The sequence below is a fragment of the Paenibacillus sp. FSL H7-0331 genome, from assembly GCF_001956045.1.
In genome coordinates this window covers 57,672-115,342 of sequence record NZ_MRTH01000023.1, presented here as the reverse complement: position 1 = coordinate 115,342, position 57,671 = coordinate 57,672, and the positions used below count along the sequence as shown (strand labels likewise).

General features: G+C 46.0%; 45 protein-coding genes and 2 riboswitches (2 of these 47 cut by a window edge). Of the genes, 12 read left to right on the top strand and 33 right to left on the bottom strand.

Annotated elements, in window-relative coordinates; all coding sequences use genetic code 11:
• The 8 genes from BK127_RS27680 to gcvT form a co-directional block, all read right to left on the bottom strand.
• Positions 1-349 carry the start of a response regulator transcription factor gene (locus BK127_RS27680; RefSeq protein ID WP_076235162.1) on the bottom strand. Its footprint begins 1,274 nt before the window's first position, so 349 of the gene's 1,623 nt are visible here — the first part of the coding sequence; the start codon lies at positions 347-349; its stop codon lies beyond the left edge, outside the window.
• The gene (locus BK127_RS27675; RefSeq protein ID WP_076235159.1) at positions 324-2,141 is read right to left on the bottom strand and encodes a cache domain-containing sensor histidine kinase; all 1,818 of its coding nucleotides are present in this window, start codon (positions 2,139-2,141) and stop codon (positions 324-326) included. Before BK127_RS27675 ends, BK127_RS27680 begins: the two co-directional genes overlap by 26 nt.
• 123 nt (positions 2,142-2,264) lie before the next feature.
• Entirely contained in the window at positions 2,265-3,605 is a 1,341-nt protein-coding gene (locus BK127_RS27670) for an ABC transporter substrate-binding protein (protein WP_076235157.1), read from the bottom strand.
• Positions 3,606-3,741: 136 nt separating this feature from the next.
• Positions 3,742-4,581 carry a carbohydrate ABC transporter permease gene (locus BK127_RS27665; protein ID WP_372237380.1) on the bottom strand — a complete coding sequence of 280 codons (840 nt, stop codon included), beginning with the start codon at positions 4,579-4,581 and terminating at the stop codon, positions 3,742-3,744.
• Between the two features lie 11 nt (positions 4,582-4,592).
• Positions 4,593-5,537 carry a carbohydrate ABC transporter permease gene (locus tag BK127_RS27660; protein WP_076235153.1) on the bottom strand — a complete coding sequence of 315 codons (945 nt, stop codon included), beginning with the start codon at positions 5,535-5,537 and terminating at the stop codon, positions 4,593-4,595.
• 357 nt (positions 5,538-5,894) lie between these two features.
• Positions 5,895-7,370 carry an aminomethyl-transferring glycine dehydrogenase subunit GcvPB gene (gcvPB, locus tag BK127_RS27655; protein ID WP_305954330.1) on the bottom strand — a complete coding sequence of 492 codons (1,476 nt, stop codon included), beginning with the start codon at positions 7,368-7,370 and terminating at the stop codon, positions 5,895-5,897.
• Positions 7,367-8,728 carry an aminomethyl-transferring glycine dehydrogenase subunit GcvPA gene (gcvPA, locus tag BK127_RS27650; protein WP_076235150.1) on the bottom strand — a complete coding sequence of 454 codons (1,362 nt, stop codon included), beginning with the start codon at positions 8,726-8,728 and terminating at the stop codon, positions 7,367-7,369. Before gcvPA ends, gcvPB begins: the two co-directional genes overlap by 4 nt.
• A 12-nt stretch (positions 8,729-8,740) precedes the next feature.
• The gene (gene gcvT, locus BK127_RS27645) at positions 8,741-9,844 is read right to left on the bottom strand and encodes a glycine cleavage system aminomethyltransferase GcvT (protein WP_076235148.1); all 1,104 of its coding nucleotides are present in this window, start codon (positions 9,842-9,844) and stop codon (positions 8,741-8,743) included.
• A 110-nt stretch (positions 9,845-9,954) separates the two neighbouring features.
• A riboswitch (glycine riboswitch) is annotated at positions 9,955-10,065 on the bottom strand.
• A gap of 3 nt (positions 10,066-10,068) precedes the next feature.
• Positions 10,069-10,164: riboswitch (glycine riboswitch) on the bottom strand.
• Between the two features lie 181 nt (positions 10,165-10,345).
• On the opposite strand from gcvT, the gene gcvH reads away from it, so the two are divergent.
• From gcvH to BK127_RS27625, 4 genes are all read left to right on the top strand, one after another.
• Positions 10,346-10,738 (top strand): glycine cleavage system protein GcvH, encoded by a 393-nt coding sequence (gcvH, locus tag BK127_RS27640; protein ID WP_076235146.1) that lies wholly within the window; start codon positions 10,346-10,348, stop codon positions 10,736-10,738.
• A 150-nt stretch (positions 10,739-10,888) separates the two neighbouring features.
• Positions 10,889-11,944 (top strand): SIS domain-containing protein, encoded by a 1,056-nt coding sequence (locus BK127_RS27635; RefSeq protein ID WP_076235143.1) that lies wholly within the window; start codon positions 10,889-10,891, stop codon positions 11,942-11,944.
• Positions 11,945-12,024: 80 nt separating this feature from the next.
• Entirely contained in the window at positions 12,025-12,891 is an 867-nt protein-coding gene (fba, locus tag BK127_RS27630) for a class II fructose-1,6-bisphosphate aldolase (RefSeq protein WP_076235141.1), read from the top strand.
• Positions 12,892-12,901: 10 nt separating this feature from the next.
• On the top strand, positions 12,902-13,849 hold the full coding sequence (locus BK127_RS27625) for a 1-phosphofructokinase family hexose kinase (protein WP_076235138.1): 948 nt from the start codon (positions 12,902-12,904) through the stop codon (positions 13,847-13,849).
• 32 nt (positions 13,850-13,881) lie between these two features.
• Here BK127_RS27625 and BK127_RS27620 read toward each other — a convergent pair whose 3' ends face one another.
• From BK127_RS27620 to BK127_RS27565, 12 genes are all read right to left on the bottom strand, one after another.
• Positions 13,882-14,889: a LacI family DNA-binding transcriptional regulator gene (locus BK127_RS27620; protein WP_076235136.1), complete on the bottom strand. Its 1,008-nt coding sequence runs from the start codon at positions 14,887-14,889 to the stop codon at positions 13,882-13,884.
• A 276-nt stretch (positions 14,890-15,165) separates the two neighbouring features.
• Entirely contained in the window at positions 15,166-15,687 is a 522-nt protein-coding gene (locus BK127_RS27615; RefSeq protein ID WP_076235133.1) for a hypothetical protein, read from the bottom strand.
• Positions 15,688-15,830: 143 nt separating this feature from the next.
• The gene (locus BK127_RS27610) at positions 15,831-16,349 is read right to left on the bottom strand and encodes a hypothetical protein (RefSeq protein ID WP_076235131.1); all 519 of its coding nucleotides are present in this window, start codon (positions 16,347-16,349) and stop codon (positions 15,831-15,833) included.
• Between the two features lie 23 nt (positions 16,350-16,372).
• Complete coding sequence (locus BK127_RS27605) at positions 16,373-18,520, bottom strand: ABC transporter transmembrane domain-containing protein (protein WP_076235128.1); 2,148 nt, start codon at positions 18,518-18,520, stop codon at positions 16,373-16,375.
• 86 nt (positions 18,521-18,606) lie between these two features.
• Entirely contained in the window at positions 18,607-19,839 is a 1,233-nt protein-coding gene (locus BK127_RS27600; RefSeq protein WP_076235125.1) for a Bcr/CflA family multidrug efflux MFS transporter, read from the bottom strand.
• A gap of 99 nt (positions 19,840-19,938) precedes the next feature.
• A complete protein-coding gene (locus BK127_RS27595; RefSeq protein ID WP_076235123.1) occupies positions 19,939-20,328 on the bottom strand; it encodes a hypothetical protein in 390 nt (129 codons plus the stop codon).
• Between the two features lie 147 nt (positions 20,329-20,475).
• Complete coding sequence (locus BK127_RS27590; RefSeq protein ID WP_076235121.1) at positions 20,476-21,654, bottom strand: iron-containing alcohol dehydrogenase; 1,179 nt, start codon at positions 21,652-21,654, stop codon at positions 20,476-20,478.
• 54 nt (positions 21,655-21,708) lie between these two features.
• On the bottom strand, positions 21,709-23,769 hold the full coding sequence (locus BK127_RS27585; protein WP_076235118.1) for a glycoside hydrolase family 65: 2,061 nt from the start codon (positions 23,767-23,769) through the stop codon (positions 21,709-21,711).
• A 114-nt stretch (positions 23,770-23,883) separates the two neighbouring features.
• Entirely contained in the window at positions 23,884-25,239 is a 1,356-nt protein-coding gene (gene gudD, locus BK127_RS27580) for a glucarate dehydratase (RefSeq protein ID WP_076235116.1), read from the bottom strand.
• A 49-nt stretch (positions 25,240-25,288) separates the two neighbouring features.
• Positions 25,289-26,755, bottom strand: a complete 1,467-nt coding sequence (gucD, locus tag BK127_RS27575) for an alpha-ketoglutaric semialdehyde dehydrogenase GucD (protein WP_076235114.1) — start codon at positions 26,753-26,755, stop codon at positions 25,289-25,291.
• A gap of 53 nt (positions 26,756-26,808) precedes the next feature.
• Positions 26,809-27,732 carry a 5-dehydro-4-deoxyglucarate dehydratase gene (gene kdgD / locus BK127_RS27570; RefSeq protein ID WP_076235190.1) on the bottom strand — a complete coding sequence of 308 codons (924 nt, stop codon included), beginning with the start codon at positions 27,730-27,732 and terminating at the stop codon, positions 26,809-26,811.
• Positions 27,733-27,804: 72 nt separating this feature from the next.
• Positions 27,805-28,503: a FadR/GntR family transcriptional regulator gene (locus BK127_RS27565; protein WP_076235112.1), complete on the bottom strand. Its 699-nt coding sequence runs from the start codon at positions 28,501-28,503 to the stop codon at positions 27,805-27,807.
• Between the two features lie 217 nt (positions 28,504-28,720).
• Between BK127_RS27565 and BK127_RS27560 the strand changes: the two genes are divergently transcribed.
• From BK127_RS27560 to BK127_RS27540, 5 genes are all read left to right on the top strand, one after another.
• Positions 28,721-31,042, top strand: coding sequence for a helix-turn-helix domain-containing protein (locus tag BK127_RS27560; protein WP_076235109.1), 2,322 nt, complete (start codon positions 28,721-28,723; stop codon positions 31,040-31,042).
• A 195-nt stretch (positions 31,043-31,237) separates the two neighbouring features.
• On the top strand, positions 31,238-32,524 hold the full coding sequence (locus tag BK127_RS27555; protein ID WP_076235106.1) for an extracellular solute-binding protein: 1,287 nt from the start codon (positions 31,238-31,240) through the stop codon (positions 32,522-32,524).
• Between the two features lie 89 nt (positions 32,525-32,613).
• Complete coding sequence (locus BK127_RS27550) at positions 32,614-33,486, top strand: carbohydrate ABC transporter permease (protein ID WP_076235104.1); 873 nt, start codon at positions 32,614-32,616, stop codon at positions 33,484-33,486.
• A gap of 15 nt (positions 33,487-33,501) precedes the next feature.
• Positions 33,502-34,368: a carbohydrate ABC transporter permease gene (locus BK127_RS27545; RefSeq protein ID WP_076235102.1), complete on the top strand. Its 867-nt coding sequence runs from the start codon at positions 33,502-33,504 to the stop codon at positions 34,366-34,368.
• A gap of 28 nt (positions 34,369-34,396) precedes the next feature.
• The gene (locus tag BK127_RS27540) at positions 34,397-35,860 is read left to right on the top strand and encodes a sulfatase (RefSeq protein WP_076235099.1); all 1,464 of its coding nucleotides are present in this window, start codon (positions 34,397-34,399) and stop codon (positions 35,858-35,860) included.
• Positions 35,861-35,898: 38 nt separating this feature from the next.
• On the opposite strand, the gene BK127_RS27535 is transcribed toward BK127_RS27540, so the two are convergent.
• Positions 35,899-37,773 carry an ABC transporter substrate-binding protein gene (locus tag BK127_RS27535; RefSeq protein WP_076235097.1) on the bottom strand — a complete coding sequence of 625 codons (1,875 nt, stop codon included), beginning with the start codon at positions 37,771-37,773 and terminating at the stop codon, positions 35,899-35,901.
• Positions 37,774-37,948: 175 nt separating this feature from the next.
• On the opposite strand from BK127_RS27535, the gene BK127_RS27530 reads away from it, so the two are divergent.
• The gene (locus BK127_RS27530; protein ID WP_256711478.1) at positions 37,949-38,923 is read left to right on the top strand and encodes a DMT family transporter; all 975 of its coding nucleotides are present in this window, start codon (positions 37,949-37,951) and stop codon (positions 38,921-38,923) included.
• Positions 38,924-38,975: 52 nt separating this feature from the next.
• Here the strand turns inward: BK127_RS27530 and BK127_RS27525 are convergent, their stop codons facing one another.
• The 10 genes from BK127_RS27525 to BK127_RS27485 all read right to left on the bottom strand — a co-directional run bounded on the left by BK127_RS27525 (position 38,976) and on the right by BK127_RS27485 (position 53,569).
• Positions 38,976-39,956, bottom strand: coding sequence for an aldo/keto reductase (locus BK127_RS27525; RefSeq protein ID WP_076235094.1), 981 nt, complete (start codon positions 39,954-39,956; stop codon positions 38,976-38,978).
• Positions 39,957-40,287: 331 nt separating this feature from the next.
• Positions 40,288-44,826, bottom strand: a complete 4,539-nt coding sequence (locus BK127_RS27520) for an S-layer homology domain-containing protein (protein WP_179097628.1) — start codon at positions 44,824-44,826, stop codon at positions 40,288-40,290.
• A gap of 79 nt (positions 44,827-44,905) precedes the next feature.
• Complete coding sequence (locus BK127_RS27515) at positions 44,906-47,308, bottom strand: helix-turn-helix domain-containing protein (RefSeq protein ID WP_076235090.1); 2,403 nt, start codon at positions 47,306-47,308, stop codon at positions 44,906-44,908.
• 115 nt (positions 47,309-47,423) lie between these two features.
• Positions 47,424-48,299, bottom strand: coding sequence for a carbohydrate ABC transporter permease (locus BK127_RS27510; RefSeq protein ID WP_076235088.1), 876 nt, complete (start codon positions 48,297-48,299; stop codon positions 47,424-47,426).
• A 12-nt stretch (positions 48,300-48,311) separates the two neighbouring features.
• A complete protein-coding gene (locus BK127_RS27505) occupies positions 48,312-49,280 on the bottom strand; it encodes an ABC transporter permease (RefSeq protein ID WP_076235085.1) in 969 nt (322 codons plus the stop codon).
• Between the two features lie 86 nt (positions 49,281-49,366).
• Positions 49,367-50,989: a type 2 periplasmic-binding domain-containing protein gene (locus BK127_RS27500; RefSeq protein WP_076235083.1), complete on the bottom strand. Its 1,623-nt coding sequence runs from the start codon at positions 50,987-50,989 to the stop codon at positions 49,367-49,369.
• Positions 50,990-51,640: 651 nt separating this feature from the next.
• Positions 51,641-51,784 (bottom strand): hypothetical protein, encoded by a 144-nt coding sequence (locus tag BK127_RS43920; protein ID WP_179097627.1) that lies wholly within the window; start codon positions 51,782-51,784, stop codon positions 51,641-51,643.
• Between the two features lie 46 nt (positions 51,785-51,830).
• The gene (locus tag BK127_RS44975) at positions 51,831-51,959 is read right to left on the bottom strand and encodes a hypothetical protein (RefSeq protein ID WP_256711477.1); all 129 of its coding nucleotides are present in this window, start codon (positions 51,957-51,959) and stop codon (positions 51,831-51,833) included.
• A gap of 426 nt (positions 51,960-52,385) precedes the next feature.
• Positions 52,386-53,030 carry an HD domain-containing protein gene (locus BK127_RS27490; protein ID WP_076235079.1) on the bottom strand — a complete coding sequence of 215 codons (645 nt, stop codon included), beginning with the start codon at positions 53,028-53,030 and terminating at the stop codon, positions 52,386-52,388.
• A gap of 59 nt (positions 53,031-53,089) precedes the next feature.
• A complete protein-coding gene (locus tag BK127_RS27485; protein WP_076235077.1) occupies positions 53,090-53,569 on the bottom strand; it encodes an NUDIX domain-containing protein in 480 nt (159 codons plus the stop codon).
• 436 nt (positions 53,570-54,005) lie between these two features.
• Between BK127_RS27485 and BK127_RS27480 the strand changes: the two genes are divergently transcribed.
• Positions 54,006-54,512, top strand: coding sequence for a hypothetical protein (locus tag BK127_RS27480; protein ID WP_179097626.1), 507 nt, complete (start codon positions 54,006-54,008; stop codon positions 54,510-54,512).
• On the opposite strand, the gene BK127_RS27475 is transcribed toward BK127_RS27480, so the two are convergent.
• Positions 54,489-54,950, bottom strand: a complete 462-nt coding sequence (locus BK127_RS27475) for a VOC family protein (RefSeq protein ID WP_076235073.1) — start codon at positions 54,948-54,950, stop codon at positions 54,489-54,491. The genes BK127_RS27480 and BK127_RS27475 overlap by 24 nt on opposite strands.
• Positions 54,951-55,110: 160 nt before the next feature.
• Between BK127_RS27475 and BK127_RS27470 the strand changes: the two genes are divergently transcribed.
• Positions 55,111-55,545 carry an Lrp/AsnC family transcriptional regulator gene (locus tag BK127_RS27470; RefSeq protein ID WP_076235070.1) on the top strand — a complete coding sequence of 145 codons (435 nt, stop codon included), beginning with the start codon at positions 55,111-55,113 and terminating at the stop codon, positions 55,543-55,545.
• 86 nt (positions 55,546-55,631) lie between these two features.
• Here BK127_RS27470 and BK127_RS27465 read toward each other — a convergent pair whose 3' ends face one another.
• Positions 55,632-57,671 carry the 3' portion of an alpha-mannosidase gene (locus BK127_RS27465; protein WP_144026573.1) on the bottom strand. It continues 1,125 nt past the right edge of the window, so only the last 2,040 of its 3,165 coding nucleotides appear in the window; its start codon lies off the right edge, out of view; it ends in the stop codon at positions 55,632-55,634.

Sequence of the window (57,671 nt, the reverse complement as noted above, 5' to 3'; positions counted from 1 at the left end):
GCACCTCAGTAATGAGGCGTGCATTCATCGTTTCCTTTAACACATATTCACTCACTGATAGCTTCACAGCTGCTTGGGCATACTGAAAATCATCATGGCAGGATAAGATTACGACCTTCAGCATGGAATGATTCTCTCGCAAGGATCGGATCAATTCAAGTCCGTTCAGACCGGGCATACCAATGTCACTGATCAGTACATCCGTCTTGTCCTTACGTCCAGCCTCAAGTGCTTCTAAAGGATCGTCATAAGTTCCCGCTAAGCGAAATCCTAGCTCGCTCCATTTGATGGATGTCTCCAAAAATTCAAGTACAGGCAAATCATCATCCACGATCATAACTGAATACATCGTTCTCCCCCTTGTCCGCATTCTCGGGAAAACGCAGCACGATACACGTTCCCCGATCTGGTATGCTGTCGATGTCATAGTCGAACCTATCACCGTAAATCAACTTTAATCGTTCAAATACATTATTAATTCCGATACCCGATAATAAATCTTTATGGCTCTCTTCTGTATGATCCCGCAATTTAGCTTCGAGGTGAGCACGCAGCGCGGAGAGTTTCTCCGAAGTCATACCAATGCCTGAGTCACGGATCTCCACCTGTAGTCGTCCGTCCTCACACTTGCATGAAGAAATAATAATTTCCCCAGGTTTGCTTTTCAATCCGTGAATATAAGCATTCTCGATTAGCGGCTGGAGTATAAATCTGGGTACTTTGAGCATTAGCGTATCGGAAGCAGCCTCAATACGCAGCACCACACGATCCCCATGGCGGGAGTTCAATAACCGGACATAGTGTTCATTAATATCAATTTCCTCATGCAGCATGATGAACTCATTGTTACGGTTGATCGTCATCCGCAATACCGAGGATAACGAGCTGATTAGTTCAGCATTCTCCTCATCGCCCTTCATGATGATTTTCAGCCTGATCGAATTCAGTACATTGAACAAGAAGTGCGGATTGATCTGCGCCTGCAGCATTGCAAGCTCTGCCTTACGCTTTAACTCCTGCTCTCGGCGGTTTTCTTTAATCATTCGTTCAATACGGCCAATCATCCGGTCAAATACATAGCCGAGGCGTCCAACCTCATCACCGCCGGTTATATTGGAACGCTCACTGAGCTGCCCGGACTCAATTTGGACGACAGTCTGGACAAGCTTCGCAATCGGTTTCGTCAAGGCGCGCACCATATAAAGAAGAATGCCAACGAATACAATCAAAAATAGCAGTTGAATCAGAAAATCAGTCTGACGGAACGATTCAATTTTTTGAGCTGCCTTCTTGTAAGGACTCATACTCACAAGCCGCCACTCCGGGGTTATTTGCTCGCTAAGCATTATATATTCTTCTCCCGCTACCTTCAGGAATGAAAAACTATTACTCGTCGGCAATTGATCATAGTAGGGAAAAGTTGTCCCGATGGAGCTATAATCCTTATCTACCACTACATGGCCTTGGCGGTCGATAATCACCATGACTTCATCAGCTTTATATTGATCGAATAACTGCTGGAAATTATCCATCTCCGAACTGACTATAACATAGCCGTAGGTGGATGAGTTGGTGCGTAGAGGCTTGGCTGCCGTGAGCACATAAGGTTTATTTAATGTTTGTATATCATCATTAGGTTCCGCCCCAACCCACTTCACATTATAACCGGATACCTTATCAACATCCTGAAACCAGCTTTTATCGAAAATATTCCGCGGATCTTTGCTGAACGTTGAGTAAGACGCGACATACTCCCTGTTAGGCAGCAGTATAGTTACGTTCAGATGTCCGAGTGAGTTGATGACCGTTTCCAACCTTTTAGAAATTTTTTGTTTGTGAGACAAAACATCACCCTGGCTCGTCGACTCATTGATTCGCCCCAGCTCCAGGATCGAAAGCTGCAATTCCTCATCGAATTGAACAAAATTCATCACATAAACCATATTTTTGATTTGTCCCGCTGCAAACTGGTTAACGATTCTCATGGCTTCTTGAGAGTTCTCCGTCACTTGAGAACGAACAACATCTCTCGTCAACAGATTGGATACATATAATGAAACGATTGACGGTAGAACAAGACAAATCAGAATCGTCAACATGAGTTTATTGCGAAGCGATAAGGTACGAAGCCATTCTGGCACTACAAACCGCCTGCCTTTCCTTTCGTATGAGAAAAAGAGGAGGCTTATCGCCTCCTCTTTTAGTATAACATTAGAATGCATGAGTTATCGCATGGCTGATACCTACTAATGTTACAGAAATGTTTATTTGTTGCTTTTCTTGATTTCTTCTATTTTAGTTGTTGCCGTTTGAATCGTTTTATCCAGATCCTGCTTACCAACCAAGTACAGCTCCACTTGATTCATATATTCCTTTTCTTGCTGCAAGGCATACGTTGGAGGTACTACCAGCTTCGTTGCTTTGTTCACCTTCAGTGTGCTCAACAATGATTCTTTATCAATAAACTTAACATTCTCTGGTTTGCCGCTTTTTAGAATGGCATCAACGTTTTGGTTAATATCAGCTTTTTTCCAACCGGAGAAGAACAAGCCTTGTGTTGTGATACCTTCCGTTGTATACCACTTTACAAAATCATAAGCTTCCTGCTTATGCTTGGAGGATGCTGCGATACCCATGAAGTCTGCGCCAATTTCTGTTAAACCGTTTGTATCTTTGGCGTCATATTTTGGATAAGGTGCAAATACGGTGTTAAATTTACCGTTCAGTGAAAGCTCCCCAACCATCCAGTTTCCAGTTGCAAGCATGGCTGTTTTACCCGCATAAAACACATCGCGGTAATTCATTTTTTGGGATACAACTTCAAAGTAAGGTACAGAAGTCTTGTCTACATTTTCCATTTTGTTGCGCAGATCTAGAGAGTAACGAACTTTCGGATTATCGATATTCGCTGAGCCATCTGACTTAACGAGGTACGGATTTTCCATATCATTATTTAACGCAAGAAGCGAGTAATCTTTCCAATTGTGGAAATATGAACCATATGTCTTGGAGGCTCCTTCACCCTTGGTCATTTTCTTCGCGTATTCGGCATAATCGTTCCAAGTCCATTCGGTCGGAACTGGAAGCTTCGCTTCATCCAGCTTGTCCTTGTTCAGCATAACGAACCATTCGATCATTTTACCAGGTAAAGCATAATATTTGCCGTTCACGATAGGATCGATTTTGTATTCGTCCTTAACGACAATGTTGTCTTTCTTCAAATAATCATCTAGAGGCTCCAAAATCCCTGCACCTACACGTTGGGCAAAATCAGATGCACTGGAATACATCACTACGTCCATTTGATCACCAGAAGCGGCCAGAAGGTCCATCTTTTTCATACCTTCCTGGGAATCACCCTTCTCGGACATCCCCTCATATACCACTTTAACGTTTGGATGCGTTTTGTTATAAGCATCAACCGTAGCATTCCAATTCCCTTGAGCTTCGGTATACCAAGCCTGAACCTTGATCGTTACAGGCTCCTTGGAACCTTCATTACCGGCATTCGTCGATGATCCTGCATTATTATTTGTGGCACCGCATCCAGCAAGTGCGGTTGTGGTTAATAGTAAACCGCTAAGCGTTAATAAACTCTTTTTCATATAAACCCCTCCATATACGAACTATTTATTTTGAAAACCGTTACATTCCGAATATAACAGACGCTTTATTCGAGCAGAAGTCAATTTTTTAACCTATTCCACTCTTATTTTGACCTTTTCCAATCGCTTGAATTCTTTATCCTTTGACCCCACCGACCGAAATACCCTCGATAACATGTTTTTGACCGATGATAAAAATGATCAACAGAGGCAATATGGCAGACACTGCTCCCGCCATGATCAAGGAGTATAGCGCACCGTTCAAAGTCGCAAAAGACTGAATACCGAGTTGGATCGTAAACAATTCTTTTGTTTTCAGGAAAATAAGCGGACCTTGATAGTCATTCCACGTCCAGATAAAACGCAGGATTGCATACGTCGCGATCGCTGGACGAACTAAAGGCGTACAGACTGAGAAGAAAATTCGTATATGTCCTGCCCCATCCATTTTGGCCGATTCAATGTATTCATCATGAATCCCCAGGTAAAATTGCCGAAGCATGAACGTCCCGAGTACGCTGAACGAGCCCAGCAAAATCAAACCAAGGTGACTGTCGAACAGTCCGATCCAGCGAAATATTAAAAACTGAGGAACCAATATCGCTTGGCTCGGAATCAGATAGATCGCCAATATGATCATGAAAAACAAACCACTGCCGCGGAACTTGATCTTCGCAAAGGCGTATGCCGACATACAAGCAAGTGTGACAGACAATAAAGTCGTTCCCACTGTAACCTTGATCGAGTTCCAGTAAAAGAGCGGAAACTGCGTTGTAGTCCACACCGTCGTATAATTCTCAATCAAATTCCAATGCTTCGGAATCCATTCGATCGGAAAAGTAAACACGTCGACTTCCGGCTTCATCGATGCGGAAATCATCCATAGAAAGGGAGACATGAATACGAAGCCGAGCACACACATAATCGCAGTCAAAATCACTTTTTTTATAACATTCCACTTATTCATCAGATTCATCCTTTCCCCAATTAATAATTAACCCATTTGCGTTGGCCATACCACTGTATAAGTGTAATGATCAGAACGAATATCAAGAGAACAATAGCCATGGCGGACGCATAACCCGACTGCAAATTAATGAATGCTGTTTCATATAAACGATACACGACCACGGTTGTAGAATTGGCGGGTCCACCGCCGGTCAGAACGGCTATCACATCGAACACCTTAAATGATCCGATGATGCCCGTGACGAGCAAAAAGAATGTAGTTGGCGACAACAGCGGCACGGTGATGTTGAAAAACTGTTTAATCTTCGAAGCGCCATCAATATCCGCAGCTTCATAAAGATCATTCGGTATGGATTGCAAGCCGGCCATGAATACAATCATGTTATAACCGATATTCACCCACACCATCAGCCCCATCACACAATATAAAGCCACATCGGGATCGGCCATCCATTTAGGTGGGTTGGTTACTCCAAATGACATCAGCATCTGGTTAATCGGTCCGAAGCTTGGGTGGAACAGCACCTGAAACACAATCGCTACAGCGACAATACTTGAGATGTACGGAATGAAATAAACAAGCTTAAATATATCCTTAAAATAAATCTTTTTATCAATGACGACCGCCAACACCAGTGACAGAATCAAGGTGATAGGTACGACAAACAATAAAATCAGGTTGTTTTTGATGGATAGTAGAAATATACTATCGTGCGCAAGCTTGATGAAGTTGTCAAAGCCTAAGAACTTCATTTTGGAAAAGCCGGCGACAAAATTCCAGTTCGTAAAGCTAAGCAGAAATGAAGCTATAATTGGAAAAAGCGTCAATATAAACAGGCCAATTAGCAGCGGACCAATAAATAAATATCCAGCCAAATCCTCACGCCATTGTTCTTTGGAGCTTTTCCGTTTTTTTTGTGCCTTTTGTAGATCGTTTGAGTGCGTTTGTGATTCAGTTGCCATGAAGTTCACCCCAAGTCTTGTTTTTAATCATTCTACCTTCCTGATACTGTGAATGTAAGAAATAATATTAACCCTTTCAGGTAAAGTTTTGACATTCAGTTTTCTCGCTGGCTCTTTAAATCCTTTATGTAAATCAATTTTTTCCCATCATGCCATTTCCTAACCATACCTTTAATTGGATGCAATTACTGATTTCTACCTGTTCAGCTGCCTTTCACACCTCTTCACATAATAAATATCCCCTTCAAGTCCACTCATTCCTTCATCGTAAAATGAAGGTTTATTTGAGTGTCTACTTAAAGGGGATATGGGATCTTACCAACTAATTTGGAGGGGTCTCACATGACCACATAGAATTTAACCGCAGGTACAATTCAGCACCGGCTTGCGTGCAGCCAAGGTTTCATCAAGACGGCGAACATCTGTTGTGTAAGGAGCATTATGAAGCAGCTCTGGCGTCTCTTCCGCTTCCTTGGCAATCCTGATCATCGTGTCGATAAAAGCATCCAACGTTTCCTTGCTTTCGGTTTCCGTCGGCTCAATCATAATGCACTCCTCAACATTCAGTGGAAAATAAATCGTCGGCGGGTGGTAGCCAAAATCAAGCAGCCTCTTCGCGACATCGAGTGTACGAACGTTGAATTTCTTTAAACCCCGACCCGACAATACAAACTCATGTTTACAGACACGATCAAAAGGAGCCTCGTAATAAGGCGCCAAGCGGCGCAGCATATAGTTGGCATTCAGCACCGCACACTCCGATACCCGACGTAAGCCCTCCGGACCGTATGTACGAATATACGTGTAGGCACGAACCAGAATACCGAAGTTGCCGTAAAAGGCTTTGACCCTACCAATCGATTCCGGCTTGTCGTAATCAAAATAATACGTCCCATCCTCAGCTTTAGCCACAAGCGGCTTAGGCAGGAAGGGTATCAGTCGCTGCTTCACGCCAACCGGACCTGCACCCGGACCTCCGCCGCCGTGCGGTGTGCTCATCGTTTTGTGCAAATTCAAATGGACGACATCGAAGCCCATATCACCCGGACGCGTGATACCCATAATCGCATTGGAATTGGCTCCATCATAATAGAGTAACCCCCCTGCCTCATGCACAATCGCCGCAACCTCGACAATCTGTTCCTCGAATAAACCAAGCGTATTCGGATTGGTCAGCATCAGCGCTGCTGTATCCGGCCCTACAGCCTTGCGCAGCGCATCCAGATCAACAAGCCCTTTCGCATTCGACGGGATGGTGATCGTATCAAAGCCTGCGACAGTCGCACTAGCTGGATTCGTGCCATGCGAGGAGTCCGGCACAATAACCTTGGTCCGATGATCGCCGCGGCTCTCATGGTAAGCACGGATCATCATCAGTCCGGTCCACTCACCATGCGCACCTGCTGCGGGCTGGAGCGTCACCTGATCCATGCCTGTAATCGCAGCCAGATCGTTTTGCAGCTGGTATAAGAGCTCCATTGCACCTTGAATAGAGCTTTCCGGCTGATACGGGTGAATCTTGGCGAAGCCGGAAAAACGGGCGACATCCTCGTTAATTTTTGGATTATATTTCATCGTGCAGGAGCCAAGCGGATAAAAACCGTTGTCGATGCCGAAGTTTCTCCGAGATAGCGCCGTATAATGCCGAATCACGTCTACCTCGTATACCTCAGGCAATTCCGCCGGCTTTGTACGAAGCAGGTTCCCAGGGATCAGCTTGTCTGTGTCTGTTCTCGGTACATCACATTCTGGCAAGGAATAGCCGACGCGCCCCTGTTTGCTCATTTCAAATATGAGCGCCTTATCGTGCTTTATTTCCAATGTTTCGCTCATAGGGCAGCCTCCAATTGTAGGGCAAATTCGTCGATTTCGGCTTTCGTTCGGCTTTCCGTCACAGCAATCAGCATATGGCCTGCAAGCGCCGCGTCATCTCTGCCTAAGTCATAGCCGCCAATAAATCCGGCTTCAAGCAGCTTTTCATTCAATGCTGTAATGGAAATGGAAGATGATTCGGGCAGTTTAATCACAAACTCATTAAAAAATGGCGTCCGTCCAAATGGAACCGATACACCGGATATACGGCTTAATACATCAGCGGCATAATGAGCCTTTTGTATATTCAGATCAGCTACCTCTTGAATTCCCTGCTTACCCAGGGTTGAAATATAGACAGAAGCACACAGCGCGAGCAATGCCTGATTGGAGCATATATTGGAGGTCGCCTTCTCACGGCGAATATGCTGCTCTCTCGTTTGCAAGGTTAGCACAAAGCCGCGTTTTCCGTCCCGATCCACGGTTTGTCCGACAATACGGCCGGGCATCCGGCGCATCCAGGCAGTTGATACTGCAAAGTAACCGCAGGTCGGTCCTCCGAGCGAGGCCGGAATGCCAAAAGGCTGCGCATCGCCAACCACAATGTCCGCACCAAGCTCACCTGGAGATTCCAGCAGCCCCAGAGAAAGCGGATTGGCGCTGACTACGAATAGAGCACCCGCTCCATGTGTCACAGGCTCGATAGCTCGCAAGTCCTCAATACAGCCAAAGAAATTGGGCGATTGGATCAATACAGCTGCTGTATCCGTGGTCACACATGCAGACAGCTCGTCCAGATCCGTGACCCCATCACGTATGCCCACCTCAACGATGTCCAGATTCAAGCCTTTGGCCGTCGCCGCCACAATTTGTCTCGCTTCCGGATGAATAGCGCGGGAAACCACAAGCTGCTTGCGTTTGGTTGCTCCCGATGCCAACGCACCGGCCTCCGCCAATGCGGTGGAACCGTCATACATACTCGCATTGGCTACCGACATGCCGGTCAGCTCACAAATATACGATTGAAATTCAAAAATCGCCTGCAGCTCGCCTTGGCTGATTTCCGGCTGATAAGGCGTGTACGCTGTATAAAATTCAGATCTGGAGATTACATGATTAATAACAACCGGAATATGGTGATCGTAAATGCCGGCGCCCAAGAAGCTGGTATAACGGTCAAAATCGGCATTTTTCCCGGATAATTGCCGCATATGCTTTAAGAGCTCACGCTCATTCAAAGCTTCCGATACTTCAAGACGTCCCCGAAAGCGCACGGAAGCTGGTATATCACTGAACAATTCTTCTACGGTAGTCATGCCAATCGTCTCCAGCATCTCCGTCTGATCCTGCTCGGTCATTGGCAAATAGCGGTGCTTCACTTGATCCACTCCTTATTTATGATCACGTTTATAAAATGGCGCCTTCACAACAATCGCTTTCAGTCGTTTTTCACGAATCTCCACCCACACCTCTGTACCCAATCCACTGTATCCAGCTTCGATTAAGGCCAGACCGAGATTCCTCTTCAATGTCGGTGACTGAGTGCCTGTGGTAACCTCGCCGATGAGACGATCATCAGCATATATCGGATAATGACTGCGGGGAATGCCGCGGTCGACCATCTCAATACCTACCAGCTTGCGGGGAATGCCGCTTTCCTTTTGACGAATTAACGCTTCCCTACCTATGAAATCCCCCTTATCCAGCTTCACAAAAAATCCGACCGAAGCCTCCAATGGACTCACCAAAGCCGACAGCTCCTGCCCATACAACGGCAGCTTGGCTTCAAATCTCAGTGTATCACGCGCTCCCAATCCCACCGGCTGCAAACCATATGCTTCGCCAGCCTCCATGAGCAGAGTCCAGACCTCTATGGCGTGCTCAGCAGCTACATAAAGCTCAAAGCCATCCTCACCCGTGTAACCCGTCCTAGACACAAGTGCCTTCAACCCGCCGATCTCAACATCGGGCAGGAATGAAAAAGCTTTTAGCTCATGAACCGGAACCGACGTCACTTTACGCAATATCGCTTCGGCCGCAGGTCCCTGTAAGGCAAGCAATGCAGTCTGCTCAGAAATATTGTTCAACTGCACCCCTTCAATCAGATGACTTTGCAACCATTCCATATCCTTATCTATATTGGAAGCATTGATGACGAGCATGAATCGGTCAGCCTCCAGACGATACACCAGCAGGTCATCCACTACGCCCCCAGCCTCATTACACATCAAGCTATACTGAGCCTGGCCGTTAATCAGCTTTGTGACATCGTTGGTGGTCAGCTTTTGCACATAGGCTTCCGCATGCAGTCCCGTAATCATCACCTCGCCCATATGAGATACGTCGAACAAGCCCGCCTGCTGTCGAACAGCGTCGTGTTCCTTTTGGATACCGGTAAACTGCACGGGAAGCTCCCAGCCTCCAAAATCAATAACCCTCGGAGTCCCATACTGTTTGTAAATCGGGAATAGCGGCGTTCGTTTTAAATCTGACATACCCTCACCTCCATTGGATGTAAACATCGTTCCCGTCCTTTATGAAAAGCAAAAAAGACAGCGTGAAAAGCAGAGGCTCATCCTACTTGAACGACCGTACCTGCTTCTCACTCTGTCCTTTGTACCTGAGAGTTACCTACCACCTATTCTTCTGACCTGCAAAGAAAGGCTATAGTTTCCCCATCGGTGCCACGGCTTATGATGCCGAAGTCTCTCCAGAGCTGCGTCCTGCAAAAGTCCTTTTGCCTGAGAGATTCACCCTTTCGGGTTTACTCCTTCGGCGCTGCCGTCGATGCGCCAGTCTCTCCTTATGCTCTCATCCGCTTATTCATTTCATACACTCATTATTACCTTACCGCTTATCTCATTGTCAACCTTATTTTGGCAGCATGGCCACTTTTTTAGCAGTTAACTTGACATGACCCACAGCGCTGATTTAGTCTGAAAGCATCCTATTCGCAAGTAGGCGGATATAACAACAATTCGAAAGTGGGGCTGGCCATGTCGGTGGTTAAGGATCAATTGCTATACAGTAAGGAGCATGAATGGGTAGAGGTGATTGGCGAGCATACAATCCGGATTGGCATTACAGATTTTGCACAGTCCCAATTGGGTGATATCGTGTTTGTTGAGCTGCCTGAAGTTGGCACCGAGGTGTTAAGCGAAACCAGTCTCGGAAATATCGAGTCCGTCAAAACCGTCTCTGATGTATACGCTCCGATATCGGGTGTCGTAACCCAAGTCAACAACACTTTGCTGGATCAACCGGAAAACGTGAATAGTGATCCTTTTGGCGGAGGTTGGATGGTGGAGCTCGAAATTGATGATCATGCCAAGGAAGCGCTAACCCAGCTGTTAACTGCGGAGCAGTATCGCGAATATACAGCAGAATAAAAAGATTACATAAATAAGCCGATGACCTTAAACGGTCTTGAATTCTTTGATGAAGGATTCAAGACTTTTTTTGTTTACTAGATCAAATAAATGATTGAATAAATCATAATTATGAATTATAATTTCATTATATCGAAGGGAGCTGTGAAAATGACGACATTAGGACAACACACCTATTCAGAAATTAACGCACAAGCCGAGGCGATTTCAGCCGCATGGGACCAACTGGAGCTACAGCAGGACTGGATTGAACGTTACTTGAATAACGCTGCTTTTGAAGAGATCATTTTTATCGGATCCGGTTCCTCGTACTATCAGGCACTTACGATGGCCGCTACCTGCAGAGCCTGGCTGGGAAGAAGCGCTGTTGCTTACCCATCGTCAGATTTGCTGCTGTTCCGTGAGCAAACGGCTCCTTCTCATCGCAATTATCTGGTAATTGGCGTGTCCCGTTCTGGTGAATCGACTGAGGTTGTATTGGCGCTGGAGTCCGTACAATCGCTTGCCAACTGGACGATTGCCGGTATCACCTGCTATGAGGGTAGCTCGATGGCCAAGCTGGCGGAATGCCTCGTCTCCCCACTCGGGAAAGAAACGAGCACAGTTATGACGAAATCACTCAGCAGCATGACATTTATGATGCAAGCGGCGATCGCCAAAGCTGCAGGCCGCCTTGACCTGTTGGAGGAGCTTGCCAAAGTCGTGAAGCAGGATGGAGCTACCGTTCTGGCCGCCGAACCTTTTATTGATACCCTGGTACGTGAGCAATCCTTCATTAAATATGTATATTTGGGTATGGGAGCACTCTACGGTCTTTCATTGGAAGCTTGTTTGAAAATCAAGGAAATGTCCTATGTATGGACAGAAGCATATGGAACGCTGGAGTTCCGTCATGGTCCCAAATCGATCGTTGAGCCAGGTACGCTCGTCTGCCTGCTGCTGTCAGAACAGGCTCGTGATTATGAATTGAAGGTTGCACGCGAAATGCAGGAGTACGGAGCATTTGTACTACTGTTAACGGCCAACAAAGGTGAGGATACCTCATTTGCTGATGCTGTATTCGAAGTAGGCGGCAGCGACATCTCCGACGAAGCCAGAAGTGTACTTTACTTACCTGCCCTGCAATTTTTGGGCTACTACACAGCCTTGAACCGTAATGCCGATCCGGATTCGCCGCGCAATTTGACACAGGTTGTGAAAATTTAACGTTAGCTTTGTTACGCAAAACTCAGCTTATGCTTACGATGTCAGTGTTCCTAAAGGAACACTCTTAGGAGGAATCATTCATGCCGTTAGTTTCATCGACAGCCTTATTGCAAGTTGCCCGCAGCCAAGGTTATGGGATTGGCGCATTTAACGTACACACTCTAGAAATGCTGCAAGCCGTGGTAGACGCTGCGGAGGAAACCAATTCCCCGCTCATTTTGCAATCGACAGTAGGAACGGTCAAGCATCTGGGAGCTGACTATTTGGTCGCAGCTGCGACCACTGCCGCCAATCGTTCGGGTGTTCCCATTGCGCTTCATCTGGACCATTGCACCGATTTTGATATGATCATTCACTGCATCCGCGCAGGCTACACCTCGGTAATGATTGATGCGTCCATGTTTGCTTTTGAGGAAAATGTGGCTCAAACCAAACGGATCGTGGACATCGCCCGCGCTGCTGGTGTGAATGTGGAAGCCGAGCTTGGGAAGGTTGGGGGCGTTGAGGACGATATCGTAGTCGCTGAACACGAAGCGCTATTAGCTGACCCAGAGGAATGTGCCCGCTTTATTGAGCTTACCGGAGTTCCCACATTGGCTCCTGCCATTGGAACCGCGCACGGCATTTACAAGGGCGACCCGAATATCGATTTTGAGCGAATCCGTCAGGTTGCTGATCGCGTAGCGGTTCCACTCGTTCTGCATGGTGGCTCAGGTATTCCCGAGGAGCAGGTCAAACGCTGTATCTCGCTGGGCATGTCCAAAATGAATATCGCAACCGAAATACGCATCGTCTTCTCCGATGCCATTAAGCAGGTATTCGCGCACAATCCGGATGAAAACGATCCACGTAAATATATGATGCCTGCCAAAAAAGCCGTAAAAGAAGCGGCAATGGAAAAAATGCGGATGCTTGGCAGCATCGGTAAAGCGTCCGGTATTCGCTAAGGAGGCACTCATGATTACTACCGTAACCCTGAACGCAGCCATCGATAAAACCTACTATATATCCAGTTTTCCACTCGGACAGGTATCCCGGGTACGGCAGATGTACGCCGAGCCGGGTGGCAAAGGGATCAATGTTGCCCGTGTTATTCAGCAGATGGGCTATCCGGTTCTAGCCACTGGTATCATTGGCGGTCATAATGGCCGGTTCATTGAACAAAAATTGGATGCGCAAGGAATCAAGCATGATTTTGTACAGATCGAGGAAGAATCACGGCTATGCCTGAACATGATTGATGAATCGAACGGCTCTTCAACTGAGGTTCTGGAGCAAGGCCCCTGGATTTCGGCTGAAACCTGGCAGTTTTTCCAGGCCAAGCTGGCTGGTCTCGCTGCACAGTCGCGTATCGTATGCTTCTCGGGAAGCTTACCGCAGGGCGTACCCACCGATGGCTACGCACAGCTGATCCGTATTGTGAAGCAAGCCGGAGCGCTTGCTTTTCTCGATACGAGTGGTACTGCTCTGCTGCAAGGGGTAGGTGCGCAGCCTGATTTTGTGAAGCCTAATGAAGACGAGGTCACTACGCTGCTTGGGGCTTTCAATGAGGGCAATGCCGAGGATCAACCAGATACAGATCGAGCCGAGGGCTTGCTTCGCTTGCAGCAGCAGGGCATCCCGCGTGTGACCGTTTCTCTGGGAGCAGCGGGTTCGATCAGTGCTTATGAAGGAGCATTATATCGGGTGCAGGGTCCTCCTATTCAGGTGGTCAATACCGTTGGCTGCGGAGATTCCTTTGTCGCTGGCATGGCAATGGCTACGGCTCAAAACCTCCGGTTTCCCACCTGCTTGCAGTACGCTTCTGCCGTTGCTTCAGCGAATGCATTGACGGAACGGGCAGGTTATGTACAGCTTCATGATGTAGAACGTTTACAAACAGAAATTACCGTAGAGCTTGTATAGCGAATCGACTATACAAGCTTTTTCCTGCTTTTTTATTTCCTCGGCCTGGATACCGATGAGCGAATAACGAGCTCTGGTGGCAGCACCATTCTCTGATTCATCGTATGACCACCATTAATATGGCGAAGAATCATATTGACGACCTGAGCCCCCATGTCCTGAATCGGCTGGGCTATCGTCGTGAGCGGCGGGTCCACGATCGTGGCCAGAATCGTATTATCGAACCCTACGACCGATAAATCGTCAGGGATAGACAGCTTCATTTCGCGTGCAGCTTGAATCGTGCCGATAGCCAACAAATCATTACAGGCAAACACGGCCGTACAAGCTTTTAATCCCTGCAGCAGCTCACCTGCAGCTATTTTGCCGCTTTTCACACTAAAATCACTAATGCGCACCAGCTCAGGATTAAATGGAATCCCCGCTTCCTCCAAGGCATGCTGATAGCCGCGAATCCGCTCCTTGCTGCTCATTACTTCGGTGTCCTCGGCAATTACGGCAATCTGCTTATGGCCATTTTGGATCAAATAAGAGGTTGCCAAATAACCGCCCTGAAAGTCATCGACCAGCACGATATCCACAGCGACAGCCGGCATATCTCGCGCGATGAGTGCAACGGGGAGCTTTTGCCGAACCAATTCCTTTAATAAAGCATCATTGCGAACCCCTGTTGCGATAATGATGCCATCGACGCTTTTTTGCTTTAACAATGAAATGTAACGTTCTTCTTTATCCAGACTGTTATCCGTACTGCAAATGACGACGTTAAAGCCCATTTCCTGGGCACGATCCTCTATACTTCTCGCAATCTCCGCAAAAAAAGGATTCGCCAAATCCGGCAGCAGCAGTCCCAGCGTATAGGTCTGCTTACCGGTCAAAGCCGATGCAACGACGCTTGGCTGATAATTCAGCTCATCCATAATTTTAATGACTTTATTACGGGTCTTTTCGCTTATGCGTCCTCCACGGTTAATGACTTTGGACACGGTAGCAATAGAGACGCCCGCTTCCTTGGCAATATCGTAGATCGTAACCTTCATGCCATACCCAACTTTCCACCAACATATTAAAGCAGACGATTAAGCGCTTTACCTAAATATAAGAGAATTACTGCAATTTTGCAATGCACCTGGACGCTTTAGTGAATATAAGAAAAGCTTCTGATCGAAGCCTATTCGATGAAGAGACATTCGTGTTTTAGAGGATGCTTTTCTTGAAATATCAGAATGTTCAACTTCGTTGAAAACTTATAAATTCCGATATTATAAAAAAGGCACCCAACGGGTACCTCAGTCCTCACCTATGTCTTGAGCCAATTACCTAAAATCCCGCAATCGATTGCAATAGGATTCCAGTTCATCGAATGGAATGGTGTAGAAAGCCATATTGTTCACGATGGACTTCGTTGCATGAGGCAGTAAAGTGAATCTGCCCAAAAGCCTGTCCAGCTTGGGCTGATCAACAGGCGTCCAGAACTGAACCTGCTGCACAGCTTCATTATCCGCTTTAATGGCTTGGACCAATTCTCTTAAACCCTGAGCAAATACAGAAGTATGACGATAGGCCTTTTGAATAAAGGCTACCTCCACCTGACAAATATGCTGATCTTCATAATCATGGGTACTTGTTCCATAAACAAAACCTGCAGTCCCGATCATCTCATATGGCTCTTCATTGAAAATCATCAATGCTTTACCTAAGACCAAGGGACTGGCGATAAAACTCAGCTTCATTGCAAACGAATAAGGTAAATTCAGTTCACCATGGTGTTCGAGCAAAAAAGATATATATAACTCCAGATCCATTTCAAACTGACTAAGGCGAAATTGAAGTGCCATTATTGAGGTTGTACTCTTAGGTTATCATTGGTTTTCACGATTTTCGAAAAACCACCACCCTTACTGTTACCTTTTATGTTGGGGGGTACTGGGAACATAGCATATGCCTCCTTTGTCACTAAGTGTATTTCCTTATATCCTTATTATATCCTAGCGAATCGATCCAAAAAAGTCCTTAATTTGTGAATTTCAACACTGTATATATCTTCGGTACCTATTGTCCCTTCCCGACTGCCTATGAAACTAGCAAACTTGGGATAGAGCTTCTGTAAATACGTATTCTCGGAAAGCGCGACGAAGCGAAATTCTTGTACTTCCCGATTATCCTCGATAATCTGGCTCATCAAATATCGAAAACCGCGGATAAATACACGAGTGCTTCGATATGATCTGGCTACGATCACATTATCGACCAACACAACCCGTTGTTTATCCACAAATTCCTGTTCAGGCGTACCCATATAGTATGCACCTACAGCCAACATATGTTCGTCTGCATCCATAACCATAATCAGGTTGCCAGCAGTCATATAATAGTAAAGCAGCGTAATAATATCCACGGTGCTTAAGCTGGGATGCAGCTCTCTCTTATTCTGCAGCATAAACAGACTCGCTTTGGCATAATCATCATCGGTCGCACAGCGTTTACAATAAATAGTCATGGACAACGTTCCGCTCCTTTCGATTAGATTCGCTCCTTCAGGGTTCGCTCCACAACGGTAAAAATTTGCGGATACTTCGCGGTCAATTCCAGAAAAGCTTCCCGTCTCACAGATAGTAATACCGAAGGCCCCATTGCCCTCACCGTGGCAGTCCGGGGAATCCCCCTCAGCAGGGCGATTTCGCCAAAATGATCCCCATCCTGCAGCGTCGCAACCCGCTGCAAGCTGCCACTCTGAAAGCTTTTCAGAATTTCGAACTTACCTCGAACGATGATGTAAAATTTGTCTCCCTGTTCCCCTTCCTGGACGACGGTGTCGCCTTCTTTGAAGGTCTCCGTAGAAAACAGAGTGGAAATGTTCTGCAGGAGCAGCAAATCAACTCCAGCGAAAAATGGAAACTTGGCTAGTCGGTGTCCATCGATTGTGGCATGAAGCCCGTCCTGAGACAGCATAAAGCCATGCTGTTTTTCCCACATTTCATGGTAGAGTCCAGACTGCTGCAGTAGCTCCTGATGGGTTCCAGACTCGACGATCCTGCCGTCTTGAAAAACAAAAATCACATCTGCATTCACGATTGACGACAATCGATGCGTGACGGAAATAATCGTTGTATGATGTCTCAGCTGTTGGATAGTCTGATTGATGTCAGCCTCAGTGGCAGGGTCCAGAGCTGAAGTAACCTCATCCAGCAGCAGCAGCCTCGGCTTTCTCAGCAGCGCCCTTGCTATGGAAATTCGCTGGCGCTGCCCGCCCGAAAGCGATGCTCCTTCGTTGTTGATCAGCGTATCGTAGCCCTCTGGCCAGCCTATCAAGGTTTCATGAATACGTGCCAGCTCGGCCGCTTCCATCATCTCGGCATCTGTAACCAGTTCGCTGCCAAGCCGCAGATTATCCCTGATTGTCGTATTAAACAGGAACGTGTCCTGGAACACAATGTCCATTTGCCTCCTTAAGGAAGCCTCACTTACGGTTCTCAGATCATAACCATCTATACGAACGGAGCCTTGCCTTGGATCGTAAAAACGCGATAAAAGCTGTAAGGCTGTGCTTTTACCGGAGCCGCTTGGACCTACAAACGCCGCATAGCTGCCGGCAGCAATACGCAAGCTGACCTCCTTGATCTGATCCGTCCCCTCGGTGAAACCGAAGGTTACCTGATTCATTTCTATGTACTTGTCCAGGGGAGGCAGAGCAACGGGATCAGACGCTTCCGGCACACTTGGCTGATGATTCAATATTTCTGATATTCGTTTGAAGCTGATGCTGGAATCAATAAGGTTAGGTATCAAATAGGAGAGGTTCGATGCAGATTGACCGACACTCATAAATAAAGTAAAGAAGGCAATAAAGTCACCAACTGTCATCTGATCATGAAAGATCAGGTAACCTCCAAAGCCGATCATCGTCCCGTTCAGCACCAGTAGTACGGTTAGCGGCAGCCGTTCAAGCAGTGAATTCAAGATGTGCATGTTTAAACCAAGAGATAGCAGATCTCGAATTTGCCCCTGGGCACGCCGCAGGAGCCTATCCTGTTGATGTAAAGCTTTAACGATTTTATAGCCTTTGACCGTTTCATCGATCATATTGGAAAATTGCTCTTGAGCTTCTTTATACTTAGCATTACTGGCTTCTGCCCTGCCCTGCAGCAGCTTAGGGCCGATAAACATCAATATGGAACCGATCAGCATCGCCAAAGTAAGCTTCCATTCTAATACCAACAGCATGACTAGCCCCATCAAAATACTTAACGTTTCTTTAATGAGAAAGGGAAACGATTGACAAATCACTCTTTCAATAGAAGCCATATCAGACGAAAAACGGGAGACAAGGTCGCCTACCCGATATTTTTCAAAAAAAGGAAGCGATTGCTTCTGCATATGGGCAAATAGTTCTGTCCTGAGCCTCTGAATGACCCTCCCGCTCAACTTGTTAAGGGCATAATCACTGCCGGTACCGGCACAGATGCTTAACGCACCACCAATGATCAAAATGCTTAATATGACAACGAAAACTTGGAAGTTTTTTGGTACGAACGCTTCATCTACCAAATACTTCAGACTTAGCGGCGCTGCTACCAAATAAATAACTTCGACTATGACACCGCATATAAAAAATATGCCCAATAGCTTATTTTGCAGCAAATAGGGCATCAAGGTTCGAAAAAATTGCATGAGAATATCGCCCGCCTTCCAATAGCTATAGATTACAGCAGTTCATGACAGCTGTAAACGATAGCTTGGTCAGGCCGCGCCTGAATTTATGATACTGGTGCTTTGCGGCGCACCATCAATACGTATACGATCACAGCGCCTACGGATGTGCAGGCAATAACGAGGCCCATCGGTAAGGCAGATTGGCTTCCACCCAAACCAACAAGCGGGGCTACAACGCCACCCAGCAAGAGCGAGAGTACACCAAGCAGCGCCGATGCCGTGCCCGCGGATTTGCTTTGATTTTGCATCGCTAATGAGAATCCGGTTGAAGATACGATACCTACACTCGACACGACCATAAATAAAGCTGGCAGAATCGCATACAAGCCCGCACCTGTTACGGTCATGAGGAGCAGCAGTACACCACCGCAAGATGAAATACCGAGACCTGTGATCAGCAGCTTCGTTTCACCTAATCGGCCAACCAGCCTACCCGTGATTTGACCGGCAATAATGATGCCAAGACCGTTAATCCCAAAAAATACGGCAAACATTTGCGGTGATACATGAAAAATCTCCTGAAGCACAAACGGTGAGCCCGATATATAAGCAAACATGGCTGCAAAAACTAACCCTTGCGCAATCGCGTACCCCATGAACACACGGTCTACAAGCAGGCCGCGAAAGGTGGACAAGGTGTTGCCAATGCCGCCCTTGGAACGCAATTGATTCGGCAGCGTTTCACGCAAACCGAAGAACACCGCTGCAAGCATCACCATACCCAATACACATAATACGATAAATACGCCATGCCAGGAGGTTACCCTCATGAGCTGTCCTCCAGCGATCGGAGCAAGGATCGGCGCCACCCCATTCACCAGCATCAAAAGTGTAAAAAACTTCGTCAGCTCCGTTCCCGAATACAGGTCCCTTACAATTGCACGAGAGATGACAATTCCGGCAGAACCAGCCAGTCCCTGGACAAAACGGAGTATGATCAGGCTTTCGACCGAAGGGCTGAATGCACATAACAACGAAGTAACGGCATACAGAGCAAGACCAACCAGAAGTGGCATCCGACGGCCGCGAACATCACTGATCGGCCCGGCAAACAATTGGCCAAGTGCAGATCCGAGCAGAAAAAAAGTAAGACTAAGCTGAACAAGTGACGCGCTGGTGCTGTACTCCCCGGCTATTGCAGGCAGCGCTGGTAAATACATATCAATGGACAGAGGGGCAAAGGCTGCCAAAGAACCAAGCACAAGCACCATCCACAGCTTATTCCCCCGAGTGACCGGCTGGGGCGCAGCCTTCGTACTATTAATTGAACTATTCATGCTAATTCGTTAACCACCTTTATAAGAATAACAACTGAACGATGTCTGCCACCAAAGATGCATTCGTTCAGCTCTACTGAACACATGTACATTCCAATGCTATAAAGTATCGATCAAAAATCGTATTGCCTCAGACAAATCGAGCTTTTTTTCCTGGCAATAGCTGTTTAATTTCGCATAAGCTGCATCATCCAGACGTACATGGATCGAATGATTGAGCTTTTCGCAGCTCGACTTTTTCGGTCTTCCTCTACCAATTCTTCGTTGACCCTGTTCATCCTTCCAGACCAGAAGCGTTATATAACCCTGCTGCTTGATGCAGGTATCGCCATCATTTTCTGCCCAGACTACAGCGGCATTCTGCTCATGCTTATTCACGTACTCCGCAAGCGCATCACCTTCCAGACCTTTCTTGTGGCCCTTTTGCATAAACTTATGCTGTATAAATGCTAGGTACTGCTGCCATGATTCGAAAGTGAGCTCCTTCATAGCTCCTCCTTTATTTATTGTTCTACAAAAAATGATATCATGTTTTTGCGAATTTGCAATGATTTTTCGCTTCGATAGAATGCAGAACAAGCCAACTGTCGTGACAGTTGGCTTCATTGTATGACATCTGTTTTCCTTTCATTCCTGTTAAGAGAATGAATATCTATAGCATGTATGATAAAGCTCGATCATTTCTTCAACCGTAGGGACACGAGGGTTGTTACCAGGGCTTCCACTAGCCAAAGCATCCACGGCCATTTTGGAAACCGCTTCCTGAAATTTCAGCTTGTCAATGCCCCAGCTTTCCAAATTCGTTATTTGCAGGTCCTTACATAACCCCTTCACTTCTTGAATAGCTACATCCACCATTTCCTGATCGGAAAGCTGAGATAAATCGGGGCGGAATAAACGTCCGACAACAGCTAATCTCTCGATAGCACGATCTTTACTGAATTCCAATATCGCGGGAAGCAGCATGGCGTTCGAGATACCGTGTGGAACATGAAAAATAGCTCCAATGGGGCGGGACATCCCATGAACCAAGGTAACGGACGCATTAGAGAAAGCAGCCCCTGCCTGCATCGAAGCCAATGCCATTTGTTCTCTGGCTTCGAGGTCTGAACCATCCGTGTAGGCTTTACGTAAGTTTTGGGAAATCAGTGCTATCGCAGACAGGGCAAATTGATCTGTCATCGGCTGCGCTTTGCGGGAGATGTAGGCTTCTATTGCATGACAGAGTGCATCTATTCCCGTGGCAGCTGTAACGCTCTGCGGCGTTGATACAGTAAGCATAGGATCGACAATGGCTACGCTTGGAAGAAAGGCAGCGTGCTTAACCATCATTTTCACATCGTTAAGTGTGTTGATGATGACCGTCACATTAGTCATTTCTGACCCCGTTCCTGCTGTCGTTGGAATGGCAATCAACGGAATAGGCGGTGCCGATAGCACAGCTTTACCACCCACATAATCTCCAAGCTGTCCACCATTTGTGGCCAATACGGAGACGGCTTTGGCAGCATCTATACAGCTCCCCCCACCAACCGCAATAATGACATCACATTGGTGCTCCAGACAAACAGCAAGAGCTTCGGTTACATGAAAATCGGTCGGTTCTGAATTGACATCCAAATAGCAAACAGGCACAATACCGACTTCCTCCAAATGCTGCTGGCATTGTTGAACGGTCCCGATTTTCTCCATGATGCGATCACTGATTAGCAAAGCTGTTCTACCCAGTCTAGTAGTCTGGAGTCCTAGCTGGGTCAAAGCATGATGACCATAGATGATTTGCTGCGGTAGCTGGAACGTAGAAAAAGTGTTCATGACTGGCACCTCTTTTCGATTATCATAGTGAATGCCCTACTTGCGACTTAGCATTTACATCCATTTCGACAAGCCTTCAAACCGAACCTCCCACGTGCCATCGGTCGGAAAGCCTGGTGCATGGATAGCTGGTCCGTTATCCCATCCGCAGGCCATCATCGCAACCGCAGTCAATAACCCGCCATTGCCAGGCAAATAAGCCATCAGAGACGCATTCTGATAATTATGGCCATTAGGTAGGTATGTATTTTTCACTTCGTCCCGCAATAAAATGTCTACCGCTAAACGCCCATCCTCCAGACGCCCTGCTGTCATCGCAGCCATAGGGAAATCCCAGCCCCAGGAGGTCTGCCAATTCCACTCCTGCATCACCTTGAGCAGGGTCGCTTTCATGATCGAACGATCCGCCTTTTTGCCTGGCAATATGCCAAATGCACCGAGCATCGAAGGGTGATCGGTATTATCCGTCAGGAAAGTATCAGGACGATTTTCGTGGGCTATATATACACCGTTATGAACAGGAAGCACGGATAACAATTCAATAATCCGGTTCCATTCCGGTGATGGTTCCATACCGAGGCGTGCACGCCACACCTGAGCGATCTCCAGTCCTTGTATCCAATATTCCAGCTCAAAGGTCGGATTCCATGTTTCCTCCGCAGCAAAATTTTCCTGTGCCGGAATCAGCGGCGGGCCGAGCACATATCGCCCACCCTGCTCATCCCAGTGTGCATAGGAAGCCATAAATTCCGCTGATTCCAAGACGATGTCAGCAAATGCATTCAGTGTATCCAGTGTAGGCTCCGCTCGATAACAGAGCTCTGCATACACAATGGGATGCGGCTGCTGCCAGATGAGTAAATTCCCGATTGGGGAAGGGCTTTGCCGTCCATCCGGTCCAACCATTTTGGGCCATCTCGCTCCTGGATATCCTTGATCACGAGCAAGCTTTTGTGCTACCGGCAGTATATCCCGGTACCATCCAAGACTTTTTTTAAGCAAATGCGTACGGCCCCACAACGCAAAATGCACCGCATGCCACCAATGCATTTCCAAGTGAAATTTGCCATACCAGGAATTATATAATAATCCGGTTTCCTGAGGAGGAAGGGATCCCGCGCAATGAATCGCCGTTACGAATTGAGACAGTACGATACGTCTTTCCAGCTCAAGCGCACCCACATCTGTACTGCCGGCAAGCTCTACAGCTCCGCCACTCAGCCAAAAATGCTCCCAATGCTCCATACTGGCAGTCCGAATCTCATCAAAAGTAAGCGCTATCAGATTAACTGCATGAGGCATAAATCCGACCACAATAGAGAACGAATGGCCATTTTTCCCGGGAATAATCCGATACTGATGAGGCCCTTCCTGCTCCAGGTCACCCTCATTCCAATGGCAGGTTACCTTATAGCGATCCTCGTCCAATGTCCGTTCAAACGTGCCGCTGCTGGCCGATACCTCCACCCACTCTGTGCGATGCGTTTCATGCTGCCATTCCAAGTCAAGCGCGCTGCGCCATTCCTTCGCAGTCATGGTTGACGAAGGGAATTGGATGGACAGCTGTAGCAAGCCTGCCTCTATTAACGGGGATTCGATATGGATCCCAAGCTGATCGGAGTCAGGATGACAGCAGGTGATCACTTTGACAGAAGCTCCTGATACCGTAAATTGACTTGTCAGGATGCCCTCCCACAGGTTGAGCTGCTGCTCGGTTTGCTCCAGCTGTTCAATTCCGACTCGTTGGCCATCCGGTGTCATGAGCACAAGCCCGATCTGCCCCAGCTGCAGACGATGCGGATTTTGTCTCAGCCAGTGGAAAATATCCGGCTTATCTCCGGGTGCAAATGGATACTCCACTTGACGTCCATGAGTCTCAAAGGACTGCATGGGCGCATCCTCCAATTTATACCGGCTGCCTCCCGTTTGATGCCAGCCCCACTGCGATTGCGTACCTAGCGGCATTTGATACGATTCCGGAAAGCTTTGCAAGCCTGTCAGATCGGCAGTAAAAGCAAACTCGCCATTTCCGACGGTAAGGGGTGATACGGGATTCAGTTCTCTGATGATAGGATGATGCCGGCTTACCAAAGCTTTTCTATCAATGGATTGCATAAGGTCCTCCTTCTAAATAAGGGAAAATGGAACAATGGTTTTCCTTTCCAGTATAAGCCTACAAACGGATAAAGACAAAAAAGGAGCGCCAGTTGGCCTCCTTTTCACGATTTATTAGTCAACCAGGCATGGACGCTTGTTATTGAACTTCCAACCGGGCTTCAGATACTGCATGGCGATTGCATCATCGCGAGCTCCGAGTGCCTTCTCCAGGTAGAGCCGATGAGCGCTTTCGAGCTGCTCCATATCGATGTCAATGCCAAGCCCTGGCTTCGTCGGAACCGTGATCCTGCCTTCGTTAATTCGCAAAGGCTCCTTGGTCAGTCGTTGACCATCCTGCCAAATCCAATGCGTATCGATCGCTGTAATATGTCCAGGTGCGGCTGCAGCAACATGCGTAAACATCGCCAGCGAGATATCAAAATGATTATTCGAGTGCGAGCCCCAAGTCAATCCCCATTCATGGCACATTTGGGCTACACGGATCGAGCCCTGCATCGTCCAAAAGTGCGGATCAGCCAATGGAATATCGACCGATCCTAATTGAATCGCGTGACCCATCTCCCGCCAATCGCAGGCAATCATATTCGTAGCTGTTAGCAGTCCGGTAGACCGTCTGAACTCCGCCATGATTTCGCGGCCGGAATACCCTTGTTCAGCACCACATGGATCCTCGGCATAAGCTAGCACATGCTGTTGTCCGCGGCACAGCCGGATGGCTTCCTCTAGCGACCACGCGCCGTTCGGATCAAGCGTAATTCTCGCCTGTGGGAAACGCTCAGCCAGCGCTGTAACGGCTTCCAGCTCCTCAGAGCCGCGCAGCACACCACCTTTTAGCTTAAAATCGTTGAAGCCGTAACGTTGATGCGCAGCTTCAGCCAGCCGTACAATGGACGCTGTCGTAAGCGCTTCTTCATGACGCAGACGCAGCCAATCGTCCTCAGCCTCCAGGTCACTCAGGTATGGCAAATCCGTCTTGCTGCGATCCCCAATGTAGAACAGATAACCGAGCATTTCCACGGACTCGCGCTGCTGGCCCTCTCCCAGTAGGGCAGCAGCAGGTACGCCGAGGTATTGGCCCAGTAGATCGAGTAATGCAGCCTCAAGAGCTGTAACCGCATGAATCGTAATCCGCGAGTCAAAGGTTTGCAAGCCCCGCCCGCCCGCATCCCTATCAGCAAAGCTCCTGCGTACCTTACTGAGAATTTGGTTATACGTCCCTATTGATTGACCGATAACGAGCGCCTTGGCATCCTCCAGCGTTTGCCGAATCCGCTCGCCTCCAGGCACCTCGCCAATCCCGGTTCGCCCTGCATTATCCTTAAGAATAACCACATTTCTTGTAAAATAAGGACTATGCGCGCCGCTCAGATTGAGCAGCATGCTGTCATGGCCCGCAACAGGAATAACCCGCATTTCCGTAATCATCGGTGTTCCCTGAGCGCTGTCCTGTGTCAGTTGAGCATTCATAGTGTCACTCCACTCCTATTCAAGTTTGGAAGAACGGTGAGCCCGCGAGCTAGGATTTGATAAAAACTGTTTTAATCGATGTATAAAACTCTATAGCTGCGCGTCCCTGCTCACGAGAATGAGAACTCGATTGCTTCATCCCGCCGAACGGTGCCTGCAGCTCAACTCCAGCGCTTTCCGCATTAATGCGCACAAGACCTGCTTCCATCTCGTTGATAAAGGACAGCATGTGATCAATCCGCGTAGTAAATATCGAGGCACTAAGTCCATACTCCACATCATTGGCAAGCGCTAATGCTTCTTCTACGGAATCCACCTTCATCAGTGCAAGCACAGGTCCAAAAATTTCCTCCTGGGCAATCGTCATGTCCGTCGTTACATCTGAGAAAACCGTCGGTTGGACAAAATACCCCTGATCATAGCCTTCTCCCTGCAGGCGATTTCCTCCAGCTACCAGCTTCCCGCCTTCTGACTTGGCCTTCTCTATGTAAGAAAGCACTTTATTCAGTTGATTCTCGTTCGCACAAGGTCCCATCCAGATGCCGTCCTTCATGCCGTCGCCTACAGTGATTTGCTGTACCTTTTGCAGCAGCTTGTCTTGAAAGACCTCATACACCTCGCTCTGAACAATAACCCGGCTCGTTGCTGTACATTTCTGTCCTGTGGAGCGCAGGCCCCCGCTAATGGTAGCTTCCACGGCAAGATCCAGATTGGCATCGGCTGTGACGATCACCGGATTTTTGCCGCCCATTTCCAGCTGGTACTTGGCGCCGCGAGCCAAGGCCCACTGTCCGATCCGTTTGCCAACTGCTCCTGAACCGGTAAACGTAATACCATGGACATCAGGGTGCTCAACCAATGCTTGACCGATGACGGGACCCGAGCCGTTGATCAAATTCACAACTCCTGCTGGAAAACCGGCTGCTGCAAAGCACTCTATCACCTTGGCGCCTGTAATTCCCGTTTCTGCCGCAGGTTTGATGACTACGGTATTGCCGTAGATCAAGGCCGGAGCCATTTTCCAGATCGGAATCGCAACCGGAAAATTCCACGGCGTGATCACACCTACTACGCCGAGCGGGACCCGTGTGGTCAGCATCAGCGCTTCACTGTCTGTGGAAGGGATCACATCTCCGATTGAACGCATGCCTTCTCCCGCATAATAGCGTAATATGGCAACACCCCGCATGGTTTCACCCTTGGCCTCTGGAAACGTTTTGCCCATTTCTCTGGTCATTGTTTCGGCAATTTCATCCACTCTGCTTTCCAGAATAGCGGCGGCCTTGAATAAGTAATCACCGCGTGCGCTGCCTGACAGCTTTTTCCACGCTCGGGATGCCTGCTTGGCACTCGACACCGCCAGGTTCAAATCGTCCAGAGAGGACATAGCGATCGTCCCCAGCTTGTCGCTGGTGTTGGCTGGATTGCTGCGAACCTCCACTTCACCTGTAGATGCCGGTGTCCATTGTCCATTGATATAGTTTAAATAAGCCGGAATTTCAGTCGGGCTGCTCATGGTCGGTCTCCTTGTCTTATCAAATTATGATGCTGTATAGGATGTGATTTCGTTTATGATTTCGCTGCCTTTGGAAACTTCTCGAAAGCAACCTGGATAATTTGAGCCAGCTTATCGTAATGATCTTTTTCCACCTGAATGATCGGTGCACGAACAGTAGTACCAACCGGATGACCGACGATTTCCATACCCGCTTTAATTAAAGCAACGGCATAACCTTTTCTTTGCTTGCGAATTTTGTTAATCGGCAGGATTACATGCTCATACAGCTCATGGAGCAGGTCGTCATTGTGGCTCAGCAAGGCATCGAAGAACAGCGCCGAAATATGCGGTATATAATTGGAAATCGCAGAAGAATACGTTCTGAAGCCCAGATTTACATAAGCAGGCATTGTGACCTCAGCCATCGGCATCCCATTGAGCCACTCCAGGCGTTTACCAATGGTTTGTGTCATCTCAATATTCAAATCCATGTTGCCCAAGCCGTCCTTCAAACCGACAAGCTGAGGGGATTCCAGCAACCGTTGAAGCGTTTCCAAAGAACATACACAGTTATCCCGCTGATACACGATCGCATTCAAGTCCGTACTTTGGATAATTGCATTCAAATATTGGTACAGCCCCTCCTGCTCCGGCTCTATCAAATACGGTGGCAAAATCAGATACCCGTCAACCCCAAGCTCAGCCGACAGCTCCGTTAATTCCAAAGCATGGCTTATATTACCGCCAACTCCGGTATAGACAGGCACCTTGCCTTTGGCGGTAGCAACAGCCACTTCAACCATCGACTTGTAATCACGGTGAGACAGCGCATGAAACTCACCAGATCCGCATGCTATGAATATGGACGACAAGCCCTCCTTGATCAAAAATTGAATATTCGCCTCCAAAGCTTTCTCGTCCAGCTTGCCGTGTTGATCCATCGGTGCTACGGGAAATCCCAAAATTCCTGTTGGTGATTGTCTGACCTGATTCATGTTCATTTCTCCACCCTTCATGATTTCATTCACTAATACGGTTTCGGTTACATAGATGCCATTCACATCGGCTTATCCCAGACTCTTCAACACTTTTGATCGGACATGGTTGAGATGGTGATACATGGCTGAATGCGCTGCAAGCGGATTATGCTGCTGAAGCGCCTCAAATATCGCTTGGTGCTCCTGCATGGTCGCCCTATGATCACGATCCACCGTAGGAATTTGCTTCTCAATTTCATCAAACATATTCAACAGCGGGTCGATACTGCCTTCAAGAATCGGATTGTTGGCGCTATAGGCAATCGTTCGGTGAAATTCCTTGTCCAGTCCCACATAGCCTTGTTTGCTTAGAGCTGTCGCACGCAGAATCTCAGCCAATTGCTCCAGCTGGCTATCGGTAATTTTCTCCGCGGCCATCGTGACCAAGCCCAGCTCCAAGGACATTCTTGCTTCCATCACGGCAGGAATATCCCCTGCTGACAAAGCCAGCATAATCGAAAAAGGCTTACTGCCAATCTTATTGGAAAAAAAAGTGCCTTCGCGTGTCTTCCTCTGGATCATCCCCATCGTCTCCAATGAGCTTAACGCTTCGCGGAGAACCGGTCTGCTGACAAACAGCTTATCCGTAAGCTCGGCCTCCGTCGGCAGCTTATCTCCAGGATGAAGCTGTCCACTCGTCAGCAGCTCGATAATCTGATCAACCACCTGCTTGGACATCGTTTCCCGTTTGATCGATTTCATCGTTACTTCCTTTGGACCGGTTCCCATCCCTATCCCCCCTTTTCATTATGCATGCAAGATTCATTAGTCATATTGTAAGACAAATTAAATTGCGCGTCAATTATAAAGTTATTACATAGAGCAGCCCGTATCAACAACCTGCTGTTCCGCATGAAAGTCAGCCCTATTATTCTATGAAATGTGTTACATTATAGAAAAGCTCTGCACTTCAATTACACAATCCTTATTGCATGGAGTTGAATCAATGATTACTATCATCCGTAGAGCACTGCACAGTCTACAGTTCCGCAGCCTGTTTATTAAACTCTTGCTTTCCTTGACAATACTACTGCTGCTTATCATCTTTCTTGTTACTTCTTTTTTGCAATACCGGTTTCAGATTTCTATCGCTGAGAATGAAATCGATAAATCCAGCTTCCAACGATTAGAAGAAACAAAGCTATTTATGGATGCTTTATTGCGAAATATTAATTCGATGACGCTGCAGTTAGCCAATACTACTGAGCTTTCCAATAGGCTCGAAGCCGAGGACCTTACTATCATTTCACCAGCCATTAAGAAATTCGGCAATAATTTTCGCGAAAGCTTTATCTCTTCCTATTCGGTAAATTCCGCTTTTATTTATATCAAGGGAGAGGGAATCGTACAAGTCCCGATCACAGGCGGGCAAGCCGTTCGGAAGTTTGATTTTGCACAAATCACGCAAGAGATCAACCATATGGGCAAAGATGAAAAATGGATCGTGCAGACCTTACCTGATAACCATACACTGATTATTTTGATACGTCCGATCCCCCTGCTGGGTACCGACATTAACGGAGCTATCATAGTCAGCTTTGACCCTGCCGAGTTATTTAAAAGCCCCTTCGTCCAGAGAGATCAAGAACGAATCTGGATTATTCTCCCGGACGGACAACACGCGTTTGAAACAAAAAACGGTACGATCGTGCCATCTGATGTTTTTGACCCAGCTCGAACGAAAGCGCTATCAAACATTACTTCGTTTCAAGGAAGACTTGAAGATTCCGTATATGGCTTCAGGGTTAACCCCTCCTCGTTGTCCCATTGGAAATATGTTTATGCGATGCCTTTTCATACAGAATCCAGTAAGGTTTATAATCTGGTTGTCATCTCAGTCCTGCTTGCAACTCTCGGTCTGATGTACTATGTATTTAGAAAGGTCAGACAAATCCAAAGCTATATAGCCACTTTAACCATTATGGTTGGCCGTAATAAGAGCAATCGCCAAGAAAAGCAGCAGGACGAGTTTTTATATTTGATTTCCGAATTCAATACGATTATGGAGCAGGACACGATTTTACAGCAGCGGCTGGAGCAAAGCGAGATGATGCTGCGACAAAACTTTTTACAGCAAATGCTGATCGAACCTACAGTTTTCACTGAGGATCGACTGATGAAGCTGCAAGAGCTTGGAATCGAAGTGAGCGGCCACGGGATTTTCGTAATGGTTGTAAGGATTGACGACTATCTTGGATTCAAGGACAAATATAAGCCATCTGATCAAAGTCTGTTAGGATATTTCATCGGCAAGCTGGCTGAGGAGCAGCTTCACGGTAAATTTAATGTGCTATTTACGCTTTTCAAAGGTCGGGATGTGGTGATTTTATGTAATTTAACGTCCGAAACCCCAATCTCGCTAGCCCGTTCCAATGTATTGCATGTTGTGAATACGATTTGTCAATATATCCATAGCTACCTGGAGCTGACCATAAGCGCTGGTATTGGCGATATCCATAGTGATCTGGGCTACATCTCTGAATCTTATAACCAGGCGCTTCAGGCGTTGGAATTTCGGATATTTAAGGGACATAAAGCTTTGATTCCTATCTGGCATGTTCAAAGTAATCAACCCTACATTATGCTCATGTATAACGAACGCAAGGAAATAGAAACCTCACTTTCTGCTGCCATTAAGGAAGCTGATTTGAATAAGGTTAAATGGTGCCTGGATCAATTGAAGAAGATGATCAAAAAGCTGGATGGCTGCCCTATGACCCTCATCCGCCATACCTTTCAGGAGCTTGTTATGGTGATGGTACATTATTCAGCGGATTCAAATATACCCACACCTGAGGTTCCGCAGGACCTTCATGACTCCTTAATGAAGCTGGAGACGTTAGATGAAATCATCGAATGGATGGAACAAACAGCGAACCGGATTATTTCTAGTGCATCGCATGGTCCAACGATCAGAAATCGCACACCTGTTGAGCAAATTCTTGAATATATTCAAACTAATCATGATAAAGAAATCTCCTTAAACGGCATAGCCGAGCAACTGGGACTTGATCCGTCCTATCTGAGTCGATTATTCAAACAAGCTGTTGGGTTAAATTTCATGGAGTATTTGCTGTCCATGCGGGTCAAGCACGCCAAGATGCTCCTGGTAACCACAGATCACAGTGTGACCGAAATTAGCCAAATGGTAGGTTATCATAACACAGCCAGCTTTATCCGCATTTTCAAAAAGCATGAAGGGGTTCCTCCTGGCCAATATCGCACAGAAAATACGAATAAAAAGCTGGATATCCAAGAAATATATTAAAAAAGCTCAACATAAATCGCATATCATATCAGATTTGTACAATTGTTTACCTGTAAAGTCCATTATTGACTTCATAACCTTTGGCTAGTATAGATTAGGCGAATGGGGTCAGAAATGGACTATTTTATTCGTGTCGTGCTTTTACTATATTGAATTTGTGAACAAGGAATTACCATATGAAGGGGGAGAAGCATCTTGAAGCGTTTAGCAGCAATGGTAACAAGTCTGCTTGTCGTGATCGCACTATTATTATCAGCATGTTCGGGAGCAGTTGAACAAACAGGAACGGATAAGCCAGGAGGAGAAGAGAAAGCCGTAACTTTGAAATACTGGTACCCTGCCAGTGATGAATTGGTTATAGCAGAGGTCAAGTCCATTATCGCGAAATTCGAAGCAGCGAATCCCAAGATTAAAATCGAATTGACGACGATTCCTTTCAAAGATTATTTTCAAAAGCTTTCTGTCGCTTATTCGGGTGGAATCGCTCCTGACGTGCACGGACTTGGCTTCGGGCAGTTGATCTCTACAGTGGAGCAGGACAAATATATGGACCTGAATAAATTTATTAAAGCGGAGCAATGGGCAGGCTCGGAGGATATGTTTCCAAGCATCCTGAAAGCAGGAGAATGGAAAGGCGGACAATACGGTATATTGATGCCGGAAATTCGCCCGTTAGTTTGGCGTAAGGATTTCTTCACAGAGTCAGGTCTAGACCCTAACAAACCGCCAGCTACAATTGATGAAATTTTTGAGTTTGCCGAGAAAGCCAAGGTGATGAAAGATGGCAAAACAACACGTGCCGGCATCGACCTACAAACCAGCAACGGGGAACAATCCTATTTATCTCTTATGCTTTTACTTGGCCAGGATATTTATGATGACAAGAACAATCCAACATTCGATTCACCGGAATCCATTGCTCTTGTCGAAAAGATGGTGGCTCTTTATAAATCAGGAGCCATTATTCCAGCCAATCAACAAGCACTGGGCGGTACTCCGTTCCAGAATAGTCAGGCCGCTCTGGCATTTGCAAGCTCACCTTCCTTATCAACGCTTCAAAAAGCTGTAGGCGCTGATAAAATTGGCTGGGCGCTTCCACCCAAAGGCCCGACCGGCAAGCAAACGGCGTTAATGCTGGGAACGTTTTTGACCATGTCCAAGAGCAGCAAGCATCCCGAGGAAAGCTGGAAGTTTATTAAATTCTGGTTTGACAAGAAGAATATATATGACTTCACTCTTAAAACCGGTTTTGTTCCGCCGCTTAAATCATTGAAGGATGAATACGTGAAGGTAAGTCCGGAAAATGAAATTATTTTCAAAGTAATGAATGACACGAAGGGTTATGCACCTTCCGCGGATTGGGCGATTCATACCAAATATTTGCGGATTGCGCTTGAGGAAAGTTTTAACGGCATTAGACCCGTGGCAGAGGCGTTAAAGGATAATGCTAAAAAAGCCAGAGACGAGATCAAAAACAAGTAAAAGAGCTGTCGCACTACACATGGTTTAATTACCGTCAGCCGCCTCCGGGTGAATATCCGGAAACGGTCCCCGACGGAAAGGAGTTATACATGCAGACACGGTCCAGTCGCTATTTACCCTATTTGTTTATTTTCCCAAATGTGTTCATTTATTTAATATTCGTTCTGATTCCAGTCATCTGGGTGCTGTATTTAAGCTTTACGAATTATACGCTTATGAATCCCGGAGAATGGATTGGACTTAAAAATTACAGCCGCATTATACAAGATTCTATATTTTTGCGGGCTATACGCAACACGCTCTTTTTCTGGATCTGCACGGTCATCCCGACTATGGCGCTTGGCATGTTTATCGCTCAATTTTTGAATTTAAAAATCAGGTTCATCGCGGCTTTCAGAGCTTCCATTTACTTGCCTGGGGTAATTTCCTCCGTAGCCGTCGCCATGACTTGGTTGTGGCTTCTTGATCCAATGAAAGGACCTGTAAATGTTTTTCTGACGAGCATCGGTATGACAGGTGAAAATTGGCTTCAAGATCCGAAGACGGCTTTAGGCTCGATCATTATTATCGGTATATGGACAGGCATCGGTTATGCGATGATTATTTATTTGGCAGGACTTCAGGGGATACCCGAACATTTATATGAAGCCGCCAAAATGGATGGTGCGAACACCGTGCAGCAGTTTATAGCAATTACACTACCTTTGCTTCGTCCTATTACCTTTTTTCTATTCATTACCTCAACGATTCGGTCCTTTCAAATATTCGATCTTGTCTATATCCTGACAAGCGGTGGACCAGCGAATTCTACAACAACGCTCGTTAATGAGATTGTAAAAATGAGCTTTTCGGAATATCGCATGGGGTATGCGTCTACGATGGCAATGGTTTTACTCATCATTACCTTGATTATTACTTTGATTAACTACACATTTGGTTCCAGAGATAACGATATTGACTAAAAAGGGGACAGCTGCATGAAAAGCGGGGTACTTCCAAAGCTATCCGTATATTTCGTGCTCATATTATTTTCACTGCTTATGATTATTCCCTTCCTGGTTATGCTCTTTACTTCCTTTAAGGGAGATAATGAGTTTAGTCTTGGAGCGAATACCCTTCTCCCGATGGAATGGCACCCTGAAAATTTTGTGCGTGCGATGGCGAAGACAAGTTGGGCCACCTATTTTAAAAATTCAACGATAGTTACACTTGTTGCCGTTGGAGGAAGCATGTTTTTTAATTCACTGGCTGGTTACACATTTGCCCGTCTGCATTTTAAAGGCAGAGATTTCATTTTTATTATGCTGCTTATCGGTTTGATGGTCCCGCCTCAGGTCACGATTATTCCACAATTTCTGATTATGAAATCGATGCCTTTATTTGGCGGCAATGACTTATTCGGCAGCGGTGGGAATGGTTGGATTAACTCTTACTTTGCTCTCATCATACCAGAGCTGTCGGGCTCCTTTGGGATTTTTCTGGCTCGTCAGTTTTATATGCAGTTTCCGCGGGCTCTGGATGATGCGGCATATATCGATGGGGCCGGCTTTTTACGCAGCTTTCTATCGATCTATTTACCACAAAGCGGGCCGCTCATTGCTACCTTGGGTATATTCAAAACCGTTTCCGTATGGAACGACTTTTTTCATCCATTAATTTATTCTACAAGTGAAAGTATGCGAACCGTACAATTGGGTCTGCAGGTATTCAATGGAGAGCACACGATTCAATATAATCTGCTAATGGCTGCAACCGTCGTTGTTTCCTTGCCTTTAGTCGTGATGTTCTTTATTTTCCAAAAGCAGTTTATTAAAAGTTTAATTTCCAGCAGTGTTAAGGGATAAAGTTATAGGATTGAGAGGAGATCGATATATGAAAGCGATCATGGTTATGTTTGACAGCTTAAACCGGCATATGCTTCCGGCGTATGGTTGCGATTGGATTCATGCCCCCAATTTCAAAAGATTGGCACAGCAAACGGCTGTTTTTGACAACGCTTATGTCGGGAGTATGCCCTGCATGCCTGCAAGAAGAGAGCTCCAGACAGGGCGTTATAATTTCCTTCATCGCAGTTGGGGACCTCTGGAGCCTTATGACGATTCGGTGGCAGAGCTTCTTCGCAATAATGGCGTATATACCCATCTGGTTACTGATCATCAGCATTACTGGGAGGATGGCGGTTGCACCTATCATAACCGTTATCATTCTTACGAGCTTATCCGTGGCCAGGAGGGCGATCCATGGAAGGGTCAGGTTAAGGACCCCGAGCATCCCGACATGCTGGGCGGACATCGGGCTGGCAATCTGATCCGTCAGGACTGGGTCAATCGCCAATACATCCGGGAAGAAGCCGAATATCCACAAGCCAAAACATTCGCAGCCGGTATGGAATTTATTCGTACCAACGCAGACCAGAACAACTGGTTTTTGCAATTGGAGACCTTTGATCCCCACGAGCCCTTTCGTGCACCCGAGAATTATAGAGCGTTGTATCCGCATGATTATGAAGGCAAGCATTTTGACTGGCCACCGTATAGTCGTGTGACCCAAACCCCGGAGGAAGTTGCACATCTGCGTTATGAATATGCGGCTCTGCTCAGCATGTGTGATGCTTATCTCGGGAAGGTATTAGATATGATGGACGAGTTAAATTTGTGGGAGGATACGCTGCTTATCGTCAATACGGACCACGGATTTTTACTTGGAGAGCATGATTGGTGGGCAAAGATGGTGCAGCCTTTTTATAATGAAGTGTCCCGTATGCCGTTATTTATTTGGGATCCGCGCAGCCGGATGCATGGAGTCCGCAGAAGCAGTTTGGTACAAACCATTGATCTTGCGCCCACCCTGCTTGAATTTTTCGGTGCTGCTATTCCGGAAGGGATGCAGGGCAAGCCACTCAAAGAGACAATTGCTTCTGATCAGTCTGTACGGGAGGCAGCCCTATTCGGTATACACGGAGGGCACATAAATTGCACGGATGGGCGATATGTCTATATGCGGGCACCAGCAACAGCGACCAATGAGCCGCTATACAACTATACGGTGATGCCAACCCATATGCGGACTATGTTCAGCTTGGAGGAACTCAGAGCAGCTACGCTGGCTGAACCCTTTGCCTTTACCAAGGGAGTCAAACCTCTGAAAACACAAGCAAATTCGCAGGTGCAATATCATTCATTTGGTACACTATTATTTGATCAGCTCCATGATCCACAGCAAAACCAACCATTGGAGGATGCAGCGGTTGAACAGCTTATGATCGATCATATGATAAGGATGATGAAAGACAACGATGCACCCATTGAGCAGTTTCAGCGTCTTGGTTTGGTGTAATCCTTATGGTCAAACAATAATACTTTACGCTATTAAAGCTATTCAGGCCGCAGTGACAGCTCACGAAAATCAACCCAGCCATAGGGGTTGATTTTTTCAGTTCCGAGCAGGTTCGGATGGTAAAAGGCAGCATGCCGCAAATGGTAAAGAAAATGCAGCGCATCATGATGCAGCAGCCAAGTTTCCACTTCCTGCAAAAGTACAGATCGGGCTGCAGCATCCGTTTCATTAGCGATGGTCGCATACCTTTGATCAAGCTCGACTAACAAACCCCGATCAACGAAGCGATGGACCCCATAGCTTTCATAGAGCAGTAGATGCAGCAGCGACCACTCCCGATTATTCGTTGTAATAGCGTTAAGCAGCACGATATCCGCATGATCTACCGCTCCAGGTCGACTGAATTGTTCATAGGGAAGCACGTGAATGTGTACAGGGATGCCTGCGGATGCACACCGCTGCTGAATCCACTGAGCCGTCTGCTCAAGCGAATTGTTCAAGATGGAGTGTGTGTACAGCTGAAGCGAATTTTGATAACCACTGGTTGGTAAAGAAACTGTAGCCACCTCCTGCTCTGTCTCTGCGTCCTCGGTCCCATGCTCCACCTTGCTCTCCACCGCTATTTGAGCCGCTATAGCTGCACTCCAATCCGGAAAAAAGCTGTAAGCGGCTCCGATCCGATTACCTGCAAGCTCCGCCACACACTGTTCGGGCTGCAAAAGCTTACGCAGCCTGCGCCGCATAGCAGGGTCCTGTAATGGTCCTTGCTTGCGGCCGTTCATGATCATGAACGTGCAGCCTCCCTCCGTCTGCTCCATAATCGTGGTCCCCTTTGGAGCATGTGCATGAATTTGGAACGGATGCGTGTAGAGAATAGGTTGTCCGCCTAAACCATCATCGGACATTTTTTGTGTGAGCAGCTCCTTCAATATCCAAATTTCAACCTTATCCAGCTGTGCCCTCTCCCGATAATAGTCCGCAAATGCCTCCAGAACCACCATCTCTGCGTCATTCCGTAACAGCTTAAACGGCCCAGTTCCTATAGGTAGACGCTCATTATTTTCGTTTGTCTGACATGGAATAATGGATGCCTTGGGTGCAGCCAGATAATGCAGCAGCAAAGAGCTGGGTGAATCCAGTTGAATACGCAGCGCATACCGATGTGTGGCCTCTATCTCGCGAATATGAAGTACCTTCCATTCTGAGCACAGTCTATCCCGTTCCAGATTTGCGCAATCCGAATCCAACTGGCTAAGGCGCATGAGTGTATGATGAACATCTGCGGACGTCAGCTCTTTTTTATTATGAAAAAGGACACCTTTACGCAAATAAAACATCCATACGGTCCCATCCCTATTCTGCTCCCAGTGCACAGCAAGCCGGGGTATAAAAACTGCATTCGAACAATCCCATTCAACAAGTGTGTCAAAAAGCTGACCCATCATATGCAGCTCTGTCCTGAGGGTGGCGTTGATCGGATCCAGCAGAGGCATTTCCCGGTAAAAAGGAAGCCGCAGCAAATCGATGTGCCCCTTCTTATATGGCGTGGATTGGATGCCAAATTGCTTATAGATCGATTCTGTTATTTGTTGTTGAAGAGGCGAGCTCGGATCATACCGACGCATAAGCTCCATCGCTTGCGAATACTGACCTTTGTCTATTTTGGTCTGGGCCCAAGAGCGGATTACGTTTTCCGACTCCATGTTAAATATAATTATGGAACGATTCCCTCTACCACGCCCAGGCTGCCACTCGATCCACCCCAGCTCCTGACATTGCTTCACAATCAGCTTCACGTTGCGCGGTGTACAGCACAACACTTCTGCAAGCTGCTCCAGTGAAATCTCTACTGGCTCGTTTTCTGCATAGCCACAAAATTCCCTTAGCTTCAAGTAGTGATAAGCAATTTGCATACAAATCTCCTTAAACAGAGTGATGATTCAAAAAGGGGAAAATTAATTAAAGAAAGTCTACTCTTTTTATCCCCTTTTTACAAGCTTACTATGGAGTTACCAAACAGCCTTGTGAGAAGGGAAGTAGCTTATTATGGATGCAGAAAGGAAAGTTAAAAACAATAGCAACATAGGGGTGTGGCAGCGTCCGAACGGGGGGCTTTCGATGATTCGTGCGCTTTCTATTGCAGCGGCCGTCTTCGTAACGCTACTGTGGTCCTCCTCTTACATTTTGAATCAATATGCGTTTGCTGAGGGCGTAGGCCCCTTTACCCTTGCAGGCATGCGCTACAGCGCAGCGGCGTTGACCTTATGGGTGGTGCTGCGGCTTCGTGATCGAAAGCACGCTCAGGGAAATGGAGTACATGAGGATCACAGCGTTCATACAGAAGTTTCACAGGGGAAATGGAAGCTGACCTGGAAAAACTATTTATTTCTTGGAATTACCGGGTTTATTCTGGCTCAAGGACTTCAGTATGCAGGCCAATTTTATTTGACCCCTATGCAGTCCAACATGTTCCTATCGGTGGGAAATATGCTGTTCCTGCTCGTTATTGACGCGCTTTGGCTGCGTGAGTTAAAGGGCCGCGCCACCTTCCTGGCTGTTCTCGCAGCTATGGCTGGCATCGTCATTTACTATTATCCGTGGCATTTTGCCCAAAGCAGTTTGATCGGCATCAGCTTGATCCTGCTATCCTGTGTTGGCAATGCTGTGCACTTGACCTATTCCCGTTATTTGCTTACCCGAAAACAAACAGCCCCTTCGGCACTCGTTCTTACACCAATGCTGATCGGGGCTGCAGGTATGCTGTTAACTGGATTTATACTAGAGGGTATTCCGCCTTACTCTTTAAAGCTGATCCTCATTCTGTTATGGCTTGGACCCATCAACGGAGCGTTGGCCTTTACACTTTGGGCTTGGTCGCAAAAGCAGCTGCGCGCCTATGAAAGCAGCCTTATCAATAATTTAATGCTGCTGGAAGTTGCCCTGATGGATATCTTGTTTCTCGGACGCAGTATCACCTATTTACAAGCAGGCTCGTTGTGTATCGCCGGAACGGCCATTGTTGCTGTTCAGCTTGCGCCGTTGTTGAAAAAGCATAAACAATAACTAAATTAGAAGTCCAGTGAATAACAAGCGATACTATTGCCATTCCTACCCTTTAGGCTTGCGGCAGTCGAAAATGTGCGAACGGCTTGCCATAACGCGAATATTCACTGACCCGGTCAAGCTCCTGCAGTTGATCGGCATTCAGCTCAATCGATAAGCTTTTGTAATTTTCCTCAAGCTGCGCAGCACCTGAAGCTCCAACAATAACGGTCGATACGACAGGATTGTGCATCAGCCAGGATAGTGACAGATTGCCGGGAGTACAATCCCACTTGGCAGCCAATTCACTGACACTTTGACTCATCTGCAATCTTTCATCCGTCAAAAACTTGCCAAAGTTAGGATCTTTATCGGCCCGCGATCCTTCAGGTGCTGCACCTACGGATGTATATTTCCCTGTCAGAATGCCACCTGCCAGCGGGAAATACGGAATGATGCCCACTCCTTGATCCAGAGAAATGGGAACAAGCTCCTGTTCAGGGGTCCGATCAGCCAGCGAATAACAAATTTGATGAGAAACAAAACGGTTCCAGCCCCGACGCTCGCTGATCCCAAGTGCTTTCATCAGCTCCCATGCAGCGTAGTTGGACGCACCAATATAGCGCACCTTGCCTGAGCTAACCATGTCTTCCAGCGTTCTAAGTGTTTCTTCGAGCGGAGTCTCTGGATCAAATGTATGTATTTGGTATAAGTCCACATAATCCGTTTTTAGCCGACGCAGACTACCTTCGAGCTCCTGCTGAAGATGAAATCGCGAAGATCCCCGTTCGTTAGGGCCACTGCCGCGGACTAGTCCAGCCTTCGTCGCTAATACAACCTCATGTCTCTTGCCTTCCAAAGTCAGCCCGATAATACGCTCCGACTCGGATTTGGTATATATATTAGCGGTATCGATGAAATTGATGCCTTTGTCTATCGCCTGCCCAATAATCCGGATCGACTCCTCCTGGTCGGCCCTCCCTCCTAATGCATTGGTACCCAATCCCAGTAATGAGACCTTTAATCCACTATTGCCCAGTTTACGATATTTCATCTGATATCCTCCTAGAGTTTCGATTTGGATCTTTTCCATAAGTACCATTATACATCAAAGGATTGTTTGGGCGTTAACCATGCCGCAGGAAGGGGATGCTATCTACTGCTGCCTTATTCCCTGATTTGTCCAGCTAGGATTCCTGCTCTTCTTATGACAGCAATCCGTTCTTCGCGTCCTGGGATCATCCAGCTTCTGTATATTTTATCTTACAACTTTAGAAATTATGAGAACGCTCTACATGATCAAAATGTAAAAAGGGTTATCTGCAAGCAGACTGTTCGCCTACTTGCAGAAAAACCCTCAATTCGCTATCCAATTGATTTATATGTTACTTGCCCTTTTGGGTCAGCATGTTCAGCAGTACCGTTACAGCCTCGGCTCTCGTTGTTGGGGTCATAGGAGCGAATTCGTTGTCACCTTTACCTTCAACAAGTCTTTGTTTCTTCATCGCCGCTACTGCACTTTTCGACCACGCAGGAACATTCTTGTCGTCCGCGAAGCCGGTTGCAGAATCAGCTTCGATAGCCAGACCCAAAGCGTTGGCGAGCATCACGGCCATCTCTGCGCGTGTAATTTCTGCATTTGGACGGTAGCTTCCATCCTCATATCCTTGAACAATACCTGATTTGAACGCTTGAGCGACTGCTTTCTGCGCCCATGTTCCAATCTCCACTGTGTCTGTGAAGGTCAGCGCCGCTCCTTCTCCTTGCGGCTTCAGTGTATTCATCAGCATTACAGCAAATTCCGCCCGTGTCACCGTATTGTTCGGCTTAAATGTGCCGTCTGGATAACCAGTGACGATTCCATTGCTTATCGCTTGCTTGATGTTAGCCTCTGCCCAGTGTAGAGTGATATCGCTTAAGTTAACGTCTGGAATTGGCTTCTCCGCCACAAGGTCTACGGCGAATACCGCATATTTCGTAAAGTGATTTACCTCTACGGAAATCTGATTCCCGTTAATTTTGCTTCCTGGGACTTCTACCCATACTTTCTTCACTTCATCATAGTAGAAGACACCCGCCGTTTGGTTATGGTTCAAGCTGACTGGATCGAAAACGAAGGTCAGTGTGATCGGATTATTGAAATTCTCTGGGAAGTTTTTCAGAATCTCAAATACCGAACTAGCCAGACCCTCTTTATTCGTAAGAAGGTTTTGAGTATCCACTACTTTCTCAATCGTTAATTTCAGTTCTTTGTCTGTAGCATTGGACGGAATTGAGACAACGATTGCATCGCTTAAACTAACTTCGCCTGACTTGCCTGCGGCAAGTGTTAGTTTACCATCCGTTGCTGTCACTTTGGTGTCGCTTGGCGTTGAACTGCCACCACCAGAACTTGAACTACCACTGCTGGTTGCTCGGTAAACTATTACACTGTAGGTCTTCGTCGTACCATTTCCTGCTGTCACCACGATGGTGATGGTATTGTTTCCCGTATTCAGACTAATAGCTCCGCTTACTTGACCGTTTATAACCGGAATTCCATTCACAGTCATCGCAGCATTACTATCATATACACCTGCCGTTACGGTAAGGCTCGATACGCCTCTAGCCACACTCGAAGTGTAAGCTGTTGTGCCAGACTCAAATGCAGGACTTAGGGTACCGCTCGACAATGTCAAAGAACTCAAGTCTGCGTTTCTGCCAGATAGGTCAACCATCGGCGGAACGGTATCGACCGCGATCATCGCAGACGCTTGCGAACCATGGCTGTTTATAAGCTGCTGGACATAAAGGCTGTCCGGCATATTGTTAGCCGCTGGCGTCACCTTCTGTAATACGCTGTATTCGTATGCCTCAAAGTTGGGTACCTTGCCGCCATTAAGTCCGGCGCTGGTCATATTATCAGATAAATCTCTGTCCGGCTTCTGACGCCCAGTATCCGGGTTGGTAGCAGATCCCAAACGATTGGTGGTGCTGTCAAATGAATGCCCGATTACGTAGTTTGGTGAAATCTGAGGTTGCGTTGCTATAAACGGACCGGTGAAGTTATAAAGCAGATAATTTACCCCTGCCCAACCGTGGGACGTCCCCATGTTCCATCTGTTTTGCAGGTATATGCGTGCGATAACATTATCATACAGTCCACCGGACGACCAGCGGAAATGCGGCTCAGTTGCATTGGACGTGTACTCGCTTGAGCTGTTGTAGAACACATTGGGACCGGAAGTATACGAATCAACGATAAATGCATGACGCATAAATCTTGAGTATACGCGTTGTGTAAACATATGTTCTGAATCTTTATAATAAATGGAATAACGGCGCTCTCCCGCATCCATGAGGCTGACAGGATCTAAAACATTACCGTCCTGTACGGTTATATTTCGAGAATTGCCCTCTGTAACAAATGCGCTGTCTATGTGGTATGTAGTAAAGTTGCGCATCCATCCATCACGAACGTTAACCATCGCAACAAACACTTCCGCGTGATTTTCGTCATTATATGACCGGAAACTCTTGCCGTATCTATTTGACAGAAGAGGCTTGGTTGTATTGTAAAAATGCGAAATTCCTTGAATATTTTCAACGCCTACATTACTTATACGTCCGCCATCTGTTGTTTTTAGTACTCTAGAAACGCCCCAACGCATATCGAGATTATCAGAGAGCGGCTCAGCAAACGTTATCATTTTTGTGGCCGTATCGATTTTCTTGATGGTACGTTCAGCGGTGAAAGGTATGCCGGCAAACCCCTTTTCCAGATTGCCATTAGGCAACCAGTTGCTCGCACCGTCAACTTTATCCATATACATTGCCTTCACCCAGTTCGCATTGACCGCTTTTTGTACGGTTACGATATCGCCTACTGAAAGATCGGATACACTTGCAACATGCACGGAAGATTGCCCGGCACCCACATATTGATCCGTAATGGTAGTAAATGAGGAGGCGGATGTGGTTGCGCCTTGTCCGTTAAAGTTTATTAATGTACTGTTTGAACCCTTTGTGTAAGGACTACCTGCCGTCGAAGCATGGTCTGACGGTGGAGTATAAGAAGAAGTTGTTATCTTCCATGTTGAAATAAGCTTTGTAACTCCCGACTCAGCGTTTTCACTTGCTATTTGTTCGTCGTATGGATTGGCAACCGAACCATCTCCAACAACTGGAGTGACAGTTCCCGCGCCTGCTCCCCGTATAACGACTCCCGATGTAGTCACATTAAGCGGCTTGCTTATTCGGAACACTCCCGGCTCCAAATAAACAGCGCCGCGGATACCGTCTGCCTGAATGGGATAACTTGAAACGTAGTCGATAGCATCCTGAATGGTCTGCCACGCATCTTGGGTATTGTCGGCAAGAGGCGATATCCTTGCGCGAACAGGTGCATTGGGAATAGCTACACCGCCGCCTTTATATCCGACAGACGAATAATCCATGATTTGATTGCCTTTGTAATCCGGTGCATAGGTTATTTTACCAGATGCGTCCATCTGTATAGCGGGATATGCGATATTCACCCATGAATCCGGATTCACATTTGCGACGTTTGCATTATTTGAATTATTCGCATTGGGAGTTGATCTGTAATTTGTGAAATTATCAATCACGGTAAAGTAGTAATTATCATAAAACGTATTTCCATTGTTTGTGAGCGTGAAAGCCGCCTTATAGGTTCCTTTAGTCAGCGTTGTAGAATCGGGGATAGATACTACAGCGTTACCGCCAGCATCAACACTAGTTGCCGGGAAGCTATATGCCGTCGTACCGTCAGGCGCAATGAGTGTTCCGGTAACCGAAGTACCAGAAAGCGCTCTCGAAATATTGAAAACAGGGAACTTACTGATTGCTGCATTTGCATCTACAACAGCCGGGTGGCCGATTGTAAGGCTCATTCCCGAATAGTTGGGCGTGATTATCGCATAGCCGCTGCCGGGGTTATTTAAGTAGGTATCGGCATACGTAGGCACCCTGACATTTAAATTATATTGTTGCGTAAAGCCGCCGGAAAAATAAAATGTCAGCGATGTGCCACCATTCGGAAGGGAATCAAGAAAAGCATTTGTAAACGCGACCGTTTGTGTGTCTCCAGAAATAACACCAAGGTTATAATCTTGCGGTTTAAGATACACGGCGTTTGTAACCGAGTTTGTCATCGTTATGCTCGAAAGTGTCTCGCGGTTAAGTGTAATCGTTGTCAAAGGCGTGTTTCCGTTCCCCTTTACATATGAGCTGGACGCAGGCAAAATTGTGGGGCTGGTTAGGGTATTTAAAATTTTAAGATTTGATATCCCAAGCGAATAACTAGTGCTTGGCATCAGAGTAAAATGGATCATCACATAGCGCGCCGTTACAGGTGTCGCGAATGTTCCATTGGTTGTGGCAGTCCAATCGGTATTGCTGGGCATTAGCGAGCCCCAATTCGGGTCACTTGCATCAACGCTCGACGGAACAGTAACCTTTTTCGCTAAAGTCCAATTGTTTGCGCTACGGATATATTCACTTGGAGCTGAGTTTCTTGCCGCTGGCAGATTAGTCCAAGTACTAGCATCTGAAGTGTATAACACTTCATAGTCCGACATGCGCAAGTTCACACCGGCAAAGTTTGTCGGGATGTCAAAGCTGACTTCGTCAAAAGTTTGAGCCGACCCCAAATCTAACGCTAGCCACAAGGGGCTAGTGCCGGTTTTAGGAAAAATGAGCCCACCTGTCCCGCCCCATTGCCAGAAATTATTGACGTTGGCGGTGAGGTTATGATCGGCATGATCAACCGCATATGGCGCTTTTTTGGTGCTAGCACTACTTGCTGAACTTGCCTTAAAGCTTGCAACACTTGACCTACTCGGAGCAATGTCAATTTTGCTTGATGCTGCTCGGGCATCCTGTGGCGGTACAAAGCCTAGACCCATAATAAAAGTGAATACCAATAAGATAGATAGCGTCTTATTAAAAGTTTTGTTCAATTGTGCTCACTCCTCTAAAGCTTGATTTTGATTCTACGATGTTCTATTTTGTTTCAGCTTCATAAACAGTAATATTGGATAGACTTTCACGGTACTTGCCTGGAGTGATGCCTTCGATTTTTTTAAATACGCGTATAAAAGCCAAATCGTTCGTGTAACCAACCATTTGTGCAATTTGCAAATTAGTCAAAGCCTTGTTTTCCATAAGCATCTTTGCCTGATCGATACGTGTTTTAGAAATATAGTCCGTTATATTTTGCCCACTCGCTTTTTTGAAAAAGGTAGATAGGTACTGCGGCGTCTTCCCGCAATGATTGGAAATCATGGCGAGGCCGAGATTCGGATCCGTGCATTGACCGTCGATAAACCGCTTGATGTCGGCAAGCAGTTGATCACTATGATCACTTCGCTCAGACTGCAACAGTCTAGTAAGCTGCTCGTAAAACCGTTTCGTTTTTACATGCATCTCTTGTGCTGTATGACAACCCTGAAGCTGCTTAATTGGATCAAATATGCCTGCCTCTTCCATCCCAAGGTAGCCGGTATTCGTGGCATTCATAATTTTAAGCAATGTGCTCACCATATTGAAAAAAATACAGGTTCCGAGTTCAGGCGTTAATTGATTTGAAGTGAAATTAAGCTCATAAATAGTGTCGAGCAGCTTCTCAACGCTTTCAAAATCTCCGCTTTTCACCAGGTTCATCAGCTGTGCCTCGGTTTCGATCGGATAATGATAGTGCAGCTCTGCCTCGTTGATGTCATCGAAGCAAATAATTACGCTTTGTCCCATGAGCATTTTGTAATCTAGTGCTGCAAGAGCTTCTTCATAACCTTCACCGATCTCCTCAAGACTTTCATGAACCTTGCTAATGGCCACAGTAAGGATCAGCTTGAATCGGGTTTCGATCATATGCTTGAGTAAACTGGCTATCGATTTGAGTTCATCGGCAGCTTTCCCGGCCCCCTCGTTGTCCAGGTTAATCAGCATCGCTAGACGATCGCGGTCCAGATCGACAATGTACCCGACGTGACTTTCATTGACTAGATCCATACCGATATTAGAAATAATGAACCGGACCAGAGCCCATTGTTTTTCCGATTGGTCATGAGTAAAGCCGGACACATCGTCCACCTGGATCACCAGAACAGCATAAGATCTGTAGGCAAACGGTGGTATGTCCATGAATCCGAGCGATTCCTCCGAGTTATTCTGGCTTAAATCGACATGTCCTCGAATCAAGCGGGACAAGAAATTCGCCCTCATTACAGGAGCCTGCTGGGAGAGCATGCCCCGCAGTTGTTTCTCCTCGACAAGTGAGCCTTCGATGGATTCCCTAATAAATTCATATTCGTCCCCCGAAGGGCGCTTCAGAGTCCGTTTTCCTTGCATAATAGCATTAACCATATTTTTGATTGGACTATAATTTCGGTAGGCAGCCAGATAAGCGAATCCGGCTCCTGCAACAAGGCATAGTATAAATAGCCAGAATGCAGTCATTTTAATGGCAGTAACCGGTTTCATATAGAGATCCTTTGGCATCACAGAGATATATTTCCATCCTGCCTGACCTGTGCTTGTATAGGAAATCGTCATGTCCTTCCCATTCAAGGAATAGTTGAATAAACCCATCCCGCTCGTCATTTGGGCATAGAAATCATCAGACAGCGTATATTCGTCAGAAGTGCTCAAGATCACTTTTTGTTTATCATTAATAATATAAAGAAAGCTTTGATTCGCCACCTCAATCTGTTTCAACCTGTCTTTAATCTGCTGTTCGTCAAGAAGAATGACTAAACTGCCGCGAATGTCCGAAATTTCGAGGACGGGCAACGACTGAACATAAGTGATAACGTTGATCGACGTTCTGTCTTGATTATTCATCATACCCATGCCTCCATCTCGCTGCAGCATTGCGGTTGGGAGGTAATGCATGTCCTGATAGGTTTGCAGCAGTTCCTTTTTCCACTGCTCGTAACTCATATCCTCGTATTTGTAATAACGTTCATAAAAGGTTTTCGTATCCGTTCTCATGGAAGGCGAGAGGATAGTGTCGCTACCTTGAAAATAAACATAAAAGTCCTTAATAAAGCCGCTGTCTATTTTTTGGTAGGACTTTAGATACCGTATAAATTCGATTTCATCGTACCGATCCCCTGAACTGTCCTTATTTAACAGCAGATTGATCTTCGGGTTAAATACGATTTGCTGAGCTAATTGATGAACCTCTTTAAAGTGATTGTCCATCGTCAGTCGAAGTTGATCCAGCATGGCCAAATTGGAGCGGCTTGCGTTGGCAATCATGATATTCTCCACCTTGGTGTACAGAACGAATCCGATCACCAAGGGCAGCAACAAAATCACGATATTGGAAATTAACATGCTTATAAACACACTGCGGTTATTGAGCCTCTTATTGGTAAGGAGATTTCTAACATAAGGCAGCATAGTAAGATAACCTCCTCGAAATAGGGCTCCAACCTTATTGAGGAAGTTCAAAAAGTCTCCTTTTGAACATTCACTCGTCGTGCAAGCCCTCACATTTCCCTAACGTTTTGTGAATTCATTCCTTAATGGCACCAATCATAATTCCTTTAACGAAATACTTTTGCAGGAATGGGTAGAGGACTAGAATGGGTAAGGTGGAGACGATGATTGTAGCGTACTTAATCGTTTCCCCTACATCAATTTTGTCTAAGGTAGAAGCACCGGTCATCATGCTGTCCGTGTTATTGTTGACCAGGATCTCCCGCAGAATCAGCTGGAGCGGATAGAGCTCCCTATCACGCAAGTAAATTAACGCACTGAAATAGGAATTCCAGTGCCCTACCGCATACCACAGAACCATAACGGCGATAACAGGCATCGACAGCGGAATGATGACACGAAATAAAATCGTAAAATCATTCGCACCGTCCATTCGAGCTGATTCCTCAAGGCTGATCGGCACCTGCTGAAAGGCAGTACGCATAATAATCAGGTTAAACGTGCTGATAGCACCCGGGATAATTAACGCCCACGGCGTGTTCAGCAAACCCAAGTTACCTACGACAAGGTATGTTGGGATCAGCCCCCCATGAAACACCATCGTAAAAACGATAGCAAACATGAAGAAATCCTTGAAATATACGTTCTTTCTAGAAAGCGCGTAAGCGCCTAGTGCAGTCATAAACAAGTTGACCGCCGTTCCAGCGACTACATAAAATATAGTATTTTGATAGCCTGTGCTAATCATCGGATTATCTAAAACCGCTTTATACGCATCCAATGTGAATCCGAGTGGGTAGAGCAGCAATCCCCTGTGCATAGCAGCTCTCGCGGGATCACTTACCGAAGCGAACAGGACATAGAGAAATGGATACATAGTAATAAAACAAAGAAATAACAACATAGTGGAATTGAAAACCCCGAAAACCCTTTCACTTGAGCTAAGTCTCATGATGGCTCCCCCTTACCATAGCTTATTTTCACTGAAACGCTTGCTGATGCTGTTCGCACTAACGATTAGGATGAAAGAGATCACTGAGTTAAACAAGCCTACCGCAGCGGTATAGCTGTAACTTGCTTCCAAAATCCCTTTTCGGTAAACATAGGTAGAAATAACATCAGCGGTAGAATACGTTGACGGATTGTACATTAATAGTACTTTTTCACTACCTACGCTCAGCATAGAGCCCATGTTCAGGATTAGCAAAATGATAATGGTCGGCATAATGCCGGGAAGAGTAATGTGTAAGGTCTGCTTCCACCTGCCCGCTCCATCCATCTTGGCGGCTTCGTACAAGGTTGGATCTATACTGGCCATAGCAGCCAAATAAATGATAGATCCCCATCCAATTCCTTGCCAGACACCTGAAGATACGAAGAGGAATCGGAACCATTCTGGCTCGCGCAGAAATGCGGTGGACTCAAAACCGAATATGACCAGCAATTGATTAATAAGACCGTCTCGGGAAAGAAAATCAACCATCATCCCTACAACAACAACGATGGATATAAAATGCGGCAAATATGAAATCGTCTGCACAATCCTCTTGAACATATTACTGCGAATCTCATTTAAAAGTAAAGCCAGAATAATCGCCGCTGGGAAAGCAAACAGGAGCTCATATATATTGATAAGCAGTGTATTTTTTATCAATCTCCAGAAGTAAAATCCATTGAAAAACTCGGTAAAATGTTGAAATCCGATCCATTCACTCCCCCAGATTCCGAGTCCCGGGCTGAAATCTTTAAAAGCAATCTGCAAACCGTACATAGGTCCATAGTGGAAAATCCCATAATAGGCTAACACCGGCAGTAGCATAATATAAATATACTTATTTTTCTTCAAGTCCTTTAGTATAAACACCAATTTGCTTTCCTGCTCTCGGGACTTTCCCCCGGAATTGGCGGTAAGCTCATTCTCCATCATCGCCATTTTGTCCACTCCCTTCCTAATCCCAATACCGCCAGGGTTTATCAGGGGACATACAGATGATCCCCTACTCACTCCATGTGCTGCTGTTATCTCTTGTTATATCTTTCGAGTGCGGCCTGTTGAATTTTAATGGCGTCGTCAATCCCCATGCTTTTTAACGTTTTTACATATTTATCGAAATTTTCGATAGGTTCGGCACCCATAACAAACTTATTGTACATCTCATCCCTGTACGTATTAATGTCGGTCATAACTGCAGCGTATTTGGTGCTTTCATCTTTATTTGGAGTAACCGGCGGCATTTCCTTTTCGTTGGTTGGCGTCGACCATATATTAATGGATTCCAATTGCTCAGGAATTTGACCTTGAAACTGCTCAGAATACCGTTTATCCTGTACCATGATTCCGTCCCAGGAAGCGCGATTATGCTTGGCTAAGGCTTGGCTCATCGGCAAGCCTTCTGGATTTTTCGTAATGATATCCGTATATTTCGGGTAGCCGTTCTCAAGTTTGTAGCTTACGCCTTCTTTACCGAAATTAAAGAGCATATGTCCTTGCTCGCCGTAGCCCATATCGAGCCATTTTACAGTTTCTACAATATTCTTATTGCTTGTCGTGATCGCCGCGGATTTCCCCGGTACTGGTTGATCCAAATGTCCGAACTGCGGCTTGTCGCCGGCCTTCAGCACGGGGTATGCCACCCCAGTCAGCTTAAAGTTTTTATCCTTCGGGGACATCAGGCTCATATATTTTCCAAGACCTCCGCCTGCATTTCCAATCAAGGCTCCGAGTTGGTTACCGGTGACTTTGGCGTCAAGAAGCTTATTGTCGGTTGCCGCAAAATCCTTGTCGATCAGTCCTTCTTTGTACCATTTGCTCATCGTTGTTAGGAATTCTTTATATCCCGGCTCAATCGGCCCGAATTTAACTGTATTTCCTTCTTTATAAAAGCTATTAGGCACGCCATACGCTCCAATGAACGCATGAGAATTCTTCAATTCAGAGAGCGTTAGCAAGAGTGGAATTTCATCCGCTTTGCCATTCCCATTCGGGTCCTTCTCCTTAAATGCTTTCAGTACGTTGTACCACTCGTCAATTGTAGTAGGCGGCTTCAGCCCCAATTTATCTAACCAATCCTTCCGAATGATCGGTCCTTTAAATACCTGCAAAGAACGGTCGCCGCGAATAAAGTGAAACCCGATAATGCTGCCATCATCTGTAGTGACCTGCTTTTTCCATTCTGGATTGGCTGCGAGTACTTTTTTGTAATTGGGAGCGTATTTGTCAATATAGTCATTCAGCTTGATGATCCGATTATCTTTGATCGCTTTCTCGGGTCCGCCAGGGTAGCCATTCCAATTGTATTCGATCACATCTGGGAGATTTCCGGAAGTAAGCATAAGATTGAATTGCTCCTTTTCTGCTGTCGCTCCCTGAGGAGGATGCTGGAAATCCACCTTGACCCCGGTAATTCGCTCCATTTCCTTATAAGCTTCCATATCATTGTAGCTTTTCATGGTGGCCGCAGCAGCAGGGTTAAATCCCGCCCAATAGGATAATGAAGTCAGCTTAGTCGATGCCTCACTTTCTTTGGATTCTGCCTTTTGGCTGGCCTTATTACTTCCCGGCACACACCCTGATACAACGGATAGAGCTAATGTTAACGTCAACGCTGCAGTGCCATATTTAACAGGTCTTTTCTTGAACAATACTAACGCCTCCTTTTAATAAAATCCTAGTTAAGATTTGAAGAATCATAAGCTTTACAATATAGAAAGAATGCTCCGCTATAAACATTGAATTTTTCAGAAAGGCAGAAGATTCTTAACATTGAAGGGCATACAATTTTTAAAGTATACCTTCAAATATAAAGATACGGGTAAATAGTCCACCAACATGGATGAGAAACAATTCACACTTGAATAGGTAGGTAGGGAGTTCAAGGAATTGTGATGTAAGATGATTTTGGGCATGCTCCAGAACTGCAAAAGTAGCTTGAATTCAGTTTGTAAAAATGGTCATGCCATTTTCCTGAAATGCAATTATCATGCTGTTGCAACAAAAAGAGACGGAAAGCTCGCCGGCTTCCGTCTCTCCTCTTCACTTAAAAAATGACTCTCTCCAATACCGGCAGCCTCATCTTCCCCGCTTTTGTCCAATGCCGAAACCGAACACCAATCCTTACAAAGGGTTCTACATATACAAAGTCCTTCATCTCTCGGGTGACTGCTTTTTGGAGAAATGGGAATATTGTCTTTCCGATCTGGGTATTCAGCCCATGTTCGATAATAACATTATACATCAAAGGATTGTATGGGCGTTAACCATGCCGCAGGAAGGGGATGCTATCTACTGCTGCCCTATTCCCTGATTTGTCCAGCTAGGATCCCTGCTCTTCTTATATCAGCAATCCGTTCTTCGCGCCCTTCAATCTTCTGAATGATTTCAATTGCGGTATCAAAATTCGTTATGACATATCCTGTTTTTTCGTACACTTGAGACATACCAATGAACCTCTTCACTTTAGCTAAATAATAAATGCGGTATGAGTCAAATTCTGGTTAATACCTGTTCAGCCGTATCCCAAACCATGACCACATTTCCGTTATCCAGGACCGGTATGCAATGAACACCGCTAACAGGCTTATCTGTCGGTACTTCAGTAATAAATGTTAACATCTCTACGATACCTCCAATAGGATGGTATATAATGGTTAAGGTAGGGTGCCTAGCCTTGTGTATTTCTGAGAGTAATCACAGCCTGGAGGTGAGTCATGATACAATTATTATTTTGGCCATTAATGATTTGCTCGGTGATCACATCTTTGCTTGGAGTCATATTCAGCCGTTCCAGCTTATTGTTCATTTCCGCTTGTTTAATATTGCCGCTATCACTTTATCTTTCTGCAACACCAAGATTTTCAATTTGGGGACTTGTGTTCCCATTGTTGTATATGGGCTCAGCACTTTCGATTAATAAAAGGGCAAGGTTGTTATCCGTAATTCTTCTTTTTCCAGTTTATTTCCTTATTGCATGGCTCGGTTACGTAGTAATTAATCAATAAAATACGTTAGACTCGTAATAATGGTACAGATAATAGCTATTCATTCGAATCGCTTCTGTGAATGGTTAATATTCTCTAAATGCTTCATTTCCTCGTATGCTTCTTTCAACCAGGAATGTACAACTTTAAGCGTTTCCTTACGTTCCCATAAGAATTGGATATATGAAAAAGCCCCATGAGCTAATGAAATTTTCAAGCTCCTCTGAAGCTCTTGATTATAGGGCGGTTCACCCGGTTGATCCCAAGCCACCTTATCCGCTACAAATAATACTTGATCAAGTATCGTGGATCGAGCTCTCAAAGTAGTATGACAACCCACCGCATCCAATATTTCTGTATCTGTGATTTTGAAAATATCTGTTGCCATAGCTTTAGAGAGCTTCTGGTGAATAATCATTGGAAAAAATTCTTCTTCAGGCAAAACTTCAATCTGCAGCTCTCTTGACACAGCGATTCGCTGATTATTTGGAAACACAGCACTAATATCGTGTAACCAACCGGATATTTCGGCCGCTTCGGGATTGGCATTAAATAATAAGGCTATCCTTCTTGCTTCTGTACCCACATCCATGCAATGCTCTGCCGTCTTGCTGCAGTTGTTAGCCGATAGAAATAAGTGGATGTCCTGCTTTAAGTCACCCGTAAATTGAATGTTTTGTGTAACATCTTTAAAAATGGAATGCATTGCGGCACCACCTTTTTCCTTATAATTTGTATAGTCAGCAAACGGGTTAAATGGCTCAGCTATTTTGCATAACACTGCAATTGGTGATCTTCTATCAATTCGATATGTCTTTTATTCCTTGCATATTGGGTAATATGGCTCGCTATATTGGGATACAGAACTACGGCTTCCAATTCTTCTAAGGGCACCCATTTGACACCGACTTGGTGGGGATCGGGATGCTCTGGCAGCTGAGGGACAGATCCTTCTTGAAGACTACAGTCAAAAATAATATTGAGCCCTGGAATACTGGATTCATATTGACCGGATTGCTTGTGTGGTGAATATTCATATAGGAAAGCGACGGGGACAACATGGATTGCAGCATCCGCTTCCTCAAGTAACTCTCTTCTTAACGTATCGATGATTGTTTCTCCGGACTCCACCCCACCACCTGGCAAATTGTAATGGTATTGATCATTTTCGCAATACTCAATCAGCAGCACTTTTCCTTCATTAAGTATCAGCGCAGTGGGCCTTACTCTTATCGGATATGTCATCATATACCTCCCAGTCATCCATGATTTGATGTAAGTAATATTATAACTTTAAATTGGAATTTATGGTAAAAATAAACGAAATTTGAACGCTAACAAGAACCCTGTAACCATAAAATTATATAAAAAAAGACCGGAATGTTAAAAGTAACGTCCCAGTCTTTCCGCATGTTTTATTGATGATGTGCATGGATCAATGTAATGGCCGCATTAACAATATCGGTTTCTGTCTCAGGGCTGTTTGCAATAAAAAAACGGGAAGACATAATTTGCAGGGCAAAATATTGATCGATATTTCTCTTCCATTGGATTTTTCAAATGGTACCCTGAATTTGTTCGTAGCCAACACAGATTCATTAGGGGAACAAATTCAAGAATGATTTGTATTCGGTTCTGCCTTTTTATGAACGCACTCGACAGAGGATAATCAGCAAGGAAAATGCCAGATATGATACACTTACATGAGCAGGAACACCCCGTAGATACGATTGTTGGGCAGGAGGAAAATATGCATCCCATAACCGTCATCGAAATAACCGCATCCGTTATTTTTGCAGTCTTACTTTTTATAATTGCTATGCTTATTCCGAAAAAGGCAAGAAAAATCAGTCTATTCCTTGTTCTATCTATAACGCTGGTATTGATTTCATTCTTTGCCGTTCGTCCCTATTGGATAGATTACAAAGTTTCCATAAAAACAGAACAGCTCAACCTGTATCTGAAACAGAAATATCCAAACCAAGAGTGGAAGATCGATCGAAAAGTAGGAAGACAATATAATCCTTATTCCCTGGATGTGACGTTTGAGAATGAAAAGGATTGGACTTACTCTTATCTGGTAAGGGACAACCAAACAATTTCACAAAATGGTTACAGTGTGCCCGATGGTACAAGCCCCGAGGCTGGACAACACCACGAGCCCCTACGGGACAATAACCGGTCTTAGATCAAAATCAACTTCCTCAATAAATTCAATAACCTCACCATTCGGACTGTAAATAACAGCGTTTTTGACAACGAGTGGGGGTTCGCCAAGAGACAGCTGACCCGGTTCTATATATGTGCTTGCCCCATGAGCCAAGGCTTTATGATACATATCGTCTACATTATCAACATAAAAGGCCAAATGTAATAACGCTCCGTGAGCTATTTCCGCTTCGGATGCAGCTTTTTTTCCTTGTGCCGGAATGACCGCTTCGTTATCAAAGATTTCAATACACGTTCTTTGGTCAGGTGAAACCAGCATCGAAGCTTCTTTGATCTGGAAAGACGGCAGACTCCAATAATGACCTACTTTAAATCCTAAAACTTCAGTATAAAATAAAATGGTTGCTTGATAATCTTTGGCTTGTATCGCCACATGCGCGAGTCCCTTTACACTCATCACTAATCTCTCCTCGATCTATAAGTTGTTTTTATTATAGTCATATTTTTCTGTAGAATATATACTAAAAGCGAGGGTTTTATATTAGAATAGTTATTAAACATAAGTTAATTTCACTTAAATACCTTACTTTATAAAATAGATTTGGAGGCCACCGAATATGGATCATCTGATCGATGATATTGATAAAAAGATTATGCAATTACTGCAGCATCATGCGCGAATGTCCATTTCCCAAATCAGTAAGGAAATCTCCATGTCTCAACCATCGGTTAAAGAAAGAATCTTGAAGCTCGAAGAGAAAAAAATCATTTCCGGGTATGGTACCATATTTAATTTGCGGGAGATGAATCGAGGTACGACCACTTTTATTCTAATCAAGACAGAACGCTGCCAAGAGCTAGTGGACTTTTGTAAAGAGGCCAGGGAAGTAACGGATTTATTTCGCATCAGCGGGGAGTTCAATTATCTTATCCAGGTACAAACAGCATCCATTGAGGAGCTTGCCGAATTCCAAGACTCACTTGTAGAGCTCGGACCTTCCAAATCTCATATTAGTATGAAAAACATATTTGAAAACAGGATTTTACTCTAAATCAGCCCTCACCCAGATTCCCGGGCAACCAATGTCTGAATTCAAAAAAAGAGGCGACTTCCAGGAAGCCACCTCTCCGATCTCTATTACAAATAAACCTTGATTGATTTGATCTCAAATGCATGAAAGTCCAGAGAAACCTCGGAATCAGTTAGCACAAGCTCCTCCTGTTCCTCCTCCAGCATATTGATGAGCGCAACCTTACTGGGACGAGCTCCAAAACGCAGCTTCATCCCTCGGACGGCAGAACACTCCGCCTCATACAGCCTGACCACGTAAGCATGGTCTTCCTCCGCCGGCTTAATGGCTTCCACAATGACATTCGTTGCCTCGACCTTCAGCAGTGACGCTGCTGCTTGCCCAGTAACTTTTCCCATCACTGATAGAACAGGAATATTCAACTCATAAGCAGGTCGAATTACCGCTTCAGCGCTGAATGCGCCCTGATGCGGCAGCAAAGAATACGTCACCTCGTGTACACCCTCGTCACCGCGCGGATCGGGATGGCAGCCGCCTTTATGAAGCGACAGTCGAATATCGGCTCCGTCTACAGAAATCCCGTATTTACAATCATTAAGAATAGCAACGCCAAACCGGGATTCCGACAAATCGGTCCACTTGTGCGTGCACACCTCAAACATCGCTTGGTCGTAGGACGTATTCGTGTGGGTAGAGCGCTCCACATGCCCGAATTGAATTTCATGCCTGGCGGTCTGACTCCAAATGTCCACATCAAATCCGACCTTCAACAGCTGATGCTTCTCCTTCCAATCGATGATAGTATGGAAATCCACCCGCGGGCTATCTGCATAAAATACGATATCCTGCTGGAGTGTAGAACGATAGCCAATCTGGTACTCACTGCGGATTCGAAGCTGCAGCGGTCCGTTGGCTGCCAATTCACGGTGAAGCAAATTCGTCTGCGCAGTCAGCTTGCCGTTCACATCCATATCAATATCCCAATTGTCCCATGACCCTGGCAGATCCTCTCCCATTAAGAAGGTGTTCAGCGGATGCCCGCTGCCGCGCAGCTCCCTGCCTGTAGGCTTATCGATGAACGAGGAGATATAACCATGATCATCAAATATAAGGCTGGCATAGGGGGTTTCCAGCTGTGTGCCATCATATTCGAAGGGAGAAGACGAGTCTGCCGTTCCTTGATCGAGCGCAATGACCACTGCCCCCAGTGCTGGAATTTCCACACCTCCGACGAGTAGCTTCCTGCGTCCGGCAGCATCTTCAATATATTGGCTCTGCAGCGATGGATCGGCAGCAATGAGACCTGGCTCGATTCCTTCCAATTCAATCGTTCCCGTACGGGCCCAGCTCAATGTATTCCAAACGGTAAACGCATGCGGACTGGGCTCGACAGATGCTGTCAGATAGCTATTCGTCAGCTCCTTAGCCTCGATAATAACATCCTTTAACTCCTGAATAGCCTGATCATGTACTTCCGGTATGGACGTGCCTGGTAAAATATCATGGAATTGATTGATCAGCAAAATTTCATAAATTTCGTCGCGTCGTAGTGATGGCTCGTACAGTCCCTGCAGCCATCCGGAAACCTCGATGATTTCAAGGTCGCGCAGCGCCAGCTCCGCTTTGCGGTTGTTCCTTTTGATCTCGTGCATTTGTGTAAGCGTCCCGCGGTGCCCTTCAAAGTACAACTCCCCGACAAATACTGGAGGCTGTACAGCAGTTTCCGCCAGCTCCTTCATAAACCGGGCAACTGTCGTATGCTCGGCTTTGGGCGAGCCCTCCACATCTTGAACACGCCTTGCCGTTTCCAGCATTTCATATTGAGGGCCTCCGCCCCCATCCCCATATCCGTATGAAATGAGGCGGCGGTCATTCACCTGTTTATGCTGGATATCGTTTTTTATCGCCCAGCCCTTGTTCTGGCTCGTTCCATAAATGCGATTAATCAACGTTTCCGCATCGGGCCAGCAGTGGATAAAGTTAAAATGGGTCAATACGGTTGTCCCGTCAAGCCCCGTCCATTGGAAGGTGTCATATGGGAACAGGTTCGTATCATTCCAAGAAAGCTTTGTAGTCAGAAAGTATTGAATATGAAACCCTGCCAGAATCTGCGGAATCGCCGCGCTGTAGCCAAACGTATCAGGAAG

What these genes read in the sequence shown, in the direction of transcription:
- BK127_RS27670 (WP_076235157.1), bottom strand. Translation starts at nt 3,605, where the DNA reads ATGAAAAAGAGTTTATTAACGCTTAGCGGTTTACTATTAACCACAACC.
- BK127_RS27665 (WP_372237380.1), bottom strand. Translation starts at nt 4,581, where the DNA reads ATGAATCTGATGAATAAGTGGAATGTTATAAAAAAAGTGATTTTGACT.
- BK127_RS27660 (WP_076235153.1), bottom strand. Translation starts at nt 5,537, where the DNA reads ATGGCAACTGAATCACAAACGCACTCAAACGATCTACAAAAGGCACAA.
- gcvPB (WP_305954330.1), bottom strand. Translation starts at nt 7,370, where the DNA reads ATGAGCGAAACATTGGAAATAAAGCACGATAAGGCGCTCATATTTGAA.
- gcvT (WP_076235148.1), bottom strand. Translation starts at nt 9,844, where the DNA reads ATGTCAGATTTAAAACGAACGCCGCTATTCCCGATTTACAAACAGTAT.
- gcvH (WP_076235146.1), top strand. Translation starts at nt 10,346, where the DNA reads ATGTCGGTGGTTAAGGATCAATTGCTATACAGTAAGGAGCATGAATGG.
- BK127_RS27635 (WP_076235143.1), top strand. Translation starts at nt 10,889, where the DNA reads ATGACGACATTAGGACAACACACCTATTCAGAAATTAACGCACAAGCC.
- fba (WP_076235141.1), top strand. Translation starts at nt 12,025, where the DNA reads ATGCCGTTAGTTTCATCGACAGCCTTATTGCAAGTTGCCCGCAGCCAA.
- BK127_RS27625 (WP_076235138.1), top strand. Translation starts at nt 12,902, where the DNA reads ATGATTACTACCGTAACCCTGAACGCAGCCATCGATAAAACCTACTAT.
- BK127_RS27620 (WP_076235136.1), bottom strand. Translation starts at nt 14,889, where the DNA reads ATGAAGGTTACGATCTACGATATTGCCAAGGAAGCGGGCGTCTCTATT.
- BK127_RS27615 (WP_076235133.1), bottom strand. Translation starts at nt 15,687, where the DNA reads ATGGCACTTCAATTTCGCCTTAGTCAGTTTGAAATGGATCTGGAGTTA.
- BK127_RS27610 (WP_076235131.1), bottom strand. Translation starts at nt 16,349, where the DNA reads ATGACTATTTATTGTAAACGCTGTGCGACCGATGATGATTATGCCAAA.
- BK127_RS27605 (WP_076235128.1), bottom strand. Translation starts at nt 18,520, where the DNA reads ATGCAATTTTTTCGAACCTTGATGCCCTATTTGCTGCAAAATAAGCTA.
- BK127_RS27600 (WP_076235125.1), bottom strand. Translation starts at nt 19,839, where the DNA reads ATGAATAGTTCAATTAATAGTACGAAGGCTGCGCCCCAGCCGGTCACT.
- BK127_RS27595 (WP_076235123.1), bottom strand. Translation starts at nt 20,328, where the DNA reads ATGAAGGAGCTCACTTTCGAATCATGGCAGCAGTACCTAGCATTTATA.
- BK127_RS27590 (WP_076235121.1), bottom strand. Translation starts at nt 21,654, where the DNA reads ATGAACACTTTTTCTACGTTCCAGCTACCGCAGCAAATCATCTATGGT.
- BK127_RS27585 (WP_076235118.1), bottom strand. Translation starts at nt 23,769, where the DNA reads ATGCAATCCATTGATAGAAAAGCTTTGGTAAGCCGGCATCATCCTATC.
- gudD (WP_076235116.1), bottom strand. Translation starts at nt 25,239, where the DNA reads ATGAATGCTCAACTGACACAGGACAGCGCTCAGGGAACACCGATGATT.
- gucD (WP_076235114.1), bottom strand. Translation starts at nt 26,755, where the DNA reads ATGAGCAGCCCGACTGAAATTCCGGCTTATTTAAACTATATCAATGGA.
- kdgD (WP_076235190.1), bottom strand. Translation starts at nt 27,732, where the DNA reads ATGAATCAGGTCAGACAATCACCAACAGGAATTTTGGGATTTCCCGTA.
- BK127_RS27565 (WP_076235112.1), bottom strand. Translation starts at nt 28,503, where the DNA reads ATGGGAACCGGTCCAAAGGAAGTAACGATGAAATCGATCAAACGGGAA.
- BK127_RS27560 (WP_076235109.1), top strand. Translation starts at nt 28,721, where the DNA reads ATGATTACTATCATCCGTAGAGCACTGCACAGTCTACAGTTCCGCAGC.
- BK127_RS27550 (WP_076235104.1), top strand. Translation starts at nt 32,614, where the DNA reads ATGCAGACACGGTCCAGTCGCTATTTACCCTATTTGTTTATTTTCCCA.
- BK127_RS27545 (WP_076235102.1), top strand. Translation starts at nt 33,502, where the DNA reads ATGAAAAGCGGGGTACTTCCAAAGCTATCCGTATATTTCGTGCTCATA.
- BK127_RS27540 (WP_076235099.1), top strand. Translation starts at nt 34,397, where the DNA reads ATGAAAGCGATCATGGTTATGTTTGACAGCTTAAACCGGCATATGCTT.
- BK127_RS27535 (WP_076235097.1), bottom strand. Translation starts at nt 37,773, where the DNA reads ATGCAAATTGCTTATCACTACTTGAAGCTAAGGGAATTTTGTGGCTAT.
- BK127_RS27525 (WP_076235094.1), bottom strand. Translation starts at nt 39,956, where the DNA reads ATGAAATATCGTAAACTGGGCAATAGTGGATTAAAGGTCTCATTACTG.
- BK127_RS27515 (WP_076235090.1), bottom strand. Translation starts at nt 47,308, where the DNA reads ATGCTGCCTTATGTTAGAAATCTCCTTACCAATAAGAGGCTCAATAAC.
- BK127_RS27510 (WP_076235088.1), bottom strand. Translation starts at nt 48,299, where the DNA reads ATGAGACTTAGCTCAAGTGAAAGGGTTTTCGGGGTTTTCAATTCCACT.
- BK127_RS27505 (WP_076235085.1), bottom strand. Translation starts at nt 49,280, where the DNA reads ATGGCGATGATGGAGAATGAGCTTACCGCCAATTCCGGGGGAAAGTCC.
- BK127_RS43920 (WP_179097627.1), bottom strand. Translation starts at nt 51,784, where the DNA reads ATGTCTCAAGTGTACGAAAAAACAGGATATGTCATAACGAATTTTGAT.
- BK127_RS44975 (WP_256711477.1), bottom strand. Translation starts at nt 51,959, where the DNA reads ATGTTAACATTTATTACTGAAGTACCGACAGATAAGCCTGTTAGCGGT.
- BK127_RS27490 (WP_076235079.1), bottom strand. Translation starts at nt 53,030, where the DNA reads ATGCATTCCATTTTTAAAGATGTTACACAAAACATTCAATTTACGGGT.
- BK127_RS27485 (WP_076235077.1), bottom strand. Translation starts at nt 53,569, where the DNA reads ATGACATATCCGATAAGAGTAAGGCCCACTGCGCTGATACTTAATGAA.
- BK127_RS27480 (WP_179097626.1), top strand. Translation starts at nt 54,006, where the DNA reads ATGCCAGATATGATACACTTACATGAGCAGGAACACCCCGTAGATACG.
- BK127_RS27475 (WP_076235073.1), bottom strand. Translation starts at nt 54,950, where the DNA reads ATGAGTGTAAAGGGACTCGCGCATGTGGCGATACAAGCCAAAGATTAT.
- BK127_RS27470 (WP_076235070.1), top strand. Translation starts at nt 55,111, where the DNA reads ATGGATCATCTGATCGATGATATTGATAAAAAGATTATGCAATTACTG.